Origin of the sequence: Pseudomonas pudica (assembly GCF_015680405.1) — a bacterium.
Classification (GTDB): Bacteria; Pseudomonadota; Gammaproteobacteria; order Pseudomonadales; family Pseudomonadaceae; genus Aquipseudomonas; species Aquipseudomonas pudica.
In genome coordinates this window covers 166,180-222,371 of sequence record NZ_JADLJS010000004.1, presented here as the reverse complement: position 1 = coordinate 222,371, position 56,192 = coordinate 166,180, and the positions used below count along the sequence as shown (strand labels likewise).

General features: G+C 62.8%; 53 protein-coding genes and 1 pseudogene (2 of these 54 only partly in view). 25 read left to right on the top strand and 29 right to left on the bottom strand.

The features are described from left to right. Positions 1-25 carry the 3' portion of a DUF2388 domain-containing protein gene (locus IRZ77_RS05280; protein WP_003256970.1) on the top strand. 296 nt of this gene lie to the left of the window's left edge, so the window shows 25 of its 321 coding nt (coding positions 297-321); its start codon lies beyond the left edge, outside the window; the stop codon is at positions 23-25. Further along, entirely contained in the window at positions 22-1,977 is a 1,956-nt protein-coding gene (locus IRZ77_RS05275; RefSeq protein WP_196173045.1) for a DUF7844 domain-containing protein, read from the top strand. Before IRZ77_RS05280 ends, IRZ77_RS05275 begins: the two co-directional genes overlap by 4 nt. Before the next feature lie 126 nt (positions 1,978-2,103). Here IRZ77_RS05275 and IRZ77_RS05270 read toward each other — a convergent pair whose 3' ends face one another. Next, positions 2,104-2,505, bottom strand: a complete 402-nt coding sequence (locus IRZ77_RS05270; protein WP_135002938.1) for a GFA family protein — start codon at positions 2,503-2,505, stop codon at positions 2,104-2,106. A 266-nt stretch (positions 2,506-2,771) separates the two neighbouring features. Here IRZ77_RS05270 and IRZ77_RS05265 point away from each other — a divergent pair, with 266 nt between their 5' ends. From IRZ77_RS05265 to IRZ77_RS05225, 9 genes are all read left to right on the top strand, one after another. Beyond that, positions 2,772-4,079 carry a CitMHS family transporter gene (locus tag IRZ77_RS05265; RefSeq protein WP_015268498.1) on the top strand — a complete coding sequence of 436 codons (1,308 nt, stop codon included), beginning with the start codon at positions 2,772-2,774 and terminating at the stop codon, positions 4,077-4,079. Positions 4,080-4,149: 70 nt separating this feature from the next. Beyond that, positions 4,150-4,920 (top strand): TerC family protein, encoded by a 771-nt coding sequence (locus IRZ77_RS05260; protein ID WP_046616908.1) that lies wholly within the window; start codon positions 4,150-4,152, stop codon positions 4,918-4,920. A 197-nt stretch (positions 4,921-5,117) separates the two neighbouring features. Continuing rightward, positions 5,118-6,776 carry a Na/Pi cotransporter family protein gene (locus IRZ77_RS05255; protein ID WP_046616909.1) on the top strand — a complete coding sequence of 553 codons (1,659 nt, stop codon included), beginning with the start codon at positions 5,118-5,120 and terminating at the stop codon, positions 6,774-6,776. A 30-nt stretch (positions 6,777-6,806) separates the two neighbouring features. Further along, positions 6,807-8,207 (top strand): M16 family metallopeptidase, encoded by a 1,401-nt coding sequence (locus tag IRZ77_RS05250; RefSeq protein ID WP_196173043.1) that lies wholly within the window; start codon positions 6,807-6,809, stop codon positions 8,205-8,207. A 129-nt stretch (positions 8,208-8,336) separates the two neighbouring features. Further along, positions 8,337-9,359 carry a DUF5924 family protein gene (locus IRZ77_RS05245; protein WP_046616911.1) on the top strand — a complete coding sequence of 341 codons (1,023 nt, stop codon included), beginning with the start codon at positions 8,337-8,339 and terminating at the stop codon, positions 9,357-9,359. A 133-nt stretch (positions 9,360-9,492) separates the two neighbouring features. Beyond that, positions 9,493-10,626, top strand: coding sequence for an ABC transporter permease (locus IRZ77_RS05240; protein WP_046616912.1), 1,134 nt, complete (start codon positions 9,493-9,495; stop codon positions 10,624-10,626). Next, entirely contained in the window at positions 10,623-11,414 is a 792-nt protein-coding gene (locus IRZ77_RS05235) for an ABC transporter ATP-binding protein (protein ID WP_046616913.1), read from the top strand. Before IRZ77_RS05240 ends, IRZ77_RS05235 begins: the two co-directional genes overlap by 4 nt. Positions 11,415-11,417: 3 nt before the next feature. Beyond that, positions 11,418-12,356, top strand: a complete 939-nt coding sequence (locus IRZ77_RS05230; protein ID WP_046616914.1) for an MlaD family protein — start codon at positions 11,418-11,420, stop codon at positions 12,354-12,356. Next, the gene (locus IRZ77_RS05225) at positions 12,353-12,970 is read left to right on the top strand and encodes an ABC-type transport auxiliary lipoprotein family protein (protein WP_196173041.1); all 618 of its coding nucleotides are present in this window, start codon (positions 12,353-12,355) and stop codon (positions 12,968-12,970) included. The genes IRZ77_RS05230 and IRZ77_RS05225 overlap by 4 nt, the downstream gene beginning before the upstream one ends. A gap of 26 nt (positions 12,971-12,996) precedes the next feature. On the opposite strand, the gene IRZ77_RS05220 is transcribed toward IRZ77_RS05225, so the two are convergent. From IRZ77_RS05220 to IRZ77_RS05195, 6 genes are all read right to left on the bottom strand, one after another. Beyond that, entirely contained in the window at positions 12,997-14,226 is a 1,230-nt protein-coding gene (locus IRZ77_RS05220; RefSeq protein ID WP_046616916.1) for a nucleoside recognition domain-containing protein, read from the bottom strand. A 238-nt stretch (positions 14,227-14,464) separates the two neighbouring features. After that, positions 14,465-15,793: a glutamate/aspartate:proton symporter GltP gene (gene gltP, locus IRZ77_RS05215; RefSeq protein WP_025337235.1), complete on the bottom strand. Its 1,329-nt coding sequence runs from the start codon at positions 15,791-15,793 to the stop codon at positions 14,465-14,467. Between the two features lie 743 nt (positions 15,794-16,536). Next, the gene (locus IRZ77_RS05210; RefSeq protein WP_025337234.1) at positions 16,537-17,007 is read right to left on the bottom strand and encodes an inhibitor of vertebrate lysozyme family protein; all 471 of its coding nucleotides are present in this window, start codon (positions 17,005-17,007) and stop codon (positions 16,537-16,539) included. A 2-nt stretch (positions 17,008-17,009) separates the two neighbouring features. Further along, positions 17,010-17,171 (bottom strand): DUF1328 domain-containing protein, encoded by a 162-nt coding sequence (locus IRZ77_RS05205; protein ID WP_003252966.1) that lies wholly within the window; start codon positions 17,169-17,171, stop codon positions 17,010-17,012. A gap of 41 nt (positions 17,172-17,212) precedes the next feature. Further along, a complete protein-coding gene (locus tag IRZ77_RS05200; RefSeq protein ID WP_046616917.1) occupies positions 17,213-17,503 on the bottom strand; it encodes a hypothetical protein in 291 nt (96 codons plus the stop codon). A gap of 174 nt (positions 17,504-17,677) precedes the next feature. Next, positions 17,678-18,499: a BON domain-containing protein gene (locus IRZ77_RS05195; protein WP_046616918.1), complete on the bottom strand. Its 822-nt coding sequence runs from the start codon at positions 18,497-18,499 to the stop codon at positions 17,678-17,680. 211 nt (positions 18,500-18,710) lie between these two features. On the opposite strand from IRZ77_RS05195, the gene algB reads away from it, so the two are divergent. Together algB and IRZ77_RS05185 are read left to right on the top strand one after the other, a co-directional pair. Continuing rightward, positions 18,711-20,057 (top strand): sigma-54-dependent response regulator transcription factor AlgB, encoded by a 1,347-nt coding sequence (gene algB / locus IRZ77_RS05190; RefSeq protein ID WP_046616919.1) that lies wholly within the window; start codon positions 18,711-18,713, stop codon positions 20,055-20,057. Next, positions 20,054-21,835 (top strand): KinB sensor domain-containing domain, encoded by a 1,782-nt coding sequence (locus IRZ77_RS05185; RefSeq protein ID WP_135001862.1) that lies wholly within the window; start codon positions 20,054-20,056, stop codon positions 21,833-21,835. Before algB ends, IRZ77_RS05185 begins: the two co-directional genes overlap by 4 nt. A 47-nt stretch (positions 21,836-21,882) precedes the next feature. Here IRZ77_RS05185 and IRZ77_RS05180 read toward each other — a convergent pair whose 3' ends face one another. The 7 genes and pseudogenes from IRZ77_RS05180 to IRZ77_RS05150 all read right to left on the bottom strand — a co-directional run bounded on the left by IRZ77_RS05180 (position 21,883) and on the right by IRZ77_RS05150 (position 29,236). Beyond that, the gene (locus IRZ77_RS05180; protein ID WP_046616921.1) at positions 21,883-23,487 is read right to left on the bottom strand and encodes an EAL domain-containing protein; all 1,605 of its coding nucleotides are present in this window, start codon (positions 23,485-23,487) and stop codon (positions 21,883-21,885) included. A gap of 304 nt (positions 23,488-23,791) precedes the next feature. After that, on the bottom strand, positions 23,792-24,580 hold the full coding sequence (locus tag IRZ77_RS05175) for an N-acetylmuramoyl-L-alanine amidase (RefSeq protein WP_046615264.1): 789 nt from the start codon (positions 24,578-24,580) through the stop codon (positions 23,792-23,794). An 80-nt stretch (positions 24,581-24,660) separates the two neighbouring features. Continuing rightward, positions 24,661-26,583 carry a GGDEF domain-containing protein gene (locus IRZ77_RS05170; RefSeq protein WP_196173039.1) on the bottom strand — a complete coding sequence of 641 codons (1,923 nt, stop codon included), beginning with the start codon at positions 26,581-26,583 and terminating at the stop codon, positions 24,661-24,663. A 27-nt stretch (positions 26,584-26,610) separates the two neighbouring features. Next, a pseudogene (locus IRZ77_RS05165) lies at positions 26,611-27,443 on the bottom strand (endonuclease/exonuclease/phosphatase family protein). A 34-nt stretch (positions 27,444-27,477) separates the two neighbouring features. Continuing rightward, entirely contained in the window at positions 27,478-28,110 is a 633-nt protein-coding gene (dsbA, locus tag IRZ77_RS05160) for a thiol:disulfide interchange protein DsbA (protein WP_046615267.1), read from the bottom strand. 174 nt (positions 28,111-28,284) lie between these two features. Next, positions 28,285-28,902, bottom strand: coding sequence for a c-type cytochrome (locus IRZ77_RS05155; protein WP_003256951.1), 618 nt, complete (start codon positions 28,900-28,902; stop codon positions 28,285-28,287). 31 nt (positions 28,903-28,933) lie between these two features. Then, positions 28,934-29,236 carry a c-type cytochrome gene (locus IRZ77_RS05150; protein WP_196173037.1) on the bottom strand — a complete coding sequence of 101 codons (303 nt, stop codon included), beginning with the start codon at positions 29,234-29,236 and terminating at the stop codon, positions 28,934-28,936. 201 nt (positions 29,237-29,437) lie between these two features. Here IRZ77_RS05150 and yihA point away from each other — a divergent pair, with 201 nt between their 5' ends. Then, the gene (gene yihA, locus IRZ77_RS05145) at positions 29,438-30,070 is read left to right on the top strand and encodes a ribosome biogenesis GTP-binding protein YihA/YsxC (protein WP_003252993.1); all 633 of its coding nucleotides are present in this window, start codon (positions 29,438-29,440) and stop codon (positions 30,068-30,070) included. 413 nt (positions 30,071-30,483) lie between these two features. Here the strand turns inward: yihA and polA are convergent, their stop codons facing one another. After that, positions 30,484-33,231 (bottom strand): DNA polymerase I, encoded by a 2,748-nt coding sequence (gene polA / locus IRZ77_RS05140; protein ID WP_046615269.1) that lies wholly within the window; start codon positions 33,229-33,231, stop codon positions 30,484-30,486. A gap of 75 nt (positions 33,232-33,306) precedes the next feature. Between polA and IRZ77_RS05135 the strand changes: the two genes are divergently transcribed. Both IRZ77_RS05135 and IRZ77_RS05130 read left to right on the top strand, forming a co-directional pair. Further along, positions 33,307-33,594, top strand: coding sequence for a DUF2782 domain-containing protein (locus tag IRZ77_RS05135; RefSeq protein WP_013970316.1), 288 nt, complete (start codon positions 33,307-33,309; stop codon positions 33,592-33,594). Positions 33,595-33,663: 69 nt separating this feature from the next. Beyond that, entirely contained in the window at positions 33,664-34,614 is a 951-nt protein-coding gene (locus IRZ77_RS05130) for a homoserine kinase (protein ID WP_196173035.1), read from the top strand. 111 nt (positions 34,615-34,725) lie between these two features. On the opposite strand, the gene IRZ77_RS05125 is transcribed toward IRZ77_RS05130, so the two are convergent. Then, a complete protein-coding gene (locus IRZ77_RS05125; RefSeq protein WP_196173032.1) occupies positions 34,726-35,682 on the bottom strand; it encodes a zinc ABC transporter substrate-binding protein in 957 nt (318 codons plus the stop codon). A gap of 18 nt (positions 35,683-35,700) precedes the next feature. On the opposite strand from IRZ77_RS05125, the gene zur reads away from it, so the two are divergent. The 4 genes from zur (at position 35,701) to IRZ77_RS05105 (ending at position 38,569) form a co-directional block, all read left to right on the top strand. Further along, on the top strand, positions 35,701-36,186 hold the full coding sequence (zur, locus tag IRZ77_RS05120; RefSeq protein WP_046615272.1) for a zinc uptake transcriptional repressor Zur: 486 nt from the start codon (positions 35,701-35,703) through the stop codon (positions 36,184-36,186). Beyond that, positions 36,183-36,959, top strand: a complete 777-nt coding sequence (gene znuC, locus IRZ77_RS05115; protein WP_046615273.1) for a zinc ABC transporter ATP-binding protein ZnuC — start codon at positions 36,183-36,185, stop codon at positions 36,957-36,959. The genes zur and znuC overlap by 4 nt, the downstream gene beginning before the upstream one ends. Further along, entirely contained in the window at positions 36,952-37,734 is a 783-nt protein-coding gene (gene znuB, locus IRZ77_RS05110; protein WP_046615274.1) for a zinc ABC transporter permease subunit ZnuB, read from the top strand. Before znuC ends, znuB begins: the two co-directional genes overlap by 8 nt. A 127-nt stretch (positions 37,735-37,861) precedes the next feature. After that, positions 37,862-38,569 carry a PA5502 family lipoprotein gene (locus IRZ77_RS05105; protein ID WP_046615275.1) on the top strand — a complete coding sequence of 236 codons (708 nt, stop codon included), beginning with the start codon at positions 37,862-37,864 and terminating at the stop codon, positions 38,567-38,569. Between the two features lie 114 nt (positions 38,570-38,683). Here the strand turns inward: IRZ77_RS05105 and katE are convergent, their stop codons facing one another. After that, positions 38,684-40,819 carry a catalase HPII gene (katE, locus tag IRZ77_RS05100; protein ID WP_046615276.1) on the bottom strand — a complete coding sequence of 712 codons (2,136 nt, stop codon included), beginning with the start codon at positions 40,817-40,819 and terminating at the stop codon, positions 38,684-38,686. 227 nt (positions 40,820-41,046) lie between these two features. Between katE and IRZ77_RS05095 the strand changes: the two genes are divergently transcribed. The 3 genes from IRZ77_RS05095 (at position 41,047) to IRZ77_RS05085 (ending at position 43,560) form a co-directional block, all read left to right on the top strand. After that, positions 41,047-42,054, top strand: a complete 1,008-nt coding sequence (locus IRZ77_RS05095; protein WP_003256960.1) for a methionine ABC transporter ATP-binding protein — start codon at positions 41,047-41,049, stop codon at positions 42,052-42,054. Continuing rightward, the gene (locus IRZ77_RS05090; protein WP_013970307.1) at positions 42,054-42,725 is read left to right on the top strand and encodes a methionine ABC transporter permease; all 672 of its coding nucleotides are present in this window, start codon (positions 42,054-42,056) and stop codon (positions 42,723-42,725) included. Before IRZ77_RS05095 ends, IRZ77_RS05090 begins: the two co-directional genes overlap by 1 nt. A 64-nt stretch (positions 42,726-42,789) precedes the next feature. Then, positions 42,790-43,560: a MetQ/NlpA family ABC transporter substrate-binding protein gene (locus tag IRZ77_RS05085; RefSeq protein ID WP_025337216.1), complete on the top strand. Its 771-nt coding sequence runs from the start codon at positions 42,790-42,792 to the stop codon at positions 43,558-43,560. 120 nt (positions 43,561-43,680) lie between these two features. Here IRZ77_RS05085 and IRZ77_RS05080 read toward each other — a convergent pair whose 3' ends face one another. Genes IRZ77_RS05080 through IRZ77_RS05060 form a run of 5 tightly spaced genes read right to left on the bottom strand, consistent with a single transcriptional unit; the run spans position 43,681 to position 47,564 of the window. Beyond that, complete coding sequence (locus IRZ77_RS05080; protein ID WP_013970305.1) at positions 43,681-44,313, bottom strand: SCO family protein; 633 nt, start codon at positions 44,311-44,313, stop codon at positions 43,681-43,683. After that, a complete protein-coding gene (gene cyoE / locus IRZ77_RS05075; RefSeq protein ID WP_135001860.1) occupies positions 44,310-45,203 on the bottom strand; it encodes a heme o synthase in 894 nt (297 codons plus the stop codon). The genes IRZ77_RS05080 and cyoE overlap by 4 nt, the downstream gene beginning before the upstream one ends. Beyond that, positions 45,188-46,267, bottom strand: a complete 1,080-nt coding sequence (locus IRZ77_RS05070; protein ID WP_046615278.1) for a COX15/CtaA family protein — start codon at positions 46,265-46,267, stop codon at positions 45,188-45,190. The genes cyoE and IRZ77_RS05070 overlap by 16 nt, the downstream gene beginning before the upstream one ends. A 9-nt stretch (positions 46,268-46,276) precedes the next feature. Then, positions 46,277-46,858, bottom strand: coding sequence for a hypothetical protein (locus IRZ77_RS05065; RefSeq protein WP_135001859.1), 582 nt, complete (start codon positions 46,856-46,858; stop codon positions 46,277-46,279). Further along, the gene (locus tag IRZ77_RS05060; protein ID WP_135001858.1) at positions 46,827-47,564 is read right to left on the bottom strand and encodes an SURF1 family protein; all 738 of its coding nucleotides are present in this window, start codon (positions 47,562-47,564) and stop codon (positions 46,827-46,829) included. Before IRZ77_RS05060 ends, IRZ77_RS05065 begins: the two co-directional genes overlap by 32 nt. A 63-nt stretch (positions 47,565-47,627) precedes the next feature. Here IRZ77_RS05060 and IRZ77_RS05055 point away from each other — a divergent pair, with 63 nt between their 5' ends. After that, positions 47,628-47,831, top strand: coding sequence for a twin transmembrane helix small protein (locus IRZ77_RS05055; RefSeq protein WP_003258925.1), 204 nt, complete (start codon positions 47,628-47,630; stop codon positions 47,829-47,831). A gap of 36 nt (positions 47,832-47,867) precedes the next feature. Here the strand turns inward: IRZ77_RS05055 and IRZ77_RS05050 are convergent, their stop codons facing one another. From IRZ77_RS05050 to coxB, 4 genes are read right to left on the bottom strand one after another with little or no spacing between them, the layout of a single operon-like run. Then, the gene (locus IRZ77_RS05050; RefSeq protein ID WP_003258926.1) at positions 47,868-48,755 is read right to left on the bottom strand and encodes a cytochrome c oxidase subunit 3; all 888 of its coding nucleotides are present in this window, start codon (positions 48,753-48,755) and stop codon (positions 47,868-47,870) included. 16 nt (positions 48,756-48,771) lie between these two features. Further along, complete coding sequence (locus tag IRZ77_RS05045) at positions 48,772-49,338, bottom strand: cytochrome c oxidase assembly protein (protein WP_015268464.1); 567 nt, start codon at positions 49,336-49,338, stop codon at positions 48,772-48,774. Positions 49,339-49,348: 10 nt separating this feature from the next. Continuing rightward, on the bottom strand, positions 49,349-50,938 hold the full coding sequence (gene ctaD, locus IRZ77_RS05040) for a cytochrome c oxidase subunit I (protein WP_013970300.1): 1,590 nt from the start codon (positions 50,936-50,938) through the stop codon (positions 49,349-49,351). A 43-nt stretch (positions 50,939-50,981) separates the two neighbouring features. Then, positions 50,982-52,109, bottom strand: a complete 1,128-nt coding sequence (gene coxB / locus IRZ77_RS05035) for a cytochrome c oxidase subunit II (RefSeq protein ID WP_085601990.1) — start codon at positions 52,107-52,109, stop codon at positions 50,982-50,984. 369 nt (positions 52,110-52,478) lie between these two features. Between coxB and IRZ77_RS05030 the strand changes: the two genes are divergently transcribed. Beyond that, a complete protein-coding gene (locus tag IRZ77_RS05030) occupies positions 52,479-53,120 on the top strand; it encodes a hypothetical protein (RefSeq protein ID WP_196173031.1) in 642 nt (213 codons plus the stop codon). 131 nt (positions 53,121-53,251) lie between these two features. Here the strand turns inward: IRZ77_RS05030 and IRZ77_RS05025 are convergent, their stop codons facing one another. From IRZ77_RS05025 to IRZ77_RS05015, 3 genes are all read right to left on the bottom strand, one after another. After that, entirely contained in the window at positions 53,252-54,784 is a 1,533-nt protein-coding gene (locus tag IRZ77_RS05025) for a SulP family inorganic anion transporter (protein WP_085601988.1), read from the bottom strand. A 191-nt stretch (positions 54,785-54,975) separates the two neighbouring features. Beyond that, positions 54,976-55,695, bottom strand: a complete 720-nt coding sequence (locus IRZ77_RS05020; protein WP_013970295.1) for a carbonic anhydrase — start codon at positions 55,693-55,695, stop codon at positions 54,976-54,978. 422 nt (positions 55,696-56,117) lie between these two features. Beyond that, a protein-coding gene (locus IRZ77_RS05015) for a PA0069 family radical SAM protein (protein ID WP_085601987.1) crosses the window boundary here: on the bottom strand, positions 56,118-56,192 show its 3' portion. Its footprint extends 984 nt past the window's final position; 75 of the gene's 1,059 nt are visible here — the last part of the coding sequence; the start codon falls outside the window, past its right edge — the gene reads right to left on this strand; it ends in the stop codon at positions 56,118-56,120.

Genomic DNA, 56,192 nt, shown 5'->3' with positions numbered 1-56,192 from the left:
GGCTGAAGCCATCCTCGCGCTGTGAACCGCGTGCGCGCCTGGCTGCTCGGCTGCGCCCTGACGCTGCTCGGCACGCCCGCCCTGGCCGACCTGCAGCTCGAGCTGCAGGCGTCCGGCCTTGACCCACAGCAGACCCGAGCCACTCAGGCTCTGCTCGACGAAGCCGTGGGCAAGCTGCCCCCTCGCTTCAAGCAACAACTGAACCGCCGCGTGCGGGTCAGCTGGAGCGACAACATGCCGGCCGACGCCTATGGCCAGGCATCGCTGGTATCTACCCTCGAACTCAATCGCCGCCTACTGCCCAGCCTCACCGATGGCAGTGCTGCCACCGAGCGCACCAAGCGCCCGCATGGCACGGTGCGAGAAGAACTGCTGGCCACCGTGCTGCACGAACTCACCCATATCTACGACCGTGCCCGGCTGTGGCCCAGCGCCGAGAACGCGCTGATCGCCCGTTGCAAGCGCCAGCAAGGTACGTTGGGCAAAGTTGGCCTGCCCGAAGCATGCAGAGGCCAGGCAGAGCGCCGTTTCACCCTCAGCGACGACCCGCGCCTGCTCGACCTGGCCGGCTGGCAACAGTATGTGGGCCGACGCGGCGAGCGCGAGCAGCACAACGGCCAGTTCGTGCGCAGCCCCGACAGTTATGAACTGAGCAGCCCCAAGGAATACATCGCGGTCAACATGGAGTACTTCCTCCTCGACCCGAGCTACGGCTGCCGCCGTCCGGCGCTGAACCAGTACCTGCGCGAACACTTCGGCTGGGCACCGCAGCAGGACAGCTGCGCCAAGGGCCTGCCGTTCATCAATGCCGGCAGCGACTTCGCCCGCCAACCGCTGGGTGAAATCGACCCCGAGCGGGTCTATGAGGTGGACTACCTGCTGGCCGAAGCCAACCAGAACCTGGTCAGCCGCTGGGGCCACAGCATGCTGCGCCTGGTGATCTGCAAGCCGGGTCGCCCCCGCGGGCCGGACTGCCGCCTGGACCTCGACCAGAGCCTGGTGCTGTCGTACCGAGCCTTCGTCAACGATGTGCAGCTTTCCAGCTGGGACGGCCTGGTCGGTGCCTACCCCTCGCGCCTGTTCGTGCTGCCGCTGGGCCAGGTGATCGACGAGTACACCAAGACCGAACTGCGCAGCCTGGCGTCGGTGCCCTTGCGGCTGAACCGCGACGAGATCGAGAACCTTGTGCGTCAGGCCGCCGAAATGCACTGGAGCTACGATGGCAACTACTGGTTCCTGTCCAACAATTGCGCGGTAGAGTCGTTGAAGCTGCTGCGCAGCGGCACCGCGAACCCACGCCTGAACGACCTCGACAGCATCATGCCCAATGGCTTGCTGGCCGTGCTCAAGGGCAGGGGGCTGGCCGATACCAGCGTGCTCGACGACCCCCGCGAGGCGCTGCGCCTGGGTTATCGCTTCGACTCCTACCGCGACCGTTACCAGGCCATGTTCGAGGTGTTGAAGAAGCAGTTGCCAATCAAGCAGGACAAGGTCGAGGACTGGCTGGCCCTGGACGCCGAGCAACGGCGAGGTTGGTTCGCCCAGGCCGACCTGCGCACCAGCGCCGCCTTGCTGCTGCTTGAACAGGCCAGCTTGCGCCGGCAACTGCTTCTGGCCCAGGACGAGGTCAAACAGCGCTACCTGAACGCCGCCGCGCTGAACGATGGTAGCGTCAGCAAGGCCGATGCGACCCTCAGGCAGATGCTTGCCAACAGTGGCTTCCTCAGCCGCCCGGCAGAGTTGCTCGACAGCAAGGGCTACGGGCTGCCGCAGCCGCAGGAGCGCATGCAACTGGAGCAGGTCAGCAGCGAGCGGCAAGCGCAGTTGCTGCGCTTGAGCACGAGCCTGGACAAAGAGGTTAGGGCGCTGCTGGAGCCATCGCGGGCCAGGGAGATTGCGGCGGTGGAAGCCAATGTGAAGCAGGTGGGCGAGCATCTGCGGGCATTGCACAAGGCTGCAGGAGGCCTGCAGTTGTAAGTACGGCTGTGCCGGCCCTATCGCCGGCAGGCCAGCGCCCACGAGATCACCATGGGTCTGAAGGTGGTGGGACACCTGTGGGAGCTGGCTTGCCGGCGATAGGGCCGGCAGCACCAACACAATCCCTTACTGGTTTTCCTCCGCCTCCGAAGGCAAATCCTCATCCAGATGCAACCAGGGCAACCGGCTACCCACCCAGATATGCCGGTTGGCCCTGACCCGTTCCGGGTGGTCCAGCGTCGCCACCGTCACATCAACCGTCTCCGAGCTGTGTGTAGTCACCAACGCCACATGCGCCCCACAATGCCCACAGAAGTACCGGCTGCAACTGGACGGTGCCACATAGCAGTTCGGCTCTCCAGCCAACCACCGGAACCCCGAGCGGGGCAGGGTGAGCCAGGTCACCACCAGCCCACCACTGACCCGTCGGCAGATAGAACAATGGCAATGGGCGATGTCTGTCAGGTCGCCCGCCAACCGATAACGCAAGGCGCCACAATGGCAGCCACCCTCGGTCACATCCTGCATCACCTACCTCTCGTCGCCTTTGCTTCGGCGAAAGCTGGCTGAAAGCTTGCCCTCATAGGATAGCCCCCACTACCGGCACAAGACCGGTCAGCCAGGGCACCCGGTAACCACCGCGCCCGGCCCAATCAACAACAACAATGGTGATTCTGATGTATTCCTGTGCCCGACTTTCCGTAGTTCCCCTCTGCATGCTCCCCGCACAGCGCCAAACGCGCTGATCCGCCCGAATCGACGTTCCTTCGCCGCGCCACGCCTGGAGTATTGCCATGCTGACCTTCCTCGGCTTTGCCATGGTCATCACCTTCATGTACCTGATCATGACCAAGCGCCTGTCTGCCCTGATAGCGCTGATCCTGGTACCGATCCTGTTCGCCCTGTTCGGCGGTTTTTCCGCAAAGATCGGCCCGATGATGCTCGAGGGCATCAGCAAACTCGCACCTACCGGTGTGATGCTGATGTTCGCCATCCTCTATTTCGCCCTGATGATCGACTCCGGCCTGTTCGACCCGGCTGTGCGCAAGATCCTCAAGCTGGTCAAGGGTGACCCGCTGAAAGTCTCCGTCGGCACCGCAGTGCTGGCCCTGGTGGTCTCGCTCGACGGTGACGGCGCCACCACCTACATGATCTGCTGCGCCGCCATGCTGCCGATGTACAGCCGCCTGGGCATGAGCCCGCGGATCATGGCCGGCCTGATCATTCTCGCCGGCGGGGTGATGAACATGACCCCCTGGGGTGGCCCGACGGCCCGAGCAGCCAGCGCCCTGCACGTGGACCCGTCGGACATCTTCGTACCAATGATCCCGGCCATGCTGTTCGGCGTGCTGGCGATCCTGGCCATCGCCTACATGTACGGCAAGCGCGAACGTGCCCGCCTGGGCGAGTTGCACCTGCCCACCGACGACATCGACCACAGCGAAATCACCGTTTCGCAGTACCCGGACGCGCGCCGGCCAAAACTGCTGTACTTCAACGGCGCCCTGACCGCTGCCCTGATGGTCGCGCTGATTGCCGGCGTACTGCCGCTGCCGGTGCTGTTCATGATCGCCTTCAGCATCGCCATGATCGTCAACTACCCGTGCCTGCAGCAGCAGAAAGACCGCATCGCCGCCCACGCCGGCAGCGTGCTGGCGGTCACCGGTCTGATCTTCGCCGCCGGCATCTTCACCGGGATCCTGTCGGGCACCGGCATGGTCGACGCCATGTCCAAGAGCCTGCTGTCGGTCATCCCCGAGGCGTTGGGCCCATACCTGGCGGTGATCACCGCGATCGTGAGCATGCCGTTCACCTTCTTCATGTCCAACGACGCGTTCTACTATGGCGTGCTGCCAGTACTGGCCGAAGCTGCCAGCCACTACGGCATCAGCCCGGTGGAAATGGCGCGTGCTTCGATCGTCGGGCAACCGGTACACCTGCTCAGCCCCCTGGTACCCTCCACCTACCTGCTGGTGGCCCTGGCCGGCATCGAGTTCGGCGATCATCAGCGCTTCACCTTGAAGTGGGCAGTGCTGGTATGCCTGTGCATAATGCTCGCCGCGCTGCTGATGGGGATTTTCCCGCTGTTCAGTAGTCTTTAATAACGCGTATTTCCCTAACGCGACGCGCCCTGACCCGGGCGTGTCGCCTTTACCGTTCGAAGGAAAACAAATGGAATGGCTGACCAGCCCGGAAATCTGGGTTGCCTTTTTTACCCTCACCGCGCTTGAGATCGTCCTCGGTATCGACAACATCATCATGATCTCGATTCTGGTCAGCCGCATGCCCAAGCACATGCAGCCGCGCACCCGGATCTTCGGCCTCGCCCTGGCCATGGTCACGCGTATCATGCTGCTGCTGTCGATCACCTGGGTCATGCGCCTTACCGCCGACCTGTTCGTGGTCCTGGGCCAAGGCATCTCGGGGCGTGACCTGATCCTGTTCTTTGGTGGCCTGTTCCTGTTGTGGAAAAGCTCACAAGAGATCTACCACGGCCTCGAAGGCGAGGACGAGAACCAGGAAGAACCGAAAGGCGCGGGTGGCAAGTTCTTCTACACCATCATCCAGATCGCCATCATCGACATCGTGTTCTCGCTGGACTCGGTGATCACTGCGGTGGGCATGGTCTCGCACGTACCGGTGATGATCGCCGCGATCATCGTCGCCGTGCTGGTGATGATGCTGTGCGCCGGCACCATCAGCGATTTCATCGACAAGCACCCGTCGCTGAAGATGCTGGCATTGTCGTTCCTGATCGTGGTCGGGACCGTGCTTATCGCCGAAGCTTTCGATGTGCATGTGCCGAAGGGCTACGTCTACTTCGCCATGGCGTTCTCGCTGGCGGTGGAAGCTATCAACATCCGCATGCGCACTGCCTTGGCCCGCAAGAACGGCAAAGAGCATGAACCGGTGAAACTGCGCAAGGACATTCCGGGTCAATAAGATCAGGAAGTGCAGGACACAAAGGGCCCTTCGGGGCCCTTTTTTCATTTCCGCTGTATTTCAAACAAATGACAGCCATGCGAAGCTGGCGACAGCTTCGCAAAACAACTAAAGCTTTGAGTGAGCACTGAAAATTCTTCAAACGCTCACGCTTCGTCTCTTGGCCCTCTGGGCCAATGCAACAGGGGGCCGTAGCCATGCTGACCCTGCTCAACCTGCTCTCGGCCGTTACGCTTCTGGTCTGGGGCACCCACATCGTGCGTACCGGCATCCTTCGGGTATTCGGCTCGAGCCTGCGGCGCATCATCAGCCAGAACATGAGCAAACGCCCGCTGGCGTTCGTCGCCGGCATTCTGGTCACGGCGATGGTGCAAAGCAGCAACGCCACCGCCATGCTGGTCACCTCGTTCGTCGGCCAGGGCCTGATGGCGATGACTCCCGCCTTGGCAATCATGCTCGGCGCCGACGTGGGTACCGCGCTGATGGCCCGGGTGCTGACCCTGGACCTGTCCTGGCTGTCGCCGCTGCTGATCTTCCTGGGTGTGATCTTCTTCCTCTCCCGCAAGCAGACGCGAGCCGGCCAGCTGGGCAGGGTAGGCATCGGGCTTGGCCTGATCATTCTGGCATTGGAGCTGATCGTGCAGGCAGCTACGCCGATTACCCACGCCCAGGGCGTGAAGGTGCTGTTTGCCTCCCTGACCGGCGACATCATGCTCGACGCCCTGGTCGGCGCGCTGTTCGCCATGATTTCCTATTCCAGCCTGGCGGCCGTGCTGCTCACCGCAACGCTGGCCGGTGCCGAAGTGATCAGCCTGCCGGTGGCCATCGGTCTGGTGGTGGGGGCCAACATCGGCAGCGGATTGCTGGCTTTCATCAGCACCAGCATGCAAAACGCCGCCGGGCGCCGGGTGGCTCTGGGCAGCCTGCTGTACAAGTTGATCGGCCTGCTGCTGATCATCCCCGTGCTGCACCCGCTGGTGGGGTGGATGGACTCACTGAGCTTCAGCGCACAGGAGCTGGTCATTGGCTTCCACCTGCTCTACAACACGTTGCGTTGCCTGATCATGCTGCCCACAGTCAAACCCATGGGCCGGCTGTGCAACACTCTGCTGCCCGAGCGAGAAAACGGCAACGGCCAGATTCGCCCGCGCCATCTCGACACCTCGGCGCTGGAAACACCCAGCCTGGCCCTGGCCAACGCCTCCCGCGAAACCCTGCGCCTGGGCGATATCGTCGACAGCCTGCTCGAAGCCATGCTAGGTGCCCTGCGCGGTACCCAGGCCGCATTGCCACAGCAGGTCCGCGCCTTGGGCGAGGACGCCGAAGCCTTGTACAGCGCGATCAAGCTGTACCTGGCGCAGATGTCGCGTGAAGACCTCAGCGAACAGGACAACCGCCGCTGGGCAGAAATCATCGAACTGGCAATCAACCTCAAGCTGGCCTGCGACCTGATCGAGCGCATGCTGCGCAAGGTCCAGCAGCAGAAAACCAGCCAGCGCCGGGAGTTTTCCCAGGTAGGGCTGGAAGAGCTGACCGGCTTGCAGGAACAACTGCTGGCCAACTTGCGCCTGGGCTTGTCGGTGTTCCTCAGCGCCGATCCGGAAAGCGCCCGCCTGCTGCTGCGGGAAAAACGCCGTTTTCGCGCCCAGGAACGGCGCCTTGCCCACGCCCATGTCAGCCGCTTGCAGCGTAAGGTAGTGCAAAGTATCGAGACCAGTTCGCTACACTTGGAGCTGATCGCCGACATGAAACGGTTGAACTCTTTGTTCTGTAGCAGTGCCTATGTGGTACTGGGCGGCTCGGACACGGGCGGGCTGATGCTCGACAGCGTGCCGGACGAAGCCCGTCTGCCGTGATTTCGCCTACCTGAGGACCCAAGCTCGCCCATGCGTTGCCTGATGTTCGTTTGCCTGCTGATCTGCAGCCTGCCCTCATTCGCCCTCGACCGCTCGCGGGTGGAAGGTTACCTGTTGCCCAACGGCCTGCAGGTCATCTTGAAAAACGGCTATGAACGCGACCATGTGGCGATTCGCCTGGTGGTCGGTGTCGGCCTGGATGACTTCAATTGCGAGCAGAAAGAGCTGCCGCACCTGCTCGAGCACCTGCTCTTCAGCGGCATCGACGAAACTGGCGAAGGCGGCCTGGAAGAGCGCCTGCAATCGCTGGGCGGCGAGTGGAACGCCTACACCAGCAGCGCCGACACCACCTTCGTGATCGAAGCCCCGGCACGCAACCAGCGCAAAATCCTGGACCTGCTGCTGGCGGTGATCCACGACACCCGCATCGATGCCAAGGCCCTGGCCACCGCCAAGCGCATCATCGAGCGCGAGGATGGCGGCCACTATGGCCACCTGCAGCGCTGGCTCGACCGCCAGGACATCGGCCACCCCGCCAGTGACCAGCTAGCCACCGAGCTGGGCCTGAAATGCCCGGAGCGCTCCAACCTCGAAGATATGACCCTGGAGCAGGTGAACACCTTGCGTGACCGCTGGTACGCGGCCAACAACATGACCCTGATCGTGGTCGGCGGCCTCGACCGCCTGCTGCCGGCTTACCTGGAGCGTACCTTTGGCGAACTGCCCGCCACCGAGCCGGAGGAGCGCCGCACCCTGGAAAGCATCGGCCAGCAAGCTGCACAGCGCCGCGACCTGACCCGCGGCTGGCTGGGCGACAGCGTCAAGCTGCACTGGCTGTTCGTCGAGCCGGTGCTGGACAACGACCACCAGGCCACCCTGGACCTGCTGTCGCACTACCTGGACTGGGCGCTGTACGACCAGCTTCGCCTGCGCAACGGGTTGTCCTACGGCCCTTCGGCAAAACGCGAGAGCTTCGGCGACACCGGCCTGCTAAGCCTCAATGCCGATCTGGAGCGCGAGGACATCGACCAAGCGGTCGAAGTGATGCAGAAGTTGTTCGACCACCTGCGCAAGGAAGGCCTCGACCCGGAGACCTTCGAGCGCATCAAGTACGCCAGCGTCGCCAAGGAAAGCTGGAGTACCCAGGGCAACAGTGCCTTGGCCGACTACTACTGGGGCGCGCTGAACGACTATAGCGACGGGCGCTTCGTCAACCCGGTGCGCAAGCTGCGCCAGGTCAGCCTGGTGCAGGCCAACGAGGCGCTGAAAGAACTGCTCAAGGAAGATGGCTATGTGCGTATCGAGAAACCATTGCTTGGCTATGATGAGCTCTACGGGCTGGTTGCCTTGTTGTTGGGGCTGATCCTGGCAGCGGGGTTGTTGCGCTGGCGTCGGCATGCTCCTGAAAAGCCGGGCGGTGCTACACGCTAGCAGTGAATCGGCGGTATCCTTTTGCCAGTACCGGCCACTTCGCGGGTATCGCAACACGGTCCCTTTGGGAGCGGGTTCACCCGCGAAGAGGCCGGCACAGCCACCATACCCTTTCTGTTGTAGCCCCCAATGCCCCAAATCCCCCACATCGTCCAGCGCATCATCGAACTGCTTAAACGCTACCCCGGCATCATCGCGCTCGGCGGTTTCCTCTCCGGGATTGGTAGCTTCATCCTTGTCGACCGCCAGGCTGGCCTGGCCAGCTGGATTGCTGTGCTCATGCTGGTCAGCTGGGTCTGGCTGATGCTGGAAAACACCCTCACCGGCCTGTTCGCGCGCACCTTCAACCGCGAAATACCGCAACCATTGCTGCGCTACGCGACGCAGATGATCCACCAGGAATCACTGTTCTTCGTACTGCCGTTCTTTTTCATCACCACCACCTGGAACAGCGGCCAACTGGTGTTCACCGGCCTGCTCGGTGCCGCCGGGCTGATTTCGATCATCGATCCGCTGTACTACAAGTGGCTGGCGCCGCGCCGCTGGCTGTTCCTGGCATTGCATACCCTGACCCTTTTCGCCGCCCTGCTGACCGCGCTGCCGATCATCCTGCACCTGACCACCGCGCAAAGCTTCAAGCTGGCCCTGATTGCAGCCATGGCACTGTCGTTCCCCAGCCTTGTCAGCAGCTTCCCGATCAACAACTGGCGCCGCGCTGTGGCCCTGGTGGTGGTCACCCTGTCGGTCGGCGCCGGGGGTTGGCTGCTGCGCTCCTGGGTGCCGCCAGCGACCCTGTGGATGACCGAAGTGGCGGTCAGCACCGAAGTGCTGAACCGCCAGCCGGGCGATTCGCTGCACGAAATTGCTGCCAGCCGCATCCGTAGCAGCGGCCTGTACGCCTACACCGCGATCAACGCGCCACGCGGCCTGAACGAGCGGATCTACCATGTGTGGCAAAAGGACGGCCAGGAAGTCGATCGCATTGCCTTGGACATCCACGGCGGGCGCAAGGAAGGCTACCGGGCCTGGACCCACAAGCAGAACTTCCCGCCGAACCCGGTGGGCAAGTGGCAGGTGAGGGTACTGACCGAAGATGGGCAGGTCATCGGCGTGCTGCGCTTCAAAGTGGTAGATGACGCGCCCACGGGGTGAGTGAAAGGGGCCGCTTGCCGGCGATGGGCTGCAAAGCAGCCCCCAAGGTCCGTGAAGACAGCACATAATCACCAAACAGCCCATGCCCGCTGCGCTATGATCAGCCCCTATGCCTTAGCGCCGAGTCAGTAGCATGGAGCCGATGACCACCCCCAGCGCCACCCTGGACACCAGTAGCCAACCGGCCTGTCTGCGCATTACCGGTGACTGGACCTTGGCGCATTACGCCAGCCTCAAACGTGAGAGCGAGCGCCTGCGCGCGCAATACGCTGCCGATACCATCGCCGACCTCAGCCAACTGGGCCGCCTGGACACCGCCGGCGCCTCGCTGCTGGCCGAACTGCTCGGCTCCGAACGCCTGTCGCGCTGCACCCACGGCCTGCCAGAAGCCAGCCGCGCCCTGCTCAAGAATGTCTACTGCTCGGTGCAGGACTACTGCATCCCGGTCAAGGAGCCCGAGCGGAACGTGCTGCTGTTGCTGCTGGAGCGCATCGGTTGCGCCGTCGGCACCTTGTGGCAAGACACCATGCAGGTGCTCGGCTTCGTTGGCCTGATCCTCGAAACCCTGCTGCGCCGCGCCCTGCAACCCCATCGCTGGCGCTTCACCCCGGTCGTGGCGCACATCGAACAAACCGGCCTGGACGCCGCGCCCATCGTCGCCCTGCTGACCTTTCTGGTGGGCGCGGTAGTGGCTTTCCTTGGCGCCACGGTGCTGGCCGATTTCGGCGCGACCGTCTTCACTGTCGATCTGGTGGCATTCTCGTTCCTGCGCGAATTCGCCGTGCTGCTGACCGCCATCCTCATGGCCGGCCGCACTGCCAGTGCGTTCACCGCGCAGATCGGCTCGATGAAGGCCAACGAGGAAATCGATGCCATCCGCACCCTGGGCCTGAACCCCATGGAGATGCTGGTGGTGCCGCGCGTACTGGCACTGTTGATTTCGCTGCCCTTGCTGACCTTCATCGCGATGATCTGCGGTATCGTCGGCGGTGCGGTGGTGTGCGCGCTGTCACTGGACATCTCGCCAGCCATGTTTCTGTCGCTGCTGCAAAGCGACATCGGCGTGCAGCACTTCCTGGTCGGCCTGGCCAAGGCACCGTTCTTCGCCTTCCTGATCGCCGCCATCGGCTGCCTGGAAGGCTTCAAGGTCAGCGGCAGCGCCGAATCGGTGGGCGCGCATACCACCTCGGCGGTAGTGCAGTCGATATTCGTGGTCATCGTGCTGGATGCGGTGGCTGCACTGTTCTTCATGGAGATGGGCTGGTGAATGGCCAGGAACGCGTGATCGAGGCCCGCGGCATCTGCAACCGCTTCGGCCGCCAGAGCGTGCACGAAAACCTCGATCTCGACCTGTATCGCGGCGAGATCCTCGCCGTGGTCGGTGGGTCGGGCAGCGGCAAGTCGGTGCTGCTGCGTAGCATCATCGGCCTGCGACGGCCCGACGACGGGCAGATCAAGGTGCTAGGCCAGGACCTGGCCGGCCTGCGCGAAGAGCAGCGCTCCTTGGTCGAGCGACGCTTCGGCGTGCTGTTTCAGAAAGGCGCGCTGTTCTCTTCGCTGACCGTCACCGAAAACGTGGCGTTGCCGCTGATCGAGCACGCCGGGCTGTCCCGCGCCGATGCCGAGCACCTGGCCGGAGTGAAGCTGGCCCTGGCCGGGCTGCCAATCTCGGCCGCCGACAAGTACCCGGCCTCGCTGTCGGGGGGCATGATCAAGCGCGCCGCGCTGGCCCGTGCCTTGGCACTGGACCCGGACATCCTTTTCCTCGACGAGCCCACCGCTGGCCTGGACCCGATCGGCGCCGCCGCCTTCGACCAGTTGATCCTGACTCTGCGGGACGCTCTGGGCCTGTCGGTGTTCCTCATCACCCACGACCTCGACACCCTGTACACCATTACCGACCGCATCGCCGTGCTGTCGCAGAAGAAGGTCCTGGTGGCCGGCCCGCTGGCCGAGGTCGAGCAGACCGACGACGCATGGATTCAAGAATACTTTCATGGCCCACGCGGGCGCGCGGCCGAACAGGCCGCCACCCGTGCCGGGCAGGAGCGCTGAGCAATGGAAACCCGAGCCCATCACGTTCTTATCGGCCTAGTCACCGTCCTGGTGGTAGCCGGCGCCATGCTGTTCGGCCTGTGGCTGGCCAAGTCCAGTGTCGACGACGCCTTCAAGGACTACGAAGTGGTGTTCAACGAAGCCGTCTCCGGCCTGTCCCGCGGCAGCCCGGTGCAGTACAACGGCATCAAGGTGGGCGATGTGTCCACTCTGCGCCTGGACCCGAAAGATCCGCGCCGGGTACTGGCACGGGTGCGCCTGAGCGCCGATACCCCGGTGAAGGAAGACACCCAGGCCAAGCTGACCCTGGCCGGCGTGACCGGCAACTCGTTCATCCAGCTCAGCGGGGGCACCCCGCAAAGCCCCGAGCTGAAAGGCAAGGATGGCAAGCTGCCGGTGATCATCGCATCGCCCTCGCCAATCTCGCGCCTGCTCAATGACAGCAGCGACCTGGTGACCAACATCAACCTGCTGCTGCACAACGCCAACCAGATGTTTTCCGAGGACAACATCGGCCATCTCAGCAACACCCTGTCCAACCTCGACAAGACCACCGGCGCCTTCGCAGGCCAGCACGGCAGCATCACCCAGGCCATCGAGCAACTGGTCCAGGTGGGCAAGCAGGCCAGCGCCACCCTGGCCGAAACCCAGGCACTGATGCGCAATGCCAACGGCCTGCTGGGCAGCGAAGGCAAGCAGGCCATCGGCAGTGCCGAGCAGGCCATGCAGTCACTGGCCGAGAGCACCGCCACCATCAACCGCCTGCTCGAGGACAACCGCGAAGCCATCGGCGACGGTGCCCAAGGCCTGAACCAACTGACCCCGGCAATTCGCGAGCTGCGCGAAACCCTCAACGCCCTCAAAGGCATTTCCCGGCAATTGGAGGCCGACCCCAGCGGCTACCTGCTCGGCCGCGACAACAACAAGGAGTTCCAACCATGAAACCGTCGCTGCGCCTGCTGGCCCTGGCGGCCGCACTGAGCCTGGCCAGTGCCTGCTCCATCTTGCCGCAGAGCGAGCCCGTCGACCTGTACCGTCTTCCGGTGAACCAGCCCGGCCGGACGGCACCAGCGCTGGACTGGTCATTGCGCCTGAACAAGCCGCTGGCAAGCGAAGTGCTGGCCGGGCCACGGATTGCCGTGATTCCTCAGGGCGATGTGGTCAGTAGCTACAAGGGAGCGCGCTGGAGCGACGCGGTGCCGGTGCTGCTGCGCAACCGCCTGCTTGACGGTTTCCAGCGTGACGGCCAGGTGCAGCGCCTGAGCGCCGACGACAGCAACCTGCAGGCCGACTACGAGCTGGCTGGCGAGCTGCAGGCGTTCCAGACCGAATACCGCGCGGGCGGAGCAGTGGAGGTGGTAATCCGCTATGACGCACGCTTGGTCCAGGGCCGCAGCCAGCGCATTCTGGCCAGCAAACGCTTCGAAATCCGCCAGCCGCTGGCCGACAAACAGATTTCAGCGGTGGTTGCCGGTTTCGGGAAGGCCTGCGACCAGCTGACCGAGCAGGTGGTGAGTTGGACCATTGCGCAATCAGCCAGCGTTCCCGCTTCCTGAAGCTCTGTCTGTTCTTTGCGGGAGCGTCAGGCGAAGAACCAGTAGCAGACGAAGATCGCCGCGATCACACCGGACAATTCGGCCAGCAATGCGCAACCGACAGCATGGCGCACGCGTTGGATACCCACCGCACCAAAGTACACCGCGAGCACGTAGAAGGTGGTTTCGGTACTCCCCTGAATCGTCGCCGCCACCAGCGCCGGGAAGCTGTCCACACCGTGGGCCTGCATGGTCTCGATCAGCATCGCCCGCGCCGCACTGCCGGAGAACGGCTTGACCAGCGCAGTGGGCAGGCCCTCGACGAAGCGGGTGTCCAGGCCCAGCCAGGTGACCGCATGGCGAATACCGCCCAGGGCCAGCTCCAGGGCGCCTGAGGCCCGCAGCACACCCACCGCCACCAGCATCGCTACCAGGTAAGGCAACAAGCCCTTGGCCACATCGAAGCCTTCCTTCGCGCCTTCGACAAAGGCTTCATACACCTTCACACGCTTCAAGGCGCCGGTCACCAGGAACAGCATGATCACGCCGAACAACGTGAGGTTGCCCAAGATCGACGACAGGCTGGCCAGCGCTGCCGCCGAAAGGGTGCCGAGAAAGGCCATGAAGCCGCCCAGCAGCAAGGCACCGGGGATGAGGTAGGCAAGCACTACCGGGTCCCACAGGCGCAGGCGCTGCATCACCGCCACCGACAGCAGGCCGACCAGTGTCGAAACGCTGGTAGCCAGCAGAATGGGCAGGAACACCATGGTCGGGTCCGCCGCGCCTTGTTGGGCCCGGTACATGAAGATGGTCACAGGCAGCAGGGTCAGCGACGAGGCGTTGAGCACCAAAAACAGGATCTGCGCGTTGCTCGCCGTGGTGCTGCTGGGGTTCAGCTCCTGCAGCGCGCGCATGGCCTTCAGGCCGATCGGGGTGGCGGCATTGTCCAGGCCCAGGCCGTTGGCGGCGAAGTTCATGGTGATCAGGCCCAGGGCCGGGTGGCCGGGCGGAACTTCCGGCATCAGCCGGGCAAACAGCGGACCGAGCACCTTGGCCAGCCACTCGACAATGCCAGCCTTCTCGGCAATCTTGAGAAAGCCCAGCCACAGGGTCAGCGTGCCGAACAGCAGCACCATAACCTCGACCGACAGCTTGGCCATGGCGAATATGCTCTCGACCATCGCCGCGAAAATGCCGGCGTTGCCGCCTACCAGCCATTGGGCCAGGGCGGACACTGCCGCCACCAGGAAAAAGCCAAGCCAAAGGCCGTTGAGCATCCGTGTGTTCCCCCTGAAAAATGCCCGAATGATAGCGTATCGGGGCGCATGGCTGGAGACCGCAGGCGAGGGCTGCGCCCTCGTATCGCGACACAAGGCCGCTCCCACAATGGCCGGCGTATAGCGAGCCCTGTGGGAGCGGTCTTGCGTCGCGAAAGGGCCGCAAAGCGGCCCCAAGATCTCACAGGCAACAAAAAGCCCCGACAAGTCGGGGCTCTTGGTCATGCAGCAGTCAGGCTCAGCGCTTGGCAGCTTCGCCAACCATGGCCGCTTCCTGCTTGCCGGCCATCAGCGAGGCGTAGTACTTCTCGCCCTTGGCGGCGTCGTACATACCCTCCCAGCGAGCGATGACCAGGGCTGCCAGGGCGTTACCCACAACGTTCAAGGCGGTACGGGCCATGTCCATGATGCGGTCGACACCGGCGATGAAGGCCAGGCCCTCCAGCGGGATGCCCACGCTGCCCAGGGTGGCCAGCAGCACCACGAAGGAAACACCCGGTACGCCAGCGATACCCTTGGAGGTGACCATCAGGGTCAGCACCAGCAGCAGCTGCTGGCTCCACGACAGGTCGATACCGTACAGCTGGGCAATGAAGATGGCCGCGATGCTCTGGTACAGGGTCGAGCCGTCGAGGTTGAACGAGTAGCCGGTCGGAACCACGAACGAACAGATCGACTTCGGTGCACCGTACTTCTCCATCTTCTCGATCACGCGCGGCAGCACGGTTTCCGAGCTGGAGGTGGAGTAGGCGAGGATCAACTCATCTTTCATGATGCGCATGATCTTGATCACCGAGAAGCCGAACAGGCGGGCAACCAGGCCCAGCACCATGAAGGCGAAGAAGGCGATGGCGAAGTACACCAGCAGCACCAGCTTGGCCAGCGGCAGCAGCGAGCTGAAACCGAAGTTGGCGACGGTCACGGCGATCAGGGCGAACACGCCGATAGGGGCGTAGTTCATGATCATGTGGGTGACCTTGAACATGGTCTCGGAAACCGCCTGGAAGGTACGCACCAGCGGGTCGCGCAGCTCCGCCTGCAGGCTCGACAGCCCCAGGCCGAACATCACCGAGAAGAAGATGATCGGTAGCATTTCGCCACGCATCAGCGCTGCGAAGATGTTCGACGGGATCAGGTTCAGCAAGGTTTCGATGAACGCGTGCTCATGCTGCACTTCGGCCGCGGTAGCCTGGTACTTGGAGATGTCCACGGTACCCAGGGTGCTCATGTCGATGCCGGCGCCCGGGTGGAACAGGTTGGCCAACACCAGGCCCACGACGATGGCGATGGTGGTCACCACTTCGAAGTAGATGATGGTCTTCAGGCCGATGCTGCCCAGTTTCTTCGCGTCGCCAACCCCGGCGATACCCACGATCAGCGACGAAATCACGATCGGGACGACGATCATCTTGATCAGGCGAATGAAGATGTCACCAGCGGGCTGGAGGACGTTGCTGATCCACCATGCCTTTTCTGCACTGAAATGATTCAGTAGCGCGCCGATTGCAACACCCAGGACCAGACCGATGACGATCTGCCAGGCGAGGCTCAGTTTTGCCTTCTTCATGTCTTTACCCTTTGTTCTAGTGGTCATGGGCACCCAACGGAAACGCCCGTAACAGAGCCGTTGGCTAGGTCACGAGCAGAAGATGCTTCCGTCCGGCGACTTCATGTAAGGACACCGCAGGCGAGCGACAGGGCGCTCGGGCCGGCGAAAAAGGCGGCAACTATTGCGATGGCAAAGGGGGAAATCTAATGCCGGAAGCGCATAACTCATACCGTTCATGCATAACATTTCTGACCAAAATGGGAGGTTCGCAAGTGCTTGATTTAGAACGTTCGGAATCCCGAACAAGACCAAACCGCCAAATTTAGGCAGATTTGGCAGGGTGAAAAGGACAGGAAAGATGGCTTGTTCGACAATCCGAATGGCTGAAATGGCACTTGAACAAGCGTAGTGCTGATCGAAAAAAAATTGATGTACGGTCAAGACAAAATGTGTCTTGGAGAGGAAATCGCGCAGGGAAGAGACGTTTCTTACATGGCTCCTCGGAAGTCAGGTCTGGACAGCGCCCTACGGCACCGCCGACCTGAAACTTCCGATTCCGCCTTTCCTGACCCGGCCCATTGCTGGAGGCACTCCCTGTACCCCTAGGCCACTCCGATCCTGCAACAATCAGAACAGCCCGGCCCCTTGGTCATGTGCAGCCCCTCCTCGGGGCAGCGCATCATAGAAGGCTGAACTATAGAAAGGTTCAGCTTCTATTACGTGACAGTGCATGACCTTTCATCCGTACCGGATGCAAAAGCTCAGTACCAATTCGGGTCACGCTTGAGCTGCTCCTGCAGCATCGCCTTCATGCCGTCGTCCGGCTTACCCAGCCAGCGATATTGCGCGTGGCGGGTGGGCGACTTGTCGCTCGGCAAACCTTCGGGGACTTCCACGAGCATCCCGTAGGCATCGTCCTTGTCCCAGCTGAACGCCACGATCAGGCGCTTGTAGGTGCAGTTGTCCTGGCGTTCGCACAATGGGCCGACCAGATACTTGTCGCCGTCTTCGGTAACGGCGGACATCTGCTGCTGGGCGCTGCCGGTCAGATTGACCACCCAATCGGGCAGGCGTTCCTCTCCTTCGATCGTGTCCTGCCAGGTTTCCCGGTATTCCGGGTCCGAGCCGAGCAGCTGGTCGACCCGGACCTGGCCGTCATTGGCCGCCATCGCCGCCGCACTGCCGCCCAGTAACAGGGCGGCAGCCAGGGATGTCCAACGCTTCCTGCCCATCTTCAACCTCGTCCACGTCCAAAGAAGAAGGAGGCTACGAACAGTACCAGGAAGACAATGAACAGAATCTTCGCGATACCGGTGGCAGCGCCCGCGATACCACCGAAGCCCAGTACGGCGGCGACAATGGCGATGATGAGGAAAGTGATAGCCCAACTCAGCATGGTGGTTCTCCTTTCTTTTTTGAAAACGGTACGGCCAGCGGTCAGAACACCCAGCGGTCCTGGGGTACAACATTTTCCACGGTGGCCGGTGACGCAGTGGCCTGACTGGCTGGCAGCGGGTCGGCGGCCTTGACCAAGGTATTGGCACGGGTTGCCTGAATCTGCGTCAACAGCGCGGTCTGCGCCGCCACTTGCTCGGCCAGGCGCGCGGTCTGCCAGCTGTAGTAGAAGAGGCCAGCGGCCAAGGTCAGCAACAGCGCCAGGCCGAGTGAAAGCACCTGGCGCAGGGGCATTGCAGCGCTCTGCAAGCGGTTGACGGATTGGCGGTTCATGCCGGCTCCTCCTGCTGTAATTCTTGTTCAAACCTGAACAGGTAATTGCAGCCTGCGTGCCAGCCTTTTGTATTAGATAAAATCCATTAAAATCAAATAGTTATGTAAATTACTCAAAGCCAGGGAGGACGTATCCTGCACGATGCCGCCCAGGCCGTCGTGCGAATTGCACGATCAGCCTTCGACCTTGGTCGCCACTTTGAGCAGGTCAGCATCCACCCCGCGCACACCGATGATCTGCCGGGCGATTTCCACGGCAATGGTTTTCTGCTCGCTACTGACCACTTCGCCGGAAAGCCGCACCAACCCCTCTTCGCTGGCCACTTTCAGGTTCAGGCCATCCAGGTTGCGGCTGAAGCGGTAGCTGTTCTGGATCTTGTCGATGATCCAACTGTCGCTCGGCTGCGGCCCGGTCGGCGTTCCCACCGGGGTTTCCCGGGCCTTGGCCATGGCAGCGGTATCGAGGCTGACCAGGTTGTTGACCAGGTGCACGCCCTCGGTGGTACGCGCCACCACGCCGGCCAGCTCCTTGGCCTCGGCACTGTCGACCTTGCCACGCAGGGTCACCACACCTTCGCTGCTCTGTACATCTATAGGCGCCTTCTCGGTGGTGCGGCTCCACAACAGCCGCGCACGGATCACCGCGGCCAGGGTTGCATCCTCCAGGCGCTGGGCGTAGGCACGCAGCGCCAGCGGGCGCTCCACCAGCTGGGCATTGACCCGCAGCTGATTGTCGACTTGCTCGATGCCACGGGTAGCCAGCGCCACATGCTCGGCCAGCTGGCGCTCGACGTCATTCTCCACCTCACCGGAAAGCCGCGCCTGCTTGCCGTCCACCTCGACCTGAATACGGAACGGGTCGAGCATGCGGTTCAGCGACAGGGCAGTTTGCAGGGCCCCCTCCAGGCGAGCGTCCTGCACCGGGCCGGCGAGGGCCGGGGTGAATATCGGCAGCAAGGTGGCTGCCAACATAGCGGTGCGAATGGAAAAGGACATGGCGGTGCCTCCTTTTGTAGAGCAAAGCTAAAAATCCTCGCAACCAATGTGCCACCGTGGACCTCTAACCAAATCATCGGGATATCGCGGCCTACAGGCGTCGATTGGCCATTGGCTAGCATGCAAAGGACAGGTTCCTTCACAATGGACCATGCAACTTGCCCGATTTTTCCCACACTAAATGAAGATCTTTCCTAAAGGAGCGCAGCACATGGAGTCAGCCCAGGACAACCAAGGCCGCATTCTGCTGGTGGATGACGAGTCCGCGATCCTGCGCACCTTCCGCTATTGCCTGGAGGACGAGGGCTATAGCGTGGCCACGGCCAACAGCGCCGCCCAGGCCGAAGCCCTGCTGCAGCGCCAGGTGTTCGACCTGTGCTTCCTTGATTTGCGCCTCGGCGAGGACAACGGCCTCGACGTGCTGGCGCAGATGCGTATCCAGGCCCCCTGGATGCGGGTGGTGATCGTCACCGCGCACTCGGCGATCGATACGGCAGTGGACGCGATCCAGGCCGGCGCCGCGGATTACCTGGTCAAGCCGTGCAGCCCCGACCAGCTGCGGCTGGCTACCTCCAAGCAATTGGAAGTACGCCAACTTTCCGCGCGCCTGGAGGCCCTGGAAGGTGAAATACGCAAACCCAAGGACGGCCTTGATTCGCACAGTCCGGCGATGATGGCGGTGCTGGAAACCGCCCGCCAGGTCGCTACCACCGATGCCAACATCCTCATCCTTGGCGAGTCGGGCACAGGTAAAGGTGAGCTGGCCCGGGCCATCCATGGCTGGAGCAAGCGCGCGCGCAAATCCTGCGTGACCATCAACTGCCCGTCACTGAACGCCGAGCTGATGGAAAGCGAGTTGTTCGGCCACACCCGCGGCGCCTTCACCGGCGCCAGCGAAAGCACCCTGGGGCGAGTCAGCCAGGCTGATGGGGGCACGCTATTCCTCGACGAAATCGGCGACTTCCCACTGACCTTGCAACCCAAACTGCTGCGCTTCATTCAGGACAAGGAATACGAGCGCGTCGGCGACCCGGTCACTCGTCGCGCCGATGTGCGTATCCTCGCCGCCACCAACCTCAACCTCGAAGAAATGGTGCGTGAGAGCCGCTTCCGCGAAGACCTGCTGTATCGCCTGAACGTCATCACCTTGCACCTGCCGCCGCTGCGCGAGCGCAGTGAAGACATCCTGACCCTGGCCGACCGCTTTCTCGCCCGCTTCGTCAAGGAATACTCCCGTCCTGCCCGCGGCTTCAGTGACGAAGCCCGTACGGCCCTGCTCAACTACCGCTGGCCCGGCAACATTCGCGAACTTCGCAACGTGGTGGAGCGTGCCAGCATCATCTGTCCGCAGGAGCGCGTGGAAATCAGCCACCTGGGCATGGGCGAGCAGCCTGCAGGCAATGCCCCGCGCGTTGGCGCCGCGCTGAGCCTGGATGAGCTGGAACGCGCCCACATTGGCGCGGTGCTGGCCGCCAGCGACACCCTTGACCAGGCTGCCAAGACCCTGGGAATCGATGCCTCCACCCTGTACCGCAAGCGCAAGCAGTACAACTTATGAGGTGGCCACCCATGAAGCTGCGCACGCGGCTTTTCCTCAGCATTTCGGCGCTGGTCACCGTAGCCCTGCTCGGGCTGCTGCTGGGCCTGGTCAGCGTGCTGCAGATGGCCACGGTGCAACAGCGACTGGTGCGCGATACCACCCACGCCCTGGAAATAGGGCTGAAGTTGCGCCAGAACCTTGGCGAACAGTTGACCTTGATCCTCGATGACGAGACCGCCCCGGAAAACCTGCGGCTGCTGCAGGACAACTTCCAGACCCTGCTGAACCAGGGGCTGGACCAAGGTGGCGAGCGCACCGGCTTCAGCAAGGCCAGCAGCAATTACCAGGCCTTCCTTCAGGCCTACCGCGATAGCCCGGCGCCCTCGCGCAGCATGGGGGCTGAGCAGCCACTGGGAGCCGCGTTCAATCAGGTCCGCACCGACCTGATCGATTCCCACAGGCAGGCGCTGGATCACATCACCCGTAGCGAAGAACACACCCGCGACCACGCCCTGCTGGTCAGCGGCGTACTTGGCCTGATGGGCCTGGTGGTACTGGTACTGGGCTTTATCACCGCGCACAACATCGCCCGGCGCTTCGGCCAGCCGATCGAAGCCTTGGCATTAGCGGCCGACCAACTCGGCAAGGGCAATTTCGACGTCACCCTGCCGGTCACCCAAGCCACCGAACTGAACCAGCTTACCCGCCGCTTCGGCCTGATGGCCGATGCCTTGCGCAAGCACCAGGCCACCAACGTCGACGAACTGCTAGCCGGCCAGCAACGCTTGCAGGCCGTACTCGACAGCATTGACGATGGCCTGCTGATCATCGACCGCCAAGGCCGCCTGGAACACCTCAACCCGGTGGCGCAGCGCCAGCTGGGCTGGACCGATAGCCGCGCGGGCAGCAGCCTGGCTGAAGCTCTGCAGCGCCCGGAACTGGAACAGCAACTACGCCAGGTACTGCGCGGCGGCAACCTCGACCGGCAGCCGGACGACCTGAACATGGAGGTCGATGACGAAACGCGCCTGCTCGCCTACAGCCTGACGCCGGTCAGCCATCCGCAAGGGCCGATCCTTGGCGCGGTGATGGTGCTGCACGATGTAACCGAGCAGCGAGCCTTCGAACGCGTGCGTAGCGAATTCGTACTGCGCGCTTCCCATGAGCTGCGCACTCCGGTGACCGGCATGCACATGGCCTTCGGCCTGTTGCGCGAGCGGCTCAAGTTCCCGCCCGAGGCGCGCGAGCACGACCTGCTGGAAACCATCGGCGAGGAAATGCAGCGCCTGACCCAGTTGATCAACGATCTGCTCAACTTCAGCCGCTACCAGAGCGGGATGCAGAAGCTCGAGCTGGCTCCCTGCGCTATCGACGAGTTGCTGGAGCGTGCACAAAAGCGCTTTGCCGAGCCGGCAGCGAACAAGCAGATCGAGCTGATCACTGAACTGGAACTACCGCTACCGCGTATCCAGGCCGACGTCGCCCAACTCGATCGGGTGCTGGACAACCTGTTGCACAACGCCATCCGTCATACCGCCAGCGGCGGGCGTATCCGCCTGCATGCACGGCGGCATGCGGAGCGGGTGATCATCAGCGTCGAGGACAACGGCGAGGGCATTGCCTATGGGCAACAGGGGCGCATCTTCGAGCCCTTCGTGCAGGTAGGGCGCAAGAAAGGCGGCGCAGGGCTGGGGCTGGCGTTGTGCAAGGAGATCGTGCAGTTGCATGGCGGACGCATGGGCGTGTTTTCCCGGCCAGGGCAGGGGACCCAGTTTTACATGGCGCTGCCGGTCTGAATGTTGCCTGCCCTGGCTTGCCAGCGATGAGGCCTGTGCAGGATCACTCAATGCTCAACCCGCCGCGGCAGCCGTCCTCGGGTCACCAGTTCGGCAAACTGCCGGGCATTCAGTGGCCGGGCAAACAGCCAGCCCTGGCCATAATTGACTCCTTCGCTGTTCAGCAGCACCGCCTGGTCTTCACACTCGATGCCTTCGGCAATCACCCGCAGGTGCAAGTCGTGGGCCATGCGGATGATATGCGGGGCAACACCGCTGCTGGCGGCGTCATGCCCAAGGGCATCGATAAAGGCCTTGTCGATCTTCAGGCAGTCCACCGGCAGGGTCTGCAGGTAGGCCAGACTGCAATATCCCGTACCAAAGTCGTCGATCAGCACCTGGTGCCCCACCGCGCGCAACGCCTGCAGGTTGTCGCGCGCCACCACCACGTCGATCAGGCCGCGCTCGGTCACCTCGAATGCAATCTGACTCGCCGCCACCCGGTGCAGGGCGAGCAAGCGCGCCGCCACCCGGCCAATGCGCGGCACCATCACATCGCAAGCCGCCAGGTTCACCGAAATGTAAAGGTTGGGGTGCGAGCGCAACAGTTGCCCTAACTGTTCCAGCACACGCTGCAGGACAAAGTCGGTGATCTGGCGAATCTGCCCGGTGTTTTCCGCCAACGGGATGAACAGATCCGGGCTGGTCAGGGTGCCGTCCGGGCGGCGCCAGCGCACCAGGGCCTCGGCCCCGACACAGCGCCGGCTGTCGAGCTCGAAGATCGGCTGGTAGAGCACCTGCAGTTCGCCGCGGCGCAAGGCATTCTGCAATTCCGAGCTCATCGACCGCCTCTGCAGGATCAGTTGCAGCACCAGCCAGCCGATGCAGCAGGCCGCCAGCACACTGCCGGGGAACAGGAGCCAGAGCATGCCATTCATCCTCAACGGCAGGCTCGCCCGCGGGGCAATGAGCACCAACTGGTAGTCCGGCGACTTGGTTGGCATGCGGTAGATCAGGCGGTCGCTGAGCTCGAGCAGCGACTTGTGGCTGGTCGACCAGGCCGAGGGAGGTGGCCATACCTGCGGTGGGCCCAACACAGGGATGGCCCGGGCACCGTTGTCCAGCACCACGACAAGGCTGCCGCCCGGGGGCAGGTCGACCACATCGGTCAGGTGCCCACGAGAGGTGGATACCACGAACTTGCCCCTGCCCAGCATCAGTGCAGCCAGGTTCTCGTTCGGCTCGGTCGTGGTGTTCAGCCAGTAACTGTAGGTCGGCCCCTGGATGTCGGGAACCCGCAAGGGTTCGAACGCCCGCTCATCACCGCGGTTCGAGCAGGCGATATCCCCATCCACGTATGCCGCTTCATAAATGAAGCGTGAACTCAGGCTTACCTGCTGCAATGCCGTCAGCATCGCCGGACTGCAGCCGCGCAAAGGCTGCGCCTGCAACAGGTCGACCCCTTCGCGCAACTGGCCGAACACCTGCTCGAGGCGCTCGAGAAAGCGTTCCCCTTGGGCGTTCATCTGTGCACTTTCGCTTTGCTTCATCTGTTGCAGGGCAATGCCGATGCTGGCAGAGAGCAACAGTGCAGCGCTGGCCAGCGCTGCCAATGTGGCCAGCATCCAGGGACGGTAAAAAATTTGGCGCAGCAAAGCGATGAAGGCTGGCATCGAGGGCATCCAGTTGATAACTAAGGTATAGCAACTGAATCAAGAATCACCTTCGCCGTTGGGCGTTTCGTTTGCTTGTTGAGAGATGACCATCTCCCAAGGCTGCGCTGTCGCGCAGAGAGTCGATTTGCAGGCGCTACACGGACTCTGTGGGTGCAAGCAGCAAACGCGGTGGCTGGCACCGCGTTGGATTCTTCGCGGCTAAAGCCGCTCCCACAGGGTACGAGGAACGCTTCGAACTCAGTTATCTGTGCGACAGCGCAGCCCAAAGGGCTGGGCAATCCCCCACAGCCTCGCTGGCGGCTCAACGCATCCGGTTGAGTACCTGCAGCATCGCCGCCGTCTGCGCATCCGGCATGCCATCGAAGCGCTGCGGGCGGAAACGCATCTGGAACGCGGCGATCACATGGCGGGTGGCAACATCCAGTACCCCGGTCTGCTCGATCGCGTAGCCAAACCGTGCCAGCTCCTGCTGATACCAGCCAATACTTGGCGGGTTGACGCTGAAATAGGCTTGCTGCCGTGCCACGGCGTTGGCATCCGGCCAGACACCCAACCCGGCGTCGGCCAGGCGCTTCCATGGGAACAGCGGCCCTGGGTCAAGCTTGCGCAGCGGCGCGATATCGCTGTGACCAATGATGTGCCGTGGCTCGATGTTGTTGCGTTTGACGATGTCCTTGAGCAGCGCGATCAGCGACTGGACCTGCGCTTCGCTGTAGGGGTGCCAGACCCGGCCATTCGGCGTGTCCGTGAAGCCCGGATTGACGATTTCGATACCGATGGACGAGGAGTTCAGCCAAGTCCGACCTTGCCACTGGCTATCACCGGCATGCCAGGCGCGGCGGCTTTCATCCACCAGCTGGTACACCGTCGCCGGGCCATCACCAATCAGGTAGTGGCTGCTGACTTCGCCATGGGTCAGCAACGCCAGGGAACGCTCCAGCGAAGCATTCGTGTAGTGCAGGACAACGAACTGGATTCGGTTGTCCTGGTTGACCGAAGGGTGGCTACGGTCGATGCGCAGGCCTGTCGAGCAACCGGCAACAGCCACCAGCAGGAAGGAAATCAGGGTTGTTTTAAGCGTGGAAAGCACGTCAGTGGCCTCAGCGTATGAGCGCTACAGTATAACGTGCTCCCCAGGGGCCGTGCTTGCCGCGAGTCAGCGGCTGCCGGCTATGCCTGCTCGACCCGGTTGCGCCCCGACTCTTTGGCCCGGTAAAGCGCCGCATCGGCGCGCTTGAGCACCTGGTCACCGCGCTCGCCGGAACGGAATGCACCCAGGCCGATGGACGTGGTGATCACCACCCGTTCCCCCTTGAAGTGGAACGGGCACGCCTCGACTGTGGCCCGCAGCAGCTCGGCGATCTGGGCAGCGGCGGCCGGCGAGGTCTGCGGCAGCAGCAGGACAAACTCCTCGCCGCCAAACCGGGCAATGAAATCACGGCTACGCAGGCGCTTGCGCAACTGGTCGGCGACGATCTTGAGTACTTTGTCCCCAGCCAGGTGCCCATAGCTGTCGTTGATTCGCTTGAAATGGTCCAGGTCGAGGATCGCCATCGCCAGATGGCCGCCGTGCGCTTGCCATTCGAGCATTTCGCGCTCGACCCGCTCGCTCCAGGCCGCACGGTTGGGCAAGCCGGTGAGGGGGTCGAGCAAGGCCTTCTGGCGCTGCTCTTCAAGGTGCTCGCGGTAGCCGAGCGCCTCCTGCTCCATGTTCGCCACCCGCTCCGACAGCCCTTGCAGGCGCCCAGCCAGCTCCTGTTCGCGGCGATCACGCTCGTGCTTGTGCTCGTCCATGGTCACCAACAGGCCTTCCAGGCGGTTTTCCAGGATGTGCTTGAGGCTGTCAACATCGGCGGCACCTTGCACACTGCTCTGCAGCCCGTCGACATGCTCTCGCAGTTGGGTATCCAGCTCGCGGGCGGCCGAGCTGTTGTCGGCATGCCCGGCACTGGCCTCGTGCAGGTGACTCTGGAAACCTTCGAGGCGTTCGTTGAGCTCCTGCAGGTAGGTTTCGAATTCATGCTGACCGCTGTCAGTGATGGCCAGCATGAGCACAGCCAGGTCATCCAGTACCGGGATCAGCTCATACCAGTTCAAGCCGCGGGCGACCCGTTCACGCATCTCGAGGGCTTGTGCCTTGTGTCGCTCCGGCAGGCTGAGGTCATCGAGCAGGCCGATCAGGGTGTGTTCGATGTGCTCGGCGACCTGACTGTAGGGCGGCTCTACCGCGTAGGGCAGGGCATAGGGGCCGTCCTCGCCGAAGGTTTCTTCGAGTGTTTGAACCAGTCCCGTTCCAGCCGGAGGCTCGCTTGCGACAACTTCCGGTGCCGGCACATCGTCCGGTAGCGGCGCTGGTGCCAGTTCAGCCGTTTCGATCAGGGCCGGGCCAGGAGTCTCCAATGGCACTACGGGCGCCTCGACAACTGATGTTGAAGAGGCTGGCAGCGGCTGTAGCTCGTCCACATCGCCGGGCTGCAGAGCATCGACACTGGCCGGTGCCGCCGGGGGCTGCGCCTCGGCAACTGGCAAAGCCAGTGGCACAAGCGCTGGCTCGCTTTGCGCGTCACCTTCGCGGCTGCCGAACAAGCGCTGCAAGAAGCCGGGGCGGGCGTCCTCCGCCGACTTGCCCAAGGCTGACAGCGCACGGCCCTGCAAGCCGCTCAACTCGCCCAGCAACGGTGGCAGGTCGCGTGACTGAGCCACCCCGCCATCAAGCTTCTTCGCCAGTTTTTTCAGGGGCCGCGACACATCGTTCGGCAATGGCAGGCCTTGCAGTTGGTCGACCAAAGCGGTCAGTGCATCGCTGACCTGGTTCATGCGGGCTTCGCGGCGCTGTTCGGAATCCAGCACCGCCTTCTCAAGACGCGGAATCAACCCGGCAAGGCCGGCGTCCATGTTGTCGCTGCGGATGACCTCGCGCATTTCCTTCATGCACTGGTCCACCACCTTGTCGCTGCCTTCGGCAGCCAGGGTGCTGCGTACCAGGCCGCGACACAGCAGGTCTAGACGTGCGTCCCAACGGCGCTCGAGCTTTTCCTGCTGCTCGATGCTTTTCAGGTATTTTTCTTTCCAGCGCTCAGCGTCTTCAGTCATGCCCGGGTCCGCAAACGGTGATGGCAATTAGCTCAGGACCGGCAGCGTATCCACAGTCAATGCATCAGGCAATCGAATCTCGACAGCAACGGGAAGGTGGTCGGAAATTGGTTGCGCCAGCACCTCGACGCGCTCCAGCGTGAGGCTTGAGCTGAGCAGGATGTGGTCAAGGCAACGCTGTGGGCGCCAGCTGGGGAAGGTGGCCTCGACTTGCGGGGCGATCAGGCCCAGATCGCGCAGCGGCGAGTGCTCCAGCAGGTCGGTTGCATGGGTATTCATGTCGCCCATCAGCACCTGGTGCCGGTAGCCGCCAATCAGCTCGCGAATGTAACCCAGCTGCAGGGCGCGGGTCTTGGCACCGAGGGCAAGGTGCATCATCACCACGATCAGCGCATCTTCACCCTCGCCAAAGCGCACCAGGATCGCACCACGCCCAGCCGGGCCGGGCAACGGGTGATCCTCGAGCAGTTGTGGCTTCAGGCGGCTGAGCACGCCATTGCTGTGCTGGGCAAAACGCCCAAGGTTGCGGTTGAGTTGCTGGTACCAGTAGGGGAAGGCGCCCAGGTGGGCAAGGTGCTCGACCTGGTTGACGTAGCCCGAGCGCAGGCTGCCGCCATCGGCCTCCTGCAGGGCCACCAGGTCGAAGTCGCCCAGCAGTTGGCCAATTTTCTGCAGGTTGCCTGCTCGCCCGTTGTGCGGCAGCAGGTGCTGCCAACTACGAGTCACGTAATGCCGATACCGCTCGGTGCTGATGCCCACCTGGATGTTGAAACTGAGCAGCCGCAGACGACCATCCTCGGGCAGGCCAGGCGCCTGCAGGTGATGCTCGTTGACCTGCGGCTGGTGCAGGCCAATGCCACGCGCGGTTCTGAAGCGGCGCATGGGTTACGCCGCTTACTTAGCGGCGCGCTCCTTGGCGATCAGCTGGTCGGCAACGTTCAGTACGCCTTCCGGCCCGCCGGCAGTACCCAGGTCGAAGCGGTACTTGCCGTTGACCACCATGCTCGGTACGCCGGTGATCTCGTACTTCTTCGCCAGTTCCTTGGCCTGGTTGACCTGGCCCTTGATGGCGAACGAGTTGAAGGTGGCGAGGAACTTGTCCTTGTCCACGCCTTGGGTGGCAAGGAAATCGGCCATGTCTTGCGGGTCGGTCAGGCGCTTGCGCTGGTTCTGGATGGCGTCGAACACTGCGGCGTGCACTTTCTGCTCGACGCCCATGGCTTCGAGGGTCAGGAACATCTGGCCGTGGGCATCCCACGCACCACCGAACATGGCCGGTACGCGCTTGAAGTTGACGTCCTTGGGCAGTTTTTCTACCCACGGGTTGATGGTCGGCTCGAAGTGGTAGCAGTGTGGGCAGCCGTACCAGAACAGCTCGACCACTTCGATCTTGCCAGGCACGGAAACCGGAACAGGGTTGCTCAGCTCGAGGTATTCCTTGCCGGCGGCAGGCTCGGCGGCCTGGATGGCAGTCATACCGAATACGCTGGCAGCGACCAGCGCGGCGCTGAGAATCAGTTTACGCATGCTTTACTCCTGGGCAGTCATTGGTCGCCACGACGCGACCTGCTCTGAGACAGGCCGGGAAGGGGCCGAGTTCTGTAGTGTAACGGCTGCGGACGGAAAAAAGGGCGGTCCGGCCGCCCTTTCATCATTGCCTTACAACATTAACTGAAGGTTAATGCGCTGCCTGTAATGGCCTCAGTGCAGGCCCTGGATGTAACTGGCCAACGCCTCGATGTCGTGGTTGCTCAGCTTGCCGGCGATGGTGCGCATGGTCATGGCATCGCCATCGTTGGTGCGGTTTCCTTCGCGGAAGTCGGTGAGCTGCTTGGTCACGTACTGCGCGTGCTGCCCGCCCAGGTGCGGGAAGCCGGCCAGGGCGATACCCGCGCCGTTCGGTGAGTGGCAGCCGGTGCAGGCAGGCATGCCTTTTTCCAGGTCACCGCCGTTGAACAGCGCCCGGCCACGTTCGACCAGCTTGGGATCGGCGGCGCCCACGCTGCCTTTCTGGCTGGAGAAGTAGGCGGCGATGTCGGCCAGGTCCTGGTCGCTGAATGCGGCCAGCATGCCGGTCATTTCCAGCACGGTACGCTTGCCCGACTTGATATCGTGCAGTTGTTTTTCAAGATAGCGCTGGCCTTGGCCGGCCAGTTTCGGGAAGTTCGGTGCCAGGCTGTTGCCGTCGGGGTTGTGGCAGGCGCCACAGACGGCCGTCTTGGCCTGGCCGGCGGCGGCATCGCCTTTGACGGGTTGCGCAGCAGTGGCCGCACCTGCGACACCCAGGGTCAACAGCAGACTCACGACTAGTTTGTTCATCAGCTAATCCAACACGGCTAAGGGTGAAATGTTATGTATCGGGACTGCCACTCATCCAAAGGATGACCAAACGGTAGTCCTCGGCACTGCAGTCCATGCACAATCCACGCGGCGGCATAGCCTTGAAACCCTGGGTCACGTGCTTCACCAGTACATCCATGCCTTGCGCCAGCCTTGGCTCCCATGCTGCCCGGTCACCCTGCCTGGGTGCCTGTGGCAACTGCCCGGCGTGACAGGCCGCACACGTGCGGTTGTACAACACCTCGGGATCCTGTGTAGCCTGTGCGCTGTAAAACGGCAGTAACATACCGACAGCAAGCAGCCATTTCGCCATGCGGAACGACCTTCAGGGTTGGGGGCCGCGCTGCGTTCTGTTGCGCGAGCTATTGTTCGACACCCCATGCCCGTTCTCCTTCTCTGGGAGAATGAGCACACAAAAACTGGGGCATTATATACTTCCGCCATCCAAACGGAAACGACACCGCTTGCCAGGCTCGGGCCTACAGAGTCAGGCAACACCCACATCGGATATCCCATGCAAGTCAAGAACCCCATCCTCGGCCTCTGCCAGAAAGCCAAATTCGCCCTCAGCGCTGCCAAGGTCGAACAATGCCCGGACGACCAGGGTTACGAGGTGGCTTTCGCCGGCCGCTCCAACGCCGGCAAATCCAGCGCCCTCAACACCCTGACTCATGCCAGCCTGGCGCGCACCTCGAAAACCCCCGGGCGCACCCAGCTGTTGAATTTCTTCAGTCTGGACGATGAACGGCGTTTGGTCGACCTGCCAGGCTACGGTTATGCAAAAGTCCCCATTCCGCTCAAGCAGCACTGGCAGAAACACCTGGAAGCCTACCTTGGCAGCCGGGAGTGCCTGCGTGGCGTAATCCTGATGATGGACGTGCGCCACCCGATGACCGACTTCGACAAGATGATGCTCGATTGGGCAAAGGCCAGCAGCATGCCGATGCACATCCTGCTGACCAAGGCCGACAAGCTGACCCACGGCGCGGGCAAGAACACTTTGCTCAAGGTGCAGTCGGAAATCCGCAAGGGTTGGGGCGACGGCGTGACGATCCAGCTGTTCTCGGCGCCCAAGCGCCTGGGCGTTGAAGATGCCTACCGAGTGCTGGCGGACTGGATGGAACTGGAAGACAAGCCAGTCATTTGAAGGTTTGCTCAACCTGTGGGAGCGGGCATGCCCGCGAAGAATCCAGCGCGGAGCATCGCCTGGGCTTCGCCCAGGTTCGCGGGCGCGCCCACTCCCACAGTGTTCCTTCACCAGACTCAGGGCAAATTCCGGGCAAAAAAAACCCCGGACTTCGTATGGGGAGGGGGAAGTTCGGGGTCCAAGTCCGGACCGCTAGGGCGGGGTCCAGATATCTGCCAACACTTAACACAACATAGGAGCATCGAAAGGCTTCACCAGCCATTCAGTTACTCTGAGTTCCGCTTCACCGGTTTAGTTCCAAAGCCCTGAAAACTATTTGCGATAGTTTCATGAAACTTCAGCACCGCTGGCACTGAGCAGTGCCAGGATCCGCATCCCTACGTCACGGATCCTACACAGCTTTCCCCGCCCGATCAGTGAGCTTCGTCCCAATTCGCACCAATTCCTGCCTCGACCAGCAGCGGTACATCCAGCTGTGCGGCCTTGCTCATGTGCTGGCGAATTTCATCTTTCACTTGCTCAACCAGGTCCTCGCGCACTTCCAGCACCAGTTCGTCGTGTACCTGCAGGATCACCCGGGCATCCAGCCCGCTCTCGCTCAGCCAGTTATCCACATTGACCATGGCCCGCTTGATGATGTCGGCCGCAGTGCCTTGCATCGGGGCGTTGATCGCCGTGCGCTCGGCGCCCTTGCGCAGAGCCGGGTTCTTGGCATTGATATCCGGCAGGTACAGGCGGCGGCCGAACAGGGTTTCGACAAAGCCTTGCTCCGCCGCCTGGGCGCGGGTGCGCTCCATGTAGGCCAGCACGCCCGGGTAGCGTGCGAAGTAGCGGTCGATGTAATCCTGCGACTGCTTGCGGTCGACGCCGATCTGCTTGGCCAGGCCAAAGGCGCTCATGCCGTAGATCAGCCCGAAGTTGATGGCCTTGGCACTGCGGCGCTGGTCGGTGGTGACGTCTTCCAGGGCTACGCCGAATACTTCCGCCGCTGTGGCGCGGTGCACGTCCAGGTCGTTGCGGAAGGCATGCAGCAAGCCTTCGTCCTTGGCCAGGTGGGCCATGATGCGCAACTCGATCTGCGAGTAGTCCGCCGCCAGCAGCTTGTAGCCCGGGCTGGCGACGAAGGCCTGGCGGATGCGTCGGCCTTCGGCAGTACGGATCGGAATGTTCTGCAGGTTCGGGTCGCTGGACGACAGCCGGCCAGTGGCCGCCACCGCCTGCTGATATGAGGTGTGGATACGCCCGGTGCGCGGGTTTATCTGCCCTGGCAGCTTGTCGGTGTAGGTGCTCTTGAGCTTGCTCAGGCTGCGGTACTGCATCAGTACCTCCGGCAGCGGGTAGCCTTGTTCGGCCAGCTCGTCGAGCACCGCCTCCGCCGTGGATGGCTGGCCTTTGGTGGTCTTGCTCAGCACCGGCATGCCCAGCTTGTCGTAGAGAATCGCGCCCAGCTGCTTGGGCGAGCCGAGGTTGAACTCCTCACCGGCCAGCTCATAGGCGCGCTGCTCCAGCTCGGCCATCTTCACCCCCAGCTCACCGCTCTGCACCTGCAGCAGCGCAGCATCGACCAGCGCCCCCTGGCGCTCGATCTTGGCCAGCACCGGCACCAGCGGCATCTCGATGTCCATCAGTACCGGCTGCACGCTCGGCGTCTGCGCCAGGCGCACCTGCAGCGCCTGGTGCAGACGCAGGGTGATGTCCGCGTCTTCGGCAGCGTAGGGGCCGGCCTTGTCCAGGTGGATCTGGTTGAAGGTCAGCTGCTTGGCGCCTTTGCCGGCAATGTCCTCGAAAGCGATGGTGGTGTGGTCGAGGTACTTCTGCGCCAGGCTGTCCATGTCGTGACGGGTGGCGGTGGAGTTCAGCACGTACGACTCGAGCATGGTGTCGTAGGCAACGCCGCGCATTTCGATGGCGGGCGAGCCGTTGGCAAGGATGTTGATATCGTACTTGGCGTTCTGCCCGACCTTGGCCTTGGCCGGGTCTTCCAGTAGCGGCTTCAGCGCCAGCAGCACGGCGGCGCGGTCCAGCTGGACCGGCGCGCCTTCATAGTCGTGGGCCAGCGGCACATAGGCCGCTTCATGCGGCTCGACGGCGAACGACAGGCCGACAAGCTGCGCCTGCTGCGCGTCCAGGCTGGTGGTCTCGGTGTCGAAAGCGAACAGTGGCGCCTGGCGCAGCTTCTCCAGCCAGAAGTCGAAACGGGCCTGGTCGAGAATGGTCTCGTACCTGGGCTCGATCTTGGCCACCGGCTCCGCGACCGGCGCAATATCGTCACCGGCGTTGGCAGCGTCACGCTGCACCTCGGCGACCCAGCTCTTGAATTCCATCTCGGTGTACAGCGCCAGCAACGCTTCGCGATCAGGTTCGCCGCACACCAGGGCATCAACTTCGATATCCAGGGGCACGTCGACCTTGATGGTAGCCAGCTCATAAGACAGGAACGCCGCGTCGCGGTGCTCTTCCAGCTTGGCCGGCAGGGTCTTGGCGCCGCGAATGGCCAGTGTCGGGACCTTGTCCAGGTTGGCATACAGGTCGCTGAGGCCACCGCCGATACCAGTAAGCAGGCCCACCGCGGTTTTTTCGCCCACCCCCGGTACACCGGGGATGTTGTCGACCTTGTCGCCCATCAGCGCCAGGAAGTCGATGATATGTTCCGGGCCGACGCCAAATTTCTCGTGCACGCCAGCCACGTCCAGCACGCTTCCGGTCATGGTGTTGACCAAGGTAATGTGCCCGTCCACCAGCTGCGCCATGTCCTTGTCACCGGTCGAGATGATCACCGGGCGGCCCAGCGCGGCGCTGCTGCGCGCCAGGGTGCCGATCACGTCGTCGGCCTCGACCCCCTCGACGCACAGCAGCGGGTAGCCCAGCGCCTTGACGCTGGCATGCAGCGGCTCGATCTGCACCCGCAGGTCATCCGGCATGCTTGGGCGGTTGGCCTTGTATTCGGCGAACATCGCATCGCGGAAGGTGCCACCCTTGGCGTCGAACACCACCGCGAACAGGCTGTCGGGGTATTGCTTGCGCAGGCTCTTGAGCATGTTCAGCACCCCCTTCACCGCGCCGGTCGGCATGCCTTTGGAGGTAGTCAACGGCGGCAGCGCGTGGAAGGCGCGGTACAGGTAGGAGGAACCGTCCACCAGGACGAGGGGCGCTTGGCTCATGAGCAGAATCAACCTTTTCGACGGGTCCGGCGCTAGAATAGCCAGAATCATTGACGACAAAGGGACAAGGTTATCATGCGTACACTCAATCGCCTGTTACTGCTCGGTCTGTTGGCCACCATGCCTGTCGTCACCCTGGCGGCGGACGACGCCCCCTCGGCCGATCCCGAGGTGACCATTCGCACGGAAGGCGACAAAACCATCCAGGAGTACCGGCAGAACGGGTTCCTGTATGCGATCAAGATCACGCCGAAAAACGGCAAGCCTTATTTCCTGGTACGCGCCGATGGCTCTGATGGCAATTTCATTCGATCCGACCAGCCGGACATGCTGATTCCGTCCTGGAAGATCTTCGAGTGGTAATCTGACGCGCACCGTTCACATCAACCCGGCACTTCCCGGCGGAAGTGCCCGTATGGGCAATTTTTCATCATGTCAGTCTTCACCCCCGTGACCCGGCCTGAGCTGGAAACCTTTCTGGCACCGTACGCGCTGGGTCGTCTGCTCGATTTCCAGGGCATCGCCGCCGGCACCGAGAACAGCAATTTCTTCGTCAGCCTCGAACAGGGGGAGTTCGTCCTGACGCTGATCGAGCGCGGGCCCAGCGAGGACATGCCGTTCTTCATCGAGCTGCTGGACACTTTGCACGCAGCCGACATGCCGGTGCCCTATGCAATACGCGACCGCGACGGCAATGGCCTGCGCGAGCTGTGCGGCAAGCCGGCGCTGCTGCAGCCACGGCTGTCGGGCAAGCACATCAAGGCACCGAACGCCCAGCACTGCGCCCAGGTCGGCGAGCTGCTGGCGCACATTCACCTGGCTACCCGCGAGCACATCATCGAGCGCCGCACCGACCGCGGCCTGGACTGGATGCTGGCCTCGGGTGCCGAGCTGCTGCCGCGCCTTACTGCCGAGCAAGCCGCGCTGCTGCAGCCGGCGCTGGATGAAATCAGCGCACACAAGGCACAGATCCTGGTCCTGCCACGGGCCAACCTGCATGCGGACCTGTTCCGCGACAACGTGATGTTCGAAGGCACCCACCTGACCGGTGTAATCGACTTCTACAACGCCTGTTCCGGGCCGATGCTGTATGACATAGCCATCACCGTGAACGACTGGTGCCTGGATGAACACGGCGCGATCGATGTGCCACGTGCCCAGGCGCTGCTGGCGGCCTATGCGGCGCTACGGCCCTTCACCGCAGCCGAAGCCGAGCTGTGGCCGGAGATGTTGCGGGTAGGCTGCGTGCGCTTCTGGTTGTCGCGCCTGATTGCAGCGGAATCGTTTGCAGGGATGGATGTGATGATCCACGACCCGAGCGAGTTCGAAGTGCGTTTGGCGCAGCGTCAGCAGGTGGCATTGCACCTGCCGTTCGCCCTCTAGAGCGTGTCTGCTTCTTCGCGGGTAAACTCGCTCCCACAGGTACGGTGAAAGGCGTGAAGCTGGCACTATCCCTGTGGGAGCGGGTTTACCCGCGAAGAGGCCGGCACAGGCCTACAGCTGTTCCAGGCACCCAACCAAGTCGCCACCCAGCTTTTCCAGCAAGCGCTCATAGCCTTTGCCATCCACAGGGTCGGAACCGCCCAGGGCATCCAGCTCGGCCAGGCGCACCGGCAGCCCGGCGGTCAAAGTCTCGGCAAGCCGTGGCCGCAGCGGCGGTTCGCTGAACACACAAGTCTTGCCCACTTCCTGCAGGCGCTTGCGCATGGCCGCCACGTGCTGCGCACCCGGCTGCACCTCGGAAGCCACGCTGAACACCCCGGTGTGCTTGAGCCCATACTCTGCTTCGAAATAGTCGAACGCTTCGTGGAACACGAAGTAAGGCTTGCCGGCGATCCCGGCCACCCGCGCCTTGATCCGCCCATCCAGCGCGTCCAAGCGTTCGTCGAAGGCCTTGAGGTTGCTCTGATAGCGCGCCGCATTGGCCGGATCGACCTGCGCCAGATCAGCCGCCATTTTCGCGGCAATCACCCGCGCATTGACCGACGATAGCCACAGGTGCGCGTCCAGGCTGCCCGGGCGGTGGTCATGATCATGGTCGTCATGGTCTTCTTCCTCGTGGGAATGGCTGTCCTCGCCAAAATGCCGCAGCTTCATGCCCGGTAACGCCTGCACGGCAACCGTGGGCTTGCTGCGATTACCCAATACCCGCGGCAGGAAGCCCTCCATGTCCGGACCGATCCAGTACAGCAGGTCGGCATCGCCCACCCGCCGTACGTCGGACGGGCGCAGCGCATAGTGGTGCGGCGAAGCACCCGGCGGCAGCAATACTTCGGGGTTGCCAACACCATCCTGCACGGCGGCGGCAATCTGCTGCAGCGGTTTGATACTGGTCAGCACGCGCACGTCGGCCTGGGCGGAAAATGCGATGAAAGCGACAAAAAGGACTAGGAATCGGGACACGGTGAATACTCGAGTCATCAGAAACAGGTAACATAATAACGTCTCCATCCAGAACCGTCGCTGCCCATGTCCATCACGCCGCTGGCCAACCGTCCTCACGATCATTCTCATTGCGTACACAGCGCACTGACTGAAGCCGACGCCTTGTGCACCCGCCAGGGCCTGCGCCTGACCGCGCTGCGCCGTCGAGTGCTGGAACTGGTCTGGCAAAGCCACAAGCCACTGGGCGCCTACGACATCCTCGCCGTGCTCAGTGAGCAGGACGGCCGCCGAGCCGCGCCCCCAACGGTGTACCGTGCGCTGGACTTCCTGCTGGAAAACGGCCTGGTGCACCGCATCGCCTCGCTCAACGCCTTCATCGGCTGCAGCCACCCGGAACACCTGCACCAGGGTCAGTTCCTGATCTGCCGGGCCTGCCATGTAGCCATCGAACTGGAACAGAACAGCATCAGCGAAGCCATCATCAGCAGCGCCAAGGGCGTGGGCTTCACGGTCGAGACCCAGACGGTTGAAGTGGTCGGCCTGTGCAGCAATTGCCGGAGCGCGGCATGAACGATGCGCTGATCCGCCTGGAGCAGGTCGGTGTCACTTTCGGTGGCGAGGCGGTGCTAGACAGCATCGACCTGTCGGTCGCACCTGGCCAGATCGTCACCCTGATCGGCCCGAACGGCGCAGGCAAGACCACCTTGGTGCGCGCCGTTCTTGGTCTGCTCAAGCCGCACCGCGGCAAGGTATGGCGCAAGCCGAAACTGCGCATTGGCTACATGCCGCAAAAGATCCAGGTTGATGCCACGCTGCCGCTGTCGGTACTGCGCTTCTTGCGCCTGGTGCCCGGTGTAGACCGCGCGGCAGCCTTGTCGGCGTTGCAGGAAGTGGGCGCCGAACAGGTCATCGATAGCCCGATCCAGACCGTTTCCGGCGGCGAGATGCAGCGGGTATTGTTGGCCCGCGCCCTGCTGCGCGAACCCCAGCTGCTGGTGCTCGACGAGCCAGTGCAGGGCGTAGACGTGGTCGGCCAGACCGAGCTGTACAACCTCATTACCCGCCTGCGCGACCGCCACGGCTGCGGCGTGCTGATGGTTTCCCACGACCTGCACCTGGTGATGAGTGCCACCGACCAGGTGGTGTGTCTGAACCGCCACGTGTGCTGTTCGGGCCACCCCGAGCAGGTAAGCGGCGACCCGGCATTCGTCGAGCTGTTCGGCCAGAACGCCGCACCCAGCCTGGCCATCTACCACCACCATCACGACCACAGCCACGACCTGCACGGCTCGGTGGTCGCCCCTGGCCCCCATGTTCACGGAGCGCACTGCAAGCATGGCTGATTTTCTTCTCTACGCCCTGCTTGCCGGTTTGTCCCTGGCGCTGGTGGCCGGCCCACTGGGTTCCTTCGTGGTGTGGCGGCGCATGGCCTATTTTGGCGACACCTTGTCCCACGCCGCCCTGCTAGGCGTGGCCCTGGGCTTCGCCCTGGACGTCAGCCCGGCGCTGGCGGTAACCGTGGGCTGCCTGTTGCTGGCGATCTTGCTGGTGACCTTGCAGCAACGCCAGCCGCTGGCCTCCGACACCCTGCTCGGCATCCTCGCCCCCAGCACCCTGTCGCTGGGCCTGGTGGTGCTGAGCTTCATGCATGACGTGCGCATCGACCTGATGGCGTACCTGTTCGGCGACCTGCTGGCCATCAACACCACCGACCTGGCCTGGATACTTGGCGGCAGCGCGCTGGTTTTGCTGCTGCTCGCTGCACTTTGGCGGCCGTTGCTGGCAGTTACCGTGCACGAAGAGCTGGCCATGGTCGAAGGCCTGCCGGTGGCCGGGCTGCGCATGGCGCTGATGCTGCTGATCGCGGTGGTGATTGCCGTGGCCATGAAGATCGTTGGTGTGCTGCTGATCACCTCGCTGCTGATCATTCCTGCCGCTGCGGCACAACGTCACGCCCGCTCTCCCGAGCAGATGGCCCTGGGCGCCAGCCTGCTGGGCGTGACCGCAGTATGCGGCGGCCTGGCCATGTCCTGGTTCAAGGACACTCCCGCAGGCCCATCGATCGTGGTCTGCGCGGCGGTGCTATTCTTGCTGAGCCTGGCCCTGCCAAAACGCTGAAAAACAGGGCGCGTGAAGGCGCGCCCTGCAACCTTTTCGCACGTAAAGGGTCTGTAAGACTTGTTTTCGAGCGTGCGCACCTGGGTGTAGACTTGCTCGCTTTTTGCGCAAATAGAGAGTCGCAGGAATGAAGCCGTTCGCCTCCCGTTATCTGCTTGTTGCCGCGTTTTCCCTGTTCCTGGCTGCGTGTTCCAGCGCGCCGGTAGAACAGGCCACCGCACCTGCCCAAGCCGATGCCTGGCAGCAGTTGCAACAGAACATCGCCAGCAACGAGCTGGCCACCGCCGAAGACCAGCTGGCAGCCTTGCAGGCGCAGGCGCCGGATGACGCGCGTCTGGAGCAATACCAGCGCCAACTCGCCGAAGCCTACCTGCAACGCAGCCAGATCTTCCTGCAGAAGGGTGATGTGAACGCTGCCGCCACCGCCTTGGCCCGTGCCCGTGCGCTGATGCCGCAGGCCCCGGCAGTGACTGGTGGCGATGCAGTGACCCAGGCGCGCAAAGCAGAGCTGGAGAAGGCTGAAGCGGCGCTGAAAGCGGCCGAGGCCAAGCCCAAGGCGCGCATCATCGACCCGGCTGCACCGAGCACCGTCGTGGCCTTGAAAACCACCGACAGCCGCGCCATGCGTCGCCAGCTGGATGACATTGCCGCCGATGTGGTGAGTTATCAGTGCGACGTGGTGTTCCAGGTGCCGCGGACCGAGGATGCGCCTTGGCTGAAGACCTTGCTGGAAAAACGCGTGCGCAAGATCGACAGCGGGTTCGAGCTGAAGCAGAAGCACGAGATTCAGCGATCGCTGCCTGCGCAGGTGGTTCTGGTTCCGCATCAGCAATAAGCCTCCCGGGCCCTATCGCCGGCAAACCAGCGCCCACCTCGACCGCACCAATTTCAAGCCTGGTGCAGTACCTGTGGGAGCTGGCTTCCCGGCGATGGGCTGCGAAGCAGCGCCTTAGGCCGGCACAGCCTCCGCAGCTGCCTCCCGCTCCCACACCCGATGCCCTTCTACCGCTTTGACGAAGGCATCCACGATCTTCTGCTCATCTCCCAGCAGCAACCCTTTGTCTTCTTTCAACCCCAAGCTGCCCAAAAGCTCTTTGGTCAACACCATCGCCTTCAGGTGCTTGTAGCCCTCCAACAAGAAGTGCTTGGCCAAGCCGCTGGCCGCCAGCGCATCGGTCGAAGCCTTGCCCTCAGGCACGACAATGCCATCGAACATGATCGATGGCATCCCTTCCATGGAAGCATCCACCGGCAGTTGCTTGCCGTCCGCAGCCTTCACCGGTGCCGAGGTCGGCCCAAGGAGCAATGGTCGGGCACTGCGCGCTTCCAGGGCCTTGACCAGCTTGTCTACACTGGCAGCGTCTACGCCGTCTGCCACCAGCACGGCAATCTTGCGCCCCTTGATGCCAACCGAACCCGGGTGGTTCATCTGGCTCAAGGCAGGAGACTGCGCAAGCTGGCTCCCCTTCACTGGCACCGTGCCCCCGCTCGGCGCAGGCAAGCCCAGGTTGGCGGCCACCGCAGCTGCCAGCTTCAGGTCGATATTGGCGAGAATTTCATTCACTTCCCGAGCGCGGATCGCCTCCCGTTCCACTTTGCCCAATTCAAAGCTGTAGGCCTTGATGATGTGCTGCTGCTCGGTCGGGCTCATGCTCTGGAAGAACAACCGCGCCTGCGAGAAGTGGTCGCCGAACGACTCGCTGCGCTGGCGGATCTTGTGCGCATCGATACGTTCCTGATAACTCTCGAAACCACCATCCTGCGCAGCAGGTGGCGTTTCCTTCGGCCAGCCACCGTCGATGGAATTGGGCTCATACGATGCACGGCCCTTGTGCACCACATGCTGATGCAGGGCATCGCGCTGGTTGTTGTGGTTGGGAGCGATGGGGCGGTTGACCGGGATCTGGTGGAAATTGGGCCCGCCCAGGCGGCTAAGTTGCGTGTCGGTGTAGGAGAACAGCCGCCCCTGCAGCAAGGGGTCGTTGGTAAAGTCGATACCAGGCACGATATGACCCGGGCAGAACGCCACCTGTTCCACTTCGGCAAAGAAGTTGTCCGGGTTGCGATTCAGGACCATCTTGCCCAACGGTGTAACCGGCACCAGTTCTTCCGGGATTATCTTGGTTGGGTCCAGCAGGTCGAAATCAAATTTGTGCTCATCGGCTTCCGGCACGATCTGTACGCCCAGTTCCCACTCCGGGTAATCGCCCGTCTCGATTGCCTCCCACAAGTCGCGACGCTGGAAGTCAGCGTCCTTGCCTGCCAATTTCTGCGCTTCGTCCCATAGCAAGGAGTGCACACCCTGGCGCGGCTTCCAGTGGAATTTGACGAAACTGGCTACGCCCTCAGCGTTGATCAGCCGGAAGGTATGCACCCCGAACCCTTCCATCATCCGCAAGCTGCGCGGGATAGCACGGTCCGACATAGCCCACATGACCATATGGGCCGACTCCGGTACAAGCGAGACGAAATCCCAAAAGGTGTCATGGGCCGAAGCGCCGGTCGGGATCTCGTTATGCGGCTCCGGCTTTACGGCGTGGACGAAATCCGGGAATTTGATCGCATCCTGGATGAAGAACACCGGCATGTTGTTGCCCACCAGGTCGAAGTTGCCCTCGTCGGTGTAGAACTTCACAGCAAAGCCCCTCACGTCACGCACGGTGTCGGCTGAGCCACGCGGGCCCTGTACCGTGGAAAATCGCACGAAGACAGGCGTGACTTTCTCCGGGTCCTGCAGGAAGCCGGCCTTGGTCAGCTCGGCGTGGTTGCCATAGCTCTGGAAATAGCCATGCGCCCCCGTCCCTCGCGCATGCACGATGCGTTCAGGGATGCGCTCGTGGTCAAAGTGCGTGATCTTCTCGCGCATGATGAAATCTTCGAGCAGTGAGGGGCCTCGATCACCGGCCTTCAGCGTGTTCTGGTTGTCGGCGATGCGCACCCCCTGGTTGGTGCGCAGCGCATGGCCTGTGGCATCGCTGCGGTCAGCCTCCAGGCTCTGTAACTTGGCGTTGGTATTGGCCCGGTCCGGGGTCTGGGTGCCAGCGGCTTCGCTGTGCTTGGGCGCGTCCGTGTTCTTTCTGGGCATGGTCGGCTCTCCTCATCAGTCTTCAGGCGTACCCGTTTCGGGCTGTGTGCAAGTAGTGACCGGGAGGCTTTGCCGAGCGTTCAATCAGGATTACCGGTTGTCGCGATATGCCCGAAGGATTGGTGCATTACGAAATAAATGCTAAGAACAGCTATGGGAAAAGGCTAAAATGCGCGACCCCAGCTAACCGCTGACCCAAATTCCATGCGCCCCACAAGGTTCGCTACGTGATCGAGTTCCAACAGGTACACAAGACCTACCGCGTCGCCGGTAGGGAAATCCCCGCACTGAATCCGACCAGCCTGACCATCGAAGATGGCCAGGTGTTCGGCCTGATCGGCCATTCCGGCGCCGGCAAGAGCACCATGCTGCGCCTGATCAACCGCCTGGAAGAGCCTTCTGGCGGCAAGATCATCGTCGACGGCGAAGACGTTACCGCGTTCAACGCCAGCCAGCTGCGCGGTTTCCGCCAGCAGGTCGGGATGATTTTCCAGCACTTCAACCTGCTGGCCTCCAAGACCGTCGCCGACAACGTCGCCCTGCCACTGACCCTGGCCGGCGAGCTGTCGCGCAGCGAGATCGACAAGCGCGTGACCGAACTGCTGGCCCGCGTCGGCCTTTCCGACCACGCCAGAAAGTACCCGGCGCAGCTGTCCGGTGGCCAGAAGCAGCGCGTCGGCATCGCCCGCGCCTTGTCCACCAACCCGAAGATCCTGCTGTGCGACGAGGCCACTAGCGCCCTCGACCCGCAAACCACCGCCTCGGTCCTGCAATTGTTGGCCGAAATCAACCGTGAGCTGAAGCTGACCATCGTACTGATCACTCACGAAATGGACGTTATCCGCCGGGTCTGCGACCGCGTGGCAGTGATGGACGCCGGCCAGATCGTCGAGCAGGGCTCGGTGGCCGAAGTGTTCCTGCACCCGCAGCACCCCACCACCAAGCGGTTCGTCCAGGAAGACGAGCAGGTCGACGAAGGCGAGCAGCGGGACGACTTCGCCCATGTGCCGGGCCGCATCGTGCGCCTGACATTCCAGGGCGACGCCACCTACGCGCCGCTGCTGGGCACCGTGGCCCGCGAAACCGGTGTGGACTACAGCATCCTCGCCGGGCGTATCGACCGTATCAAGGATGTCCCCTATGGCCAGCTCACCCTCGCCCTGATCGGCGGTGACATGGAAGCGGCGTTCGCCCGCTTCAAGGCAGCTGACGTACATATGGAGGTACTGCGTTGATGGACGCCCTGAATTTCTTTGCCAACGTCGACTGGGCCGAAATCTGGCTGGCCAGCGTCGACACCATGATCATGCTGTTCGGCTCGCTGTTCTTCACCGTGCTGCTCGGCCTGCCGCTGGGCGTGCTGCTGTTCCTGTGCGGGCCGAAACAGATGTTCGAGCAGAAGGGTGTGTATGCGCTACTGTCGCTGATCGTCAACATCCTGCGCTCGCTGCCGTTCATCATCCTGCTGATCGTGATGATCCCGATCACCGTGCTGATCACCGGCACTTCGCTGGGTGTCGCCGGTGCCATTCCGCCGCTGGTGGTGGGTGCCACGCCATTCTTCGCACGCCTGGTGGAAACCGCCCTGCGTGAAGTGGACCGCGGCATCATCGAAGCCACCCAGTCGATGGGTGCCACTACCCGCCAGATCATCACCAGCGCACTGCTGCCGGAGGCCCGCCCGGGCATCTTCGCCGCCATTACCGTGACCGCCATCACCCTGGTGTCGTACACCGCCATGGCCGGTGTAGTCGGTGCCGGCGGCCTGGGCGACCTGGCCATCCGCTTCGGCTACCAGCGTTTCCAGACCGACGTGATGGTCGTCACCGTGGTGCTGTTGCTGGTACTGGTTCAAGTCCTGCAGAGCGTGGGCGACAAACTGGTCGTGCATTTTTCCCGTAAGTAACCCCAATGGGGTCGGCCCGGCCGACCCGTTCGGGGGCCGTCGCGGCCCTCACAAGGAGTGATCAATGAAGAAGCTGCTTGCTGTTGTCGCCGCTGTCGCGGCCTTCTCGGCCCACGCCGAGTCCCTGACCGTTGCCGCTACCCCGGTGCCGCACGCCGAGATCCTCAACTTCGTCAAACCTGCACTGGCGAAAGAGGGCGTGGAGCTGAAGGTCAAGGAGTTCACCGACTACATCCAGCCGAACGTGCAGGTTGCCGAAAAGCGCCTTGACGCCAACTTCTTCCAGCACCAGCCGTACCTGGATGAGTTCAACAAGGCCAAGGGCACCAACCTGGTTAGCGTTGCCGGCGTGCACATCGAGCCACTGGGCGTGTACTCGACCAAGATCAAGAAGCTCGACGAGCTGTCCTCCGGCGCCACCGTGGTAATCCCCAACGACGCCACCAACGGCGGCCGCGCGCTGCTGCTGCTGGACAAGGCCGGTGTGATCAAGCTGAAGGACAACAAGAACATCCTGTCCACCGTGAAGGATGTTGCCGAGAACCCGAAAAGCCTGAAGTTCCGTGAGCTGGAAGCAGCCACCATCCCGCGCGTGCTGACCCAGGTCGATGCTGCCCTGATCAACACCAACTACGCGCTGGAAGCCAAGCTGAACCCGGAGAAAGACGCCCTGGTCATCGAAGGCAGCGACTCGCCTTACGTGAACATCCTTGTTGCTCGCCCGGACAACAAGGACTCGGACGCGATGAAGAAGCTGGCCGCTGCACTGCACTCGCCTGAGGTGAAGCAGTTCATCAACGAGAAGTACAAAGGCGCTGTGGTGCCGGCGTTCTAAGCCGTCATATCGCGCAGGACTCTTCGCGGGTAAACCCGCTCCCACAGGGATAGCGCAAGGCTCACGGCCTACGCTGTACCTGTGGGAGCGGGTTTACCCGCGAAGCTTTTGGGGGTTAACTCAATCCCGCTTCACAAGCCCAGGCAATTGCGCCACCAGCTTCTGGTTGTTGAACGGAGCCCGAATGAACCCACGCTGACGTCCATCCGGCCCAACAACCGCCAGATTGCCGCTGTGATCCACGGTATACCCCGGCTTGCTGGTATCGGCCGGAATGAAAGGTATGCTCAAGGCATTGGCCAGCTTCTGGGTATCCTCGATCGACCCCGCCACCCCGACGAAATCCTTGTCAAAATAACCCAGGTACTGCTTCAGCTGGTTCGGCGTGTCGCGGTTCGGGTCAACGCTCACCAGCACCACCTGCAGCCGGTCGACGGCCTCCTTGGGCAACTCGCTCTTCACCTGGCGCAACTGGGCCAAGGTCGTCGGGCAGATGTCGGGGCAGTAGGTGTAACCGAAGAAAAGCAGCGACCATTTGCCCTTCAGGTCATCCAGTTGCACCGGCTGGCCGTCCTGGTTGGTCATGGTCACATCGGCCACGGTACGGCTCTGCGGCAGCAGGATGATGCCGGCATCGATCAGCTCGGTGGGGTTGGGCTGGTCGCGGCCATTGAGCACCTTGTTGACGGTCAGGCCCAGGATCAACGCGACCAGGGCAACGAGGATGAAGACGGTTTTCTGGGTTCGGGTCATAGGTTCAGCAACAGGTAGTGGTCGAGGAGCAACGCGATGAACAGCGCGAACAGGTAGCCGATAGAGTACTTGAAGGTGCCGATCGCCGCGTGCGGCCGGCTGCCACGGTACAACACCCAGGCCCAATGCAGGAAGCGCAGGCCGAGCACCAGGGCACAGGCCAGGTAAAGCGGGCCACTCATGTGGATGACGTAGGGCAGCAGGCTTACCGACAGCAGTACCAGGGTGTACAGCAGGATATGCAGCTTGGTGTAGCGCTCGCCGTGGGTCACCGGCAGCATCGGGATATCGGCCTTGGCGTATTCCTCCTTGCGGTGGATGGCCAAGGCCCAGAAGTGGGGTGGGGTCCAGGCGAAGATGATCAGCACCAGCAAAAGGGGCTCGGCGCTGACATGGCCGCTGACCGCCACCCAGCCCAGCATCGGCGGGGCGGCGCCAGCCAAGCCGCCGATGACGATGTTCTGCGGCGTGGCGCGCTTGAGAAAACCGGTGTAGAGCACCGCATAGCCGAGCAGGGAAGCCAGTGTCAGCCAGGCAGTGAGGGCATTGGTGAACACCATCAGCAGGGCCATGCCAAGTAGCGCCAGCGCCAGGGCGAACAGCAGCGCCGGCAGCGGCTCGACCCGGCCCTGGGCCAGCGGCCGCTTGTGGGTACGCGCCATCAGCGCGTCGATGCGTCGGTCCACCACATGGTTGACCACCGCCGCGCCGCCTGCACACAAACCGATGCCCAGGTTGCCGAACAGCAGCACGCTCCAGCTGACACCCGCACGGGTGGCAAGGAACATGCCCGCCAGCGAGGTGATCAGCATCAGCACCACCACCTTGGGCTTGGTCAGTTCCAGGTAATCACGCCAACTGGCCCTCTGTGCGCTCAGAAGCGTCGCCATGAATCATTCCTCATGTGGTGGGTGATGCCCACGCCAGCCACGGGCCGCAGGCGCCAGCCATGGCCGACACCCACGCGAACCTTGTCGACCACGCGGATGCGGTAGTTCACCAGCACCATGCTCAGCAGCAACAGCGCCCCACCAGCGTTGTGCGCCACGGCCACGGCCAGCGGCAGGTGCAGCAGCACATTGCTGATGCCCAGACCGACTTGCACCACCAGCGCCAGCAGCACCAGCCGTGCCAGGCCAGGGAGGCCGCAGCGGTGCAGCTTCCAGCTGAGCATCAGCAGCACACAGGTCACCAGCAATGCGCCCAGGCGGTGGCTGATGTGGATGGCCGTGCGCGCATCACTGTCCAGTTGCCCGCCCAGATAGTTGGGCCCAACGTGCTGGGTCAGGTGGAAACCGTTGCTGAAGTCCGCCGTCGGCCACCACTGACCGTGGCAGGTGGGCAGGTCGATGCAGGCGACGGCCGCGTAGTTGGCACTGACCCAGCCGCCCAGGGCGATCTGGCCGATCACCACCAGCAAGGCCAGCGCAGCGATCCGGCGCAGGCTCAATGGCAGCTTTGGCAAAGGCGCAAAGGCCCGGGACAGACGCAGGGACAACAGGAACAGCAAACTCAGGGTAGTGAAGCCTCCGAGTAGATGCGCGGTGACCACCTGCGGCCACAGCTTGAGGGTGACCGTCCACATGCCGAAGGCTGCCTGCGCCAGCACCACGCCCAGCAGCAGCAAGGGCAGGCGGTAAGGCTGGCCATCGCGGGTATGCCGGCGCAGCGCCTGCAAGGCGAGCAGGGCGATCACCATCGCCAGGGTGCCGGCGAAGTAGCGGTGGACCATCTCGGCCCAGCCCTTGGCGGCTTCCACCGGGTGTTCGGGGAAATGCAGCTCGGCATGGGCCAGCTGCGCTTCGCTCTTGGGCACGCTGATGAAGCCGTAGCAACCCGGCCAGTCCGGGCAGCCGAGGCCGGCGTGGGTCAGGCGGGTATAGGCACCAAGCAGGACGACCAGCAGTGCCAGCAGGGTGGCGAACACAGCAAGGCGGAATCCGGGTCTGGCCATGGCAGGCTCCTAGCCGATGTTGGACAGCTTGAGCAGGTGGCGCAGGTCGTCCAGCACATGCTTGCCGTTGACCTTGGCGTCGTAGCGCAGCACCAGGTTGCCGTGTGGGTCGACGATCCACAGCTGCGGGCCGGCCTCGCCGACCTTTTGCAGGTAGCGTTGCGCATCCAGCGGGTAACGCTGCAACTGTGGGTATTCGCGGCCTAGCAACGCCTGGTACTCGGCACTTGCCGGCTGGGCGGCCGCCAGGGCATGGCTGGCACGGCTGGCATCACGACCCAGGCCGACCTGGATCTGCCGAGCCAGGTACACCAGCCGCTGGCAATCCTCGGCACAGGCTGTGGGTGTGCTCACCAGCAGCTGCCAGCGCTCGCCCTGGCCCGCTACGCCGAGATCGGCAAGGGTCTCCCCGTTGCCGATCATCACGCCGTGGTAGCTGCGGCCGTCCGGCACCCAGAACTTGAGCTTGTACATGCTGGTGGCCAGAACCATCGGCCCGAGCACCACCAGCAGAATCAGCAGCAGCTGCAAACGCCCGCGGGCTCTGGGTTTGCTGCGTTCAGGCACTTCCAGTGGAGTGGCGGTGGCCATGGCGTTTCTCCTTGTTGTGGTGCCAGCCGAAGTAGAGGTAGAGCAGTACCAAAGTGGTTGCCAGGGCAAACCACTGCACGGCGTAACCCAGGTGTTTTTCCGGGCCCATGGCAACGACCGGCCAGTCCAGGCGATAGGTCGCCGGGCCGGGTTCCAGGCGCAGCTCATGGGCGAAGCCTTCGCGATCGAGCTGTTGCCATAGCTTCGCGGCATCCACGGCAGTCAGCAGATGCGGCCACTGGCCGCCTGCAGGGTCGGGGTGCAGCTGGAACGTGCTGCCAGGCGCGACATACACCGAAGCGTCCAGCGCCAACGCCTGGGCAGGGGTATCGAAATGCACCGGCACACGGCGATCCGGCCAGGGCAACCACCCGCGGTTTACCAGCAGCCACGCGCCGCTGGCCTGATCATGGAAGGGTTGCAGCAGCTCGACACCGGCCTGGCCATCGCGCATGCGGTTGTCCAGCAGCAGGCTGTGTTCGGAGTCGAAGCGGCCATAGAGATGCACGCGGCGGAAGGCATTGTCCTGGTTCGCTGTCAGCTGGGCCGTAGCCACTGGCGCTTCTACCCGCCGCTCGGCATAGGCGGCCAGCAGTATGCGTTTTTCCTCGGCACGGCCGAGTTGCCAGCAGCCAAGCGCGATCAGCCCCGGCAGCAGCGCAAGCACCACCAGGGTTGGTACCCAGCCCGGACGAAACGGCCTCATCGGAGCCTCGTCGGGCCGATCGCTATACTTATCCACATCACCGCATCCCCCCGGAGTATCGCCATGCTCAAGGCCGCGATTGTCCTGATGCTGTTGGCCACGATTGCCAGCCTGTTCAGCGGCCTGGTGTTTCTGGTAAAGGACGATGAAAACTCGACCCGTTTACTGAAAGCGCTGACCGTGCGGGTGACCCTGGCGGCCCTCACCATCGGCCTGGTGGCCTGGGGCTTCATCAGCGGTCAACTCGTCTCACACGCCCCCTTCTGAAGCTCTCACCTACCCCTTTGGGAGCGGGTTCTTTATTCACAACACATAGACAAAGATGAACAACCCCACCCACACCACATCGACGAAGTGCCAGTACCAACTGGCGGCCTCGAAACCGAAGTGTTTCTCCGGGTTGAAATGCCCGCGCAAGATGCGCACGAACATCACGATCAGGATGATCGTGCCCAGGGTCACGTGGGCGCCGTGGAAGCCGGTGAGCATGAAGAACGTCGCGCCGTAGATACCCGACCCCAGCGTCAGCCCCAGCTTGGTATAGGCCTCGTGGTACTCGTAGGCCTGCAACGCGATGAAGCTGGCGCCCAGGACAATGGTCAGCGCCATCCAGAATTTCAGCGGGCCACGGTGGCCGCGACGCAGGGCATGGTGGGCGATGGTGATGGTCACGCTGGAGCTGACCAGCAAGATGGTGTTGATAAGCGGCAGGTGCCACGGATCGATCACTTCCTTGGGCGGTGGGAACAGTTTCGGGTCGGGCGTGTGCAGCAGCGGCCAGGTGAATTCGAAGGTCGGCCACAACATGTGCGCAACACCCTTGGCCCCTTCACCGCCCAGCCACGGCCCGGCCAGCACCCGCACGTAGAACAGCGCACCGAAGAAGGCCAGGAAGAACATCACCTCGGAGAAGATGAACCAGCTCATGCCCCAGCGGAACGAGCGGTCCAGCTGCGGGCTGTACAGCCCCGCGCGGCTTTCCCGCACCACCGAACCGAACCAGCCGAACAGCATGTAGGCCAGGAACAACGCACCGATGAAGAAGATCAGCGGCCCGTGCGACTCGGGGTGGCCGGCCTTCATGTCATTGAACCAGGTGCCCAGGCCGAACACCGTGATGAACATGCCGATGGTGGCGATGATCGGCCACTTGCTCTGCGCCGGAACGTAGTAGTGCTCATGACTTGCCATTGCTGTTCTCCTTCCCTTAACGGGCGCCCTGGACGTCCTGGGCCGCGACATGCGCGACCGGCGGGTGGCGAGCGGTGATGTCGAACAAGGTGTAGGCCAGTGTCAGGTGCTTCACGCTGGCCGGCAGGTCGCGGTCGACGATGAAGCGCACCGGCATCTCGATGCGTTCGCCGGGCTGCAGCACCTGCTGGGTAAAGCAGAAGCACTCGGTCTTGTGGAAGTACGCCGCAGCCTCGGCTGGGGTGATGCTGGGGATGGCTTGCGCACTCATCGGCCGGTCGGTCGGGTTGTGGGCAATGAAGATCATCTGGTTCACCGCCCCCGGGTTGACCTCCAGCTGGTCCGCGGTGGAGTAGAAGTCCCAGACCATGTCGCTGGCATTGGTCGACATGAACTGCACCCGCACCGAACGCGTCGGGTCGCTGACCTGGCTGCCTTCGTACTGCCCTCCGGTCTTGCCGTTGATACCGAAGGCCTTGCACATCACGTCATAGATAGGCACCAGGGCGAAGCCGAAGGCGAACATCACCACCGTCAGCATCAGCAGGCGCAATACCAGGCGTTTCAGCGAAAGGCCGTTCATGGCACGGTTCCTATTTCACTTCCGGTGGCGTCTGGAAGGTGTGATAGGGCGCAGGCGACGGGATCGACCACTCCAGGCCCTCGGCGCCATCCCATGGTTTGGCCGGTGCCGGCGCGCCGCCACGGATGCATTTGATGACGATGAACAGGAAGAAGATCTGCGTGGCACCGAACATGAACGCGCCGATCGACGACACCATGTTGAAGTCGGCGAACTGCAAGTTGTAGTCGGGGATCCGCCGTGGCATGCCGGCAAGCCCCACGAAGTGCATGGGGAAGAAGGCCATGTTCATGCCAATGAACGATAGCCAGAAATGCAGCTTGCCAAGGGTTTCGTCATACATGTGGCCGGTCCATTTCGGCAGCCAGTAGTAGGCCGAGGCGAAGATGCCGAAGATCGCCCCAGGCACGAGCACATAGTGGAAGTGCGCCACCACGAAGTAGGTGTCGTGGTACTGGAAGTCAGCCGGGGCGATGGCAAGCATCAGCCCGCTGAAACCGCCGATGGTGAACAGGATGACAAAGGCGATGGCGAACAGCATCGGCGTTTCGAAGGTCAGTGACCCTTCCCACATGGTGCTGACCCAGTTGAACACCTTAACCCCGGTAGGCACGGCGATCAGCATGGTGGCGTACATGAAGAACAGCTCGCCGACCACCGGGATGCCGACCACGAACATGTGGTGGGCCCAGACGATGAACGACAGGAATGCGATGGCGCCGGTGGCGTACACCATGGAGGTGTAGCCGAACAGCGGCTTGCGCGAGAACGCCGGGATGATCGAACTGACCGCGCCGAAGGCCGGCAGGATCATGATGTACACCTCGGGGTGGCCGAAGAACCAGAACACGTGCTGGAACAGCACCGGGTCACCGCCGCCGGCGGCACTGAAGAAGCTGGTGCCGAAGTGGATGTCCATCAGCATCATGGTCACGACGCCGGCCAGCACCGGCATCACCGCAATCAGCAGGAACGCGGTAATCAGCCAGGTCCAGACGAACAGTGGCATCTTCATCAAGGTCATGCCCGGGGCGCGCAGGTTGAGGATGGTGGCGATCACGTTGATCGCGCCCATGATCGAGCTGATGCCCATCAGGTGGATGGCAAAGATGAAGAAGGTGACGCTGGCCGGCGCGTAGGTGGTGGACAGCGGGGCGTAGAAGGTCCAGCCGAAGTTGGGCCCCCCGCCCGGGCTGAACAGGGTCGAGACCAGCAACAGGAAAGCCGCCGGCAGCAGCCAGAAGCTGAAGTTGTTCATCCGCGGCAGGGCCATGTCGGGCGCGCCGATCATCAGCGGGATCATCCAGTTGGCCAGGCCGACGAAGGCCGGCATCACCGCACCGAACACCATGATCAGGCCGTGCATGGTGGTCATCTGGTTGAAGAACTCCGGCTGGACGATCTGCAGGCCGGGCTGGAACAGCTCGGCACGGATCACCATGGCGAAAGAGCCGCCGAGCAGGAACATGATGAAGCTGAACCACAGGTACATCGTGCCGATGTCCTTGTGGTTGGTGGTCAGCACCCAGCGCATCAGGCCCTTGGCCGGGCCGTGCGCATGGTCATGGCCGTGGGCGTGGTCGTCGATCACTGCACTCATGTCCTGTCTCCTGCAATCCATTGATTGCCGCGAGTAACCCGGTTCATTGCGCTTCTGCCTGCTTCAGTGCCAGCACGTCCTTCGGCGTGACCATGTCACCCTTGTTGTTGCCCCAGGCGTTGCGCTCGTAGGTGACCACGGCGGCGATGTCGACTTCCGAGAGCTGCTTGCCGAACGCGGCCATGGCGGTGCCGGGCTTGCCGTGGAAGACGATACCCAGGTGGGCTTCCTTCGGCCCGGTGGCGATCTTCGAGCCCTTGAGCGCCGGGAACATCGGCGGCAGGCCCTGGCCTTCGGCCTGGTGACAGGCCACGCAGGTGGTGTGGTAGACCTTGTCACCACGTTCCACCAGCTCCTGCAGGGTCCATTCCTTGCTGGTCAGCTCCTTGAGCTTGGCAGCTTCGGCCTTGCGCTCGCCCAGCCAGGTGTCGTAGTCAGCCTTGGACTTGACCTCGACCACCACCGGCATGAAGCCGTGGTCCTTGCCGCACAGCTCGGTGCACTGGCCGCGGTAGATGCCGGGCTTGTCGATACGGGTCCAGGCTTCGTTGACGAAGCCGGGGATGGCATCACGTTTGACCGCGAACGCCGGCACCCACCAGGAGTGGATGACATCGGCAGCGGTCACCAGGAAGCGCACCTTGGCGCCCACTGGCAGCACCAGCGGCTGGTCGACTTCGAGCAGGTAGTGCTCGTCCTTGGGTGCCTTGTTGTGGATCTGCTCGGTGGGGGTGGCCAGGTTGCTGAAGAACTCCACGTCCTGGCCCAGGTATTTGTAGTGCCACTTCCACTGGTACCCGGTAACCTGGATATCGATATCCGACTCGCTGGCATCGTAGATGTCGATCAGGGTCTTGGTGGCCGGGATGGCCATGGCCACCAGGATCAGGAAGGGGACCACCGTCCAGAGAATTTCCACCCAGGTGTGCTCGTGGAAATGCGCAGCCTGCTGACCGGTGGAACGGCGGTGGATGACCATCGACCAGAACATCGCGCCAAAGACAACGATGCCGATGATCACGCAGATCCAGAAGATGGTCATGTGCAGGTCGAAGACGGCGTTGGAGACTTCCGTCGCCCCTGGGTGCATGTTCACGGTCCAGGCGGCATTTGCCTGACCAAAAACCGTCCACAACAGGAGGCCCATCCAGACATGTGGATGTCGCATCATTGCGGGTTCCCCTTCTCGTTCTTGTAGTCCCGGAGGCGTGGCCTGCGGCAAGAGGGAACGGCGGTCAAGACTGCCTGGCTTCGACGACCGAGCCCCTGCTAAAAGCAGTCGGGCCTCATCAACGAATCACGTTCTCCGGGAGTATAGACAGCGACCAACGGCACGCAACGAAGGCCGTGAAATGAACTTCATTAAATGGCTGAATGGCCTGAAAACCGCGTGCTTGATAGGTCATGGCGCAATAATGGCATTTCGATATGCCTGAGCATGCACACGTTTGCGTGATTTATAACAAATACGTCTTAGGTATTCTGTATACCGAGCTAATTTAGTGTCTTCCGTTTGAAACGTAATGTCCCTGGAGTTGTCATGAACATCGCTGCTGTACGCGAGCAGGTAAGCCAAGCCCATCAACACGAAGGCCAGACCGGCCAACTGAAAAAGCGTCTCGAGCTGCAACTGCCCCACCTGCACCCCTCGATCCAACTGCCTGAGCAGGACGCCCAGGGTACTTTGGCGCGCTTCGTCAGCGCCTACATCGACCAGGTTCCGGAACTGCTGGAGGCCGCCCATGAGGTCGCCCGCGAGGCCGGGATCGAATCGCAGATCAAACCTGTACTGAAAATCGCCGAAGCCTACTTTCTGCAGCCGCCCAGCGTGATGCAAGGGCATGTGGGCCTGGACTGCCTGCTGGATGAGGCCTACCTGGCGCACCGCCTGGTGGAAGAGGTGAACGACCTGTACATCCGCCACTTCCAGCAACCGTTGATCCCGGTCGACACCACCGTCGCCAACCTGATTGCCCACCAGTTGATTGGCGAGACGTTTGCCAACCAGCTGGATGAAGTGGTGCACCACTCGGTGGATGAAATGTTGAATGACGACAGCTTCGCGGTGGAATCGGTGGAGGCCTACCGCGAGAAATTGAGCAGCCCGAAAACAGGCGCGGCGTGGAAGCGCTGGCCGTGCCTGTCACGGCAGCTGGGGGTGGAGCTGGGCCAGCCGGCCTGAAGTTCCTGTCCCAGCCTCTTCGCGGGCACGCCCGCTCCCACAGGGAAAGCACATGCCTTAATGGCTGTGGATTACCTGTGGGAGCGGGCGTGCCCGCGAAAGGGCCGGCTCATGCAGCAAATATTCCGGCTCTAGGCCCCAACCCCGGCCGTAGTCCGCATCCGCCCCTCGATCCGCCGCTTCAAGCGCCGCTGCTCGATCAGCAACCGCGACCCATTTGCCAAATTACTGCGGCCCCAATCTTCAAGCAGCTCAAGGCACGAGTGGTCGATATAGCTGAGGTTACCCAGCGGCACATGCAGCGTGGTCCCCGCCGGCACGCTATCCAGCACCTGAGTCAGCGCCGGCACCTTGAGGAAGGTGGCCGCGCCACTCAAGCGCAGCTCCATGTGCCCAGCCTTCTCCAGGCTGACCAGGTTGATCTTCAACCGCGCCGCCTTCAGTGCCAGCTTCAGCAAGGTCAGGGCAAAGCCCAGCAATACGCCGGTCAGCAGGTCGGTAAAGATGATCGCCAGTGCCGTCGCCGCGTAGGTGACCATCGGCATGCGGCCATAGCGGCCCAACCCACGAAACGCCTTGAAATCCACCAGTTTGACCCCGGTGAACACCAGCACACCCGCCAGGCTCGCCACCGGGATCTGCTGCAGCACGCTGCTCAGCGCCACCACGAATGCCAGCAGCCACAAGCCATGGAAGATCGCTGAAGCCCGAGTCTGCGCACCAGCCTGCACGTTCGCCGAGCTACGCACGATCACCCCGGTCATCGGTAACGCGCCGAGCACCCCACACAGCATGTTGCCGATGCCCTGGGCAGACAGCTCACGGTCGAAGTCCGAACGTTGGCCGCTGTGCATGCGGTCAACCGCTGCAGCCGACAACAAGGTTTCGGCGCTGGCGATGAAGGCCAGAGCGAAAGCGGCGACCAACAGGGTAGGGTCGGCCAGTTGCATCAGGTCTCCAGGGCGGATCCAGTCGATGGCCTCGGACAGGTCGGCCGGCACCTGTACGCGATTCACCGGCAAGGCCAGCCACATGCTGATGGCCGTCATGGCCGACACGCCCAGCAGGGCACCTGGGACAAAGCGCAGCCGCTGCGGCCGCAGGCGCTCCCAGCCCCACATGATGGCGATGGTGCCCAGACCCAGCGCACCGGCCATCCAGCCGGAGCCGGCGCTTTCCTGTGGCAGGGCCGCAGCCACGGTCGCCGGGAACTCCAGCAGGTTCTGCATGCCGGATGGCTGCGGCGCGGTATCGAACATCACATGCACCTGCGACAGCACGATCAGCACGCCAATCCCCGCCAGCATGCCGTACACCACCGCCGGCGCGGTAACCCGGAACCAGCAGCCCAGGCGCAGACGCCCGGCCAGCAACTGCAGCAAGCCGGCCAGCAGCAGGATCGGCCCGAGCATGGCCATGCCATGCTGGCGTACCAGTTCGAATACCAATACCGCCAGGCCAGCGGCCGGTCCACTGACCTGCAGCGGGGAACCGGCGAGAAAACCCACGACAACACCGCCGATAATGCCGGTAATCAGGCCTTTGGCGGGCGGCATGCCCGAAGCGATCGCAATGCCCATGCACAACGGCAGGGCCACCAGGAAGACCACCACCGACGCCAGCAACTCACGCGGCAGGGCCGCTTTCAACTGTGTAATGTTCACCGTGTTTCTCCTTTCTCTGTCGCACAGCCATTCCCCTGGCCGTGGGCACGTTTGCCCCTGACGAGCGCGCAGGCGCGGGCCGCCAGCGGGCGTGCCGGCAGGCAGTCAGGGAATTCAAGGCAGCCGAAAGCCATGCCACACCCCTGCAGGGTGCAGCCGGCTATCAAGGTTCCAGCGGGTGGATGGGTCGCTTAGTAGCGGCCTCTCGGAGTAGCGCAGGGGACCGGCTCGCCAGCAGCCAGGGGCAGGAAGGTATCGCTGGCGGCGTCGTAGGCTTCGATCTTGCTGGTCTCGATGTCGTAGACCCAGCCATGGATGTACAGCTCACCGGCTGCCAGGCGCGAAGCCACCGAAGGGTGAGTACGCAGGTGATGCAGCTGGGCGATGACGTTTTCCTTGGTCAGCACTTGCATGGTTTCGTGTTCGCTGCCGCACGAGCAGTTGTTCTCGACCACGGTGCGGGCCACTTCGGCGTGGCGCAACCAGGCGGACACTGTCGGCATCTTGGTCAGCGATTGCGGGTTGAGCACGGCACGCATGGCGCCGCAGTCGGAGTGGCCGCAGACGATGATGTGATGCACTTTCAACGCCAGCACGGCGTACTCGATAGCGCTGGAAACGCCGCCGTTCATCTGGCCATAAGGCGGTACCACGTTACCGACGTTACGGGTCACGAACAGGTCGCCAGGCGAACTCTGGGTGATCAGCTCGGGAACGATGCGCGAGTCGGCGCAGGTAATGAACATGGCTCGCGGGGTTTGCGCGGTGGCGAGCTTCTTGAACAGCTCTTGCTGCTCGGGGAAAACGTCATGGTGAAAACGCAGGAAGCCGTCGACGATGTGCTTCAGGGCGGCATCGGCGCTCTCCGCGGGGACCTGCGGTACGACCTTGGATGGGTCCTTGACGGGCATGATTCATCCTCTTGACGGTGTGTAGGTAAATCCATTTTACCGGTGAAAGATTCTGGCTATGCAGGGATTTAGATGACACGCACAGGCCATAGATCACAGTCGGTGAAGACTGATTTCCTACGCTAGCGGGGAAAACTTAACTGAAACTTAATTCGAAGGCTCTAGAACGGGTGTTCCAGATAGGAAGGGCGGGCACTGGATAATAGCAAAAAAACATCAACTGCCAAGAGCCATTAGTCCAATTATCTACTTGGATTAGTTGTATTGACGGATGGCAATGCGCCCCATGCGGGAACCCGGAACCTGCACAGAACCTGTGGGAGCGGGCGTGCCCGCGAAAGAGGCAGCTTGGTACAAGGCACCGGCTGCGCCGGTGTTCGCGGGCGCGCCCGCTCCCACAAAGGCCGTGCTCTGCTCAAGCATCAGAACAGCGCCATCTGCCCACCCGGTGGGCAAAACGCCGAACAATCCAGCGCCTGCGCTTCTCGCCCTTCGAA

Coding starts and splice junctions, on each gene's coding strand:
- znuB (WP_046615274.1), top strand. CDS start 36,952: ATGGCTGATTTTCTTCTCTACGCCCTGCTTGCCGGTTTGTCCCTGGCG.
- IRZ77_RS05270 (WP_135002938.1), bottom strand. CDS start 2,505: ATGCAGGATGTGACCGAGGGTGGCTGCCATTGTGGCGCCTTGCGTTAT.
- znuC (WP_046615273.1), top strand. CDS start 36,183: ATGAACGATGCGCTGATCCGCCTGGAGCAGGTCGGTGTCACTTTCGGT.
- IRZ77_RS05200 (WP_046616917.1), bottom strand. CDS start 17,503: ATGAACCGCCAATCCGTCAACCGCTTGCAGAGCGCTGCAATGCCCCTG.
- IRZ77_RS05245 (WP_046616911.1), top strand. CDS start 8,337: ATGCCCCAAATCCCCCACATCGTCCAGCGCATCATCGAACTGCTTAAA.
- IRZ77_RS05205 (WP_003252966.1), bottom strand. CDS start 17,171: ATGCTGAGTTGGGCTATCACTTTCCTCATCATCGCCATTGTCGCCGCC.
- IRZ77_RS05065 (WP_135001859.1), bottom strand. CDS start 46,858: ATGGCCACCGCCACTCCACTGGAAGTGCCTGAACGCAGCAAACCCAGA.
- zur (WP_046615272.1), top strand. CDS start 35,701: ATGTCCATCACGCCGCTGGCCAACCGTCCTCACGATCATTCTCATTGC.
- IRZ77_RS05180 (WP_046616921.1), bottom strand. CDS start 23,487: ATGCCAGCCTTCATCGCTTTGCTGCGCCAAATTTTTTACCGTCCCTGG.
- algB (WP_046616919.1), top strand. CDS start 18,711: ATGGAGTCAGCCCAGGACAACCAAGGCCGCATTCTGCTGGTGGATGAC.
- IRZ77_RS05130 (WP_196173035.1), top strand. CDS start 33,664: ATGTCAGTCTTCACCCCCGTGACCCGGCCTGAGCTGGAAACCTTTCTG.
- IRZ77_RS05070 (WP_046615278.1), bottom strand. CDS start 46,267: ATGGCCAGACCCGGATTCCGCCTTGCTGTGTTCGCCACCCTGCTGGCA.
- IRZ77_RS05085 (WP_025337216.1), top strand. CDS start 42,790: ATGAAGAAGCTGCTTGCTGTTGTCGCCGCTGTCGCGGCCTTCTCGGCC.
- ctaD (WP_013970300.1), bottom strand. CDS start 50,938: ATGAGTGCAGTGATCGACGACCACGCCCACGGCCATGACCATGCGCAC.
- IRZ77_RS05080 (WP_013970305.1), bottom strand. CDS start 44,313: ATGACCCGAACCCAGAAAACCGTCTTCATCCTCGTTGCCCTGGTCGCG.
- IRZ77_RS05125 (WP_196173032.1), bottom strand. CDS start 35,682: ATGGAGACGTTATTATGTTACCTGTTTCTGATGACTCGAGTATTCACC.
- IRZ77_RS05055 (WP_003258925.1), top strand. CDS start 47,628: ATGCTCAAGGCCGCGATTGTCCTGATGCTGTTGGCCACGATTGCCAGC.
- IRZ77_RS05230 (WP_046616914.1), top strand. CDS start 11,418: ATGGAAACCCGAGCCCATCACGTTCTTATCGGCCTAGTCACCGTCCTG.
- IRZ77_RS05210 (WP_025337234.1), bottom strand. CDS start 17,007: ATGGGCAGGAAGCGTTGGACATCCCTGGCTGCCGCCCTGTTACTGGGC.
- IRZ77_RS05185 (WP_135001862.1), top strand. CDS start 20,054: ATGAGGTGGCCACCCATGAAGCTGCGCACGCGGCTTTTCCTCAGCATT.
- IRZ77_RS05150 (WP_196173037.1), bottom strand. CDS start 29,236: ATGGCGAAATGGCTGCTTGCTGTCGGTATGTTACTGCCGTTTTACAGC.
- IRZ77_RS05240 (WP_046616912.1), top strand. CDS start 9,493: ATGGAGCCGATGACCACCCCCAGCGCCACCCTGGACACCAGTAGCCAA.
- IRZ77_RS05250 (WP_196173043.1), top strand. CDS start 6,807: ATGCGTTGCCTGATGTTCGTTTGCCTGCTGATCTGCAGCCTGCCCTCA.
- IRZ77_RS05260 (WP_046616908.1), top strand. CDS start 4,150: ATGGAATGGCTGACCAGCCCGGAAATCTGGGTTGCCTTTTTTACCCTC.
- IRZ77_RS05265 (WP_015268498.1), top strand. CDS start 2,772: ATGCTGACCTTCCTCGGCTTTGCCATGGTCATCACCTTCATGTACCTG.
- katE (WP_046615276.1), bottom strand. CDS start 40,819: ATGCCCAGAAAGAACACGGACGCGCCCAAGCACAGCGAAGCCGCTGGC.
- IRZ77_RS05060 (WP_135001858.1), bottom strand. CDS start 47,564: ATGAGGCCGTTTCGTCCGGGCTGGGTACCAACCCTGGTGGTGCTTGCG.
- yihA (WP_003252993.1), top strand. CDS start 29,438: ATGCAAGTCAAGAACCCCATCCTCGGCCTCTGCCAGAAAGCCAAATTC.
- gltP (WP_025337235.1), bottom strand. CDS start 15,793: ATGAAGAAGGCAAAACTGAGCCTCGCCTGGCAGATCGTCATCGGTCTG.
- IRZ77_RS05030 (WP_196173031.1), top strand. CDS start 52,479: ATGAACATCGCTGCTGTACGCGAGCAGGTAAGCCAAGCCCATCAACAC.
- IRZ77_RS05045 (WP_015268464.1), bottom strand. CDS start 49,338: ATGAACGGCCTTTCGCTGAAACGCCTGGTATTGCGCCTGCTGATGCTG.
- IRZ77_RS05155 (WP_003256951.1), bottom strand. CDS start 28,902: ATGAACAAACTAGTCGTGAGTCTGCTGTTGACCCTGGGTGTCGCAGGT.
- IRZ77_RS05050 (WP_003258926.1), bottom strand. CDS start 48,755: ATGGCAAGTCATGAGCACTACTACGTTCCGGCGCAGAGCAAGTGGCCG.
- polA (WP_046615269.1), bottom strand. CDS start 33,231: ATGAGCCAAGCGCCCCTCGTCCTGGTGGACGGTTCCTCCTACCTGTAC.
- IRZ77_RS05105 (WP_046615275.1), top strand. CDS start 37,862: ATGAAGCCGTTCGCCTCCCGTTATCTGCTTGTTGCCGCGTTTTCCCTG.
- IRZ77_RS05135 (WP_013970316.1), top strand. CDS start 33,307: ATGCGTACACTCAATCGCCTGTTACTGCTCGGTCTGTTGGCCACCATG.
- IRZ77_RS05020 (WP_013970295.1), bottom strand. CDS start 55,695: ATGCCCGTCAAGGACCCATCCAAGGTCGTACCGCAGGTCCCCGCGGAG.
- IRZ77_RS05170 (WP_196173039.1), bottom strand. CDS start 26,583: ATGACTGAAGACGCTGAGCGCTGGAAAGAAAAATACCTGAAAAGCATC.
- cyoE (WP_135001860.1), bottom strand. CDS start 45,203: ATGGCGACGCTTCTGAGCGCACAGAGGGCCAGTTGGCGTGATTACCTG.
- IRZ77_RS05255 (WP_046616909.1), top strand. CDS start 5,118: ATGCTGACCCTGCTCAACCTGCTCTCGGCCGTTACGCTTCTGGTCTGG.
- IRZ77_RS05090 (WP_013970307.1), top strand. CDS start 42,054: ATGGACGCCCTGAATTTCTTTGCCAACGTCGACTGGGCCGAAATCTGG.
- dsbA (WP_046615267.1), bottom strand. CDS start 28,110: ATGCGTAAACTGATTCTCAGCGCCGCGCTGGTCGCTGCCAGCGTATTC.
- IRZ77_RS05220 (WP_046616916.1), bottom strand. CDS start 14,226: ATGCTCAACGGCCTTTGGCTTGGCTTTTTCCTGGTGGCGGCAGTGTCC.
- IRZ77_RS05225 (WP_196173041.1), top strand. CDS start 12,353: ATGAAACCGTCGCTGCGCCTGCTGGCCCTGGCGGCCGCACTGAGCCTG.
- IRZ77_RS05195 (WP_046616918.1), bottom strand. CDS start 18,499: ATGTCCTTTTCCATTCGCACCGCTATGTTGGCAGCCACCTTGCTGCCG.
- coxB (WP_085601990.1), bottom strand. CDS start 52,109: ATGATGCGACATCCACATGTCTGGATGGGCCTCCTGTTGTGGACGGTT.